Consider the following 45,829-nt stretch of genomic DNA (forward strand, 5'->3'; position numbering starts at 1 on the left):
GTTTCTTGACCTAACATACCATAGCTAAAAGGAATTCTTTCATCTTTAATACGGGCATTTAATAAACCAACTCTAAATTGAGTTGTAACGAAATCAGCGTCTTTTAAAGCTTCTCTACGATCTAATGTTAAATGAACCTTAACATCATAAGGGGAAGCATCCCACATACGTTGAGCCATTTTACCAACGATTTCTAATTTTTCTTTACCATCTTCAATATCAACTAACCAGATTTCTTTGATAGGAAGTTCATCATATCTTTTGATAAATCCTTCCATTAATTCAGGTGTATAACTGCTTCCGCCACCAATTGTTACAATTTTTACAGGTTTTTTATTCATTTATCTTTCCTCCTTTATTCACTCAAATATTTTAGTAAGTGACAGGATAAAAGACAATAAAATGGAAAAATCAGAGACTTTTTTTCATGAAATATAGAAAAATAATGAAACATTTTGAAACTATTCATCAAGATTACGATCATCTGTATAACGAATATATTCTTTTAAGTATTTATTATTTTTATCTAAATCCAAATGATAAACACACGCAAAAATAACATCTAACATATATTGTAATGCAATATGAGAAGCAAATTCTGACGTATGATCTCTTACATTCTCTTGATCAGACATACCTAAATGATAGGTTATATATTGAGGATAGAAGTTATTACCAATTTTACTTATAAGAATGATAGGTGTTTTTCTTTTGGATAAGATTTCAATGATAGTTGGAATATAGGTTGCTTTTCCTGAATAGGAAATAATAATAGCGACATGTTTTTCGTTAGATGCTAAGGCAATATAATTCATATGCTCACTTTGAGGACAATTGACAATACGTCCTATAGAAAGCATTTTATCTTGAAAATTATAAGCTACATGACTATTATGTGAACTGGTATAAATATCAATTAATTGAGCTTGATGTAATAATTTAGAAATCTTGTATAATTCATTTTGATCAATGACTTCAAAAGTATCTTTAATAGCGAGTTCATAGATTTGTGTTAACTTTAAAGAAATATCTTTAGTGGTATCGTTGATTTTAAAAGGATAATTGACGTCAACTTGTTCATGTTTGAATGAATGATGTTGATTTTTAGCGAGCGCCACTTTTAAATCATTGAAGCCGTTTAAATTGATTTTCTTACAAAAACGATGAATAGTAGATTTAGATGTAAAGATTTCTTTAGAGAAATCTTCGATAGTCATATTTAATATCATATCTTTATGATTTAAAATATAATGACTGATTTGTATTTCAATCGGGGTAAAGTTTTTACATAGTTGGATTCTTTTTTCAATATTCATAATAACCTCCTATTAAAATGATTGGATAAATGCCTTTAATGTATCCGATATATCCTCATTTTTTCTAGTAATAAAAGTGACACCAGTATAAAGACTTTGATCTTCTAAGACAACATGATATAAAGTATCATCATATTTATATAATAGGCTACTACTAGGGACAATCGCAACCCCAATACCAGTAGTGGCCCATATCAATGAAGTACGACTATCATCACAAGTCACTTGTAACTTTAAGGGAATCTGTTGATTTAAACAATAGTCGTTAATCAAAGGAAAATAACGCTGATGAATGATGAGAGGGATATTTTTAAAGTCTTTAAGGGTAGATTTAGGTGTTTCAAAGTATTTTCTTTGTCCAATCGCAACCATAGGTTCAAAATGCAATGACGAAGAATTAACTAAAGATGTATCAAAGGGCGTTCTAACAATGCCTAAATCAATATTATGTGATAACAAGAGATCAAGTATTTCATAAGTGGTTCCCTCATGAAGGTGATACTGGATATGAGGGTGTTGACAAATAAAGGTTTTTACTGTGGGTTGATTAATCAACCCACTATTAGAAGAAGTAATACCTATTCTTAAAATATCTTGATAAGATTGTTTGAGTTCATTTTTTGTTGTTTCAGTTAAATCTAGAATTTGTAGGCATCTTTTATAGAAGCGTTGCCCAGCATCGGTTAATTCAATTTGCCTTTTTCCTCTTTTTAATAAAGTAACTTGAAGTTCTTCTTCTAACTGTTTAAGTTGCATAGAAAGTGGTGGTTGAGCAATATGAAGAACTTTGGCTGCTTTTGAAATCGTGCCCTGCTCTACAATTGTTTTAAAATATTTCATTTGTCTAATATCCATAAATTTTCTCCATAATAAGTATAGATGTATTTATATATATAATTTATATAATAATCATACTTTATATATATTTTACATATATAGATTTTAACATATAATAGATGCGAGGTGAAGAAAGTGAAATTATTGAAGTATGTAAAGGAATATAAATATTCGGCTTCTTTAGGTTTTATTTTTAAGATTTTTGAAGCTGCTTTAGAATTGTGTGTTCCTGTTGTGATGGCTTCGGTTATTGATAAGGGAATTGGTCATCATAATACTAACTATATTTTAAAGTGTGGACTGGTTTTAATTGGTCTGGCGTTATGTGGTTATTTATTTGCGTTAGTATGTCAATGGTATGCATCAAAGACATCACAAAGTGTAGGAACAGCATTAAGAAAAGATATGTATCATCAAATTAATCAATATGATGATGCAGCCTTGGATCGTTTAACAGCACCATCATTAGTAACAAGATTAATTAATGATGTTGTTCAAATCCAATTGGCTGTAGCACTGACCATCCGTCTTACATCAAGAGCCCCATTTTTAATGATTGGTTCATTATTTATGGCATTTATGATTAGTGGGTCTTTATCGATGATTTTTGTTGTAGGAGCCATTATTCTTGCGGTATCGATGTTATCAATTACGGTTTTATCTATGCCTTATTTTGCTAGAATTCAAAAACTATTAGATAAAATAGCCTTGATAGCAAGAGAAAACTTAAAAGGGGTCCGGGTTATTCGTGCTTTTTCTAATCAAGAGTATGAAACCAATAGATTCCATCAGGAAACGAAAAATCAAAAAGATGAACAAGTTAAAGTAGGTAAAATTCAAGCTATGTTAAATCCTTTTACTTACTTAATTGTTAATTTTGCGATTATCATTATTATCTATGCCAGTGGTTTTCAAATTAATGTAGGAACTTTAACTCAAGGTGAAGTCATTGCCTTAGTAAACTACATGAATAGTATTTTACAAGCACTTATTGTTTTTGCGAATGTTTTATCAACTTATAATAAAGCTACAGCAAGTTATGAAAGAATCTTTGAAGTCTTAGAAACGAAGTCCCAAGTACAAGATGAAGGTATCTATGAAACAATGGTTTTACAAGACAAGATGATTGAATTTGATGATGTGAGCTTTGGTTATACCAATAAAGATGTGCTACATCATTTAAATTTCACTATTAAAAAAGGTGAAACCGTAGGTATTATAGGAGGAACGGGAGCCGGTAAATCAACTTTAGTTTCTCTAATTGGAAGAAATTATGATGTCACTTCAGGACAAATCAAGATTGCCGGAAGACGTATTCAAGATTATAAACTGGCAACCCTTAGAAAACATATAAGTTATGTCTTACAAAATACAGCTTTAATATCAGGAACAATAAAAGAAAACTTATGTATGTCATTACCTTATCAAGAAGGGGTCGTTAATCAAGCATTAGAAGTTTCTCAAGCTAAAGAGTTTGTGAGTTTACTTCCTCAAGGATTAGAAAGTCCTGTTGTTCAAGGTGGAAAGAATTTTTCTGGAGGACAAAGACAACGTTTAACTATTGCTAGAGCATTAGTTAAACAAGGGGATATTTTAGTATTAGATGATTGTTCAAGTGCTTTAGATTATGCAACAGATGCTGCGTTACAAAAACAATTACAACAATTAAAAGACGTAACAAAAATAGTGATTTCTCAAAGAACATCTTCATTAAAAAGATGTGATCGTATTATGGTTTTATATCACGGTGAAATTGTAGGTTTTGATAGTCATGATCAATTATTAAAAGATTGTGTTGTTTATAAAGAAATCTATGAATCACAAAATAGTAAGGATGGTGATTATCATGGATAGTCAAACAATTAAAAGATTACTTACTTATTGTAAACCTTATCAAGATAAGATTATTGCATTAGCGATTTTATCTATTATATCAGTCGTATTTACATTACTTACACCTGTTTTATTAGGACAAGCTATTGATTTATTAGTAGGTGTGCATCAAGTTCAATTTCATGCATTATTACATAAGTTAATGATTGTAGGTGGCGTTGTTTTGATTGTTTCTTTTATTCAATGGATTATGGGACAAATCACCAATAGTATTACTTATAATATTACTAATGATTTAAGAAATAGAGTTTTTTCTAAGATTCAAGTTTTACCTCTTAAATATATTGATAGTACAAGTCATGGAGATATTTTAGGAAGATTAATTAATGATATTGATTTAATTGGGCAAGGTTTATTACAAAGCTTTACTTCTTTACTTACTGGTATTGCAACGATTGTTGGAACAATTTTAATTATGGCGTGGATTCATTTTTCAGTCGCTGTCATTGTTGTTGTATTAACACCATTATCATTATTAGTTGCTTCATTGATTGTCAAAAGAACACATTCTTATTTTCAAGAACAGTTAGCGATTCGTGGAGAGATGAATGGTTTTTGTGAAGAAATGATTGGTAATCAAAAGATTGTGAATCTATTTGATTACCAAATAGAAAATGAAGAGAAGTTTAATGAAATTAATGAGCGAATGCATAAAAGCGGGGTTATTTCTCAATTTTATGGAGCCTTGATTAATCCAACAACGCGTTTAGTTAACAGTATTGTTTATGCGGCAGTAGGAATTTATGGTGCCTTTCAAGTATTAAATGGTGCTTTTAGCGTAGGGATTCTTTCAAGTTTTCTAACTTATGCCAATCAGTATACAAAGCCATTTAATGAAATTTCTTCAGTGATGTCAGAAATGCAAACAGCCTTAGCTGCTAGTCAAAGAGTTTTTGCTTTATTAGATGAAGAAGAAATTACTGAATTAAGTGAATCAAAAATAGTAGAAAACAAAAAAGGACGTATCAATATAGAACATTTAGCTTTTAGTTACGATCCTGCCAAACCATTAATTGAAGATTTTAATTATGAAGCTAAACCAGGTACGATGAATGCTATTGTAGGAAAAACAGGATGTGGAAAGACGACACTTATTAATTTATTAATGAGATTTTATGATCCTCAAGCTGGACATATCACAATTGATGGTGTAGATATTTTAGATATGAATCGTGATGATTTAAGAAAAATGTATGGTATGGTTTTACAAGATAGCTGGTTATTTAAAGGAACTGTAAAAGAAAATATTGCTTATGGTAAACCAGAAGCAACAGATCAAGAAATTATTGAAGCAGCTAAAAAAGCACGAGTTCATAAATATATTATGTCTTTACCAGATGGGTATGATACTTTAGTAGAAGAAGATGGAGGAAACATGTCGCAAGGACAAATGCAATTAATTTGTATTGCACGTATTATGTTAACTCATCCACCAATGCTCATTTTAGATGAAGCAACAAGTTCAATTGATACTCGTACAGAATTACAAATTCAAAAAGCATTTGATGAAATGATGAAAGGACGTACGACTTTTATTGTTGCACACCGTTTATCAACGATTAAAAATGCTGACCAAATTATTGTGATGGATCAAGGACATATTTTAGAGGTCGGTAATCATGAAGAATTGCTCGCTAAAAAAGGTTTTTATCATCAATTATATTACAGTCAATTTGAAATAGAATAATAAAGAAAAAGACTATAACAACGAAATGTTATAGTCTTTTTATATAACGATTCTTAAAATAAAATGATGATTTTTTGTAAAAAATTGATAATGACCATGCAACTTTTCTACAGTATAAACAATACTTTGACTACCAATACCGTGATCTTTTTCTTTAGAAACAGGAATACCATCTATAAATTCAGGTTCAATCGCATAAGTATTTTCAATAGAAATCAATAACTTACCACATTTTTCATCAATACTTAGTTCAATTAAACGATGCTCTTTTAATAATAATACAGCCTTCAATGCATTTTCTAGACCATTAGAAAGAATAGAAGTTAAATCAATATCACTTATATTTAATTGTTGAGGTACATTCAATGAATAATGAAAATCAACTTGTTCTTCAATCATTCTTTCTTCATAGGAAGCAATAATCATATTAATGGTATTATTTAAACAATATTGTTTTCTTACAGTTTGGTCAATTGAATCAAATAATGTCTGAATATAGTGAATAGCATGTTCATTTTGATTGTTTTCTAAATCGTTTAAGATATGATTGAGAAAATGACGCATATCATGTCTAATCATAATGATTCTTTTTTCATTTTCTTCCATTAATTTCATTTCTTTTTCTGCTTGAGTTTGTTGTATATGAATGAGTTTATTATAGGTTTCTATTTTTTGTTTTTCTTCATACTGTTTAAAATAAACGGTGCAGAAAATGAAATAACAAATACATAAAAGAAAAGGAATGAATTCAACAGTAATCTTATTACCAAGATAAAGCAGATGGGTATAAACAGTTGCTATATAATCAAATATATAATAGAAAACAGGGATAATACTAAAAGAAAATAATTCATTATTTTGTTTCTTTAATAATTGTGATATAGAAGCAGATACATATTTCATAATAATAAAAAATGAAATAATTAAAGAAAGTGAATAAGTGATATGATTGATATTTGGAATAAAACTATTAATAAAAATAGAAGTCCAGTTACTTATTTGACAACATAAATAAGCACTTGTAATCGCAATTAAAGAAGGAAAAATACGTCTTTTTAAATAAAAAATGAAAAATAAACATAAAGGAAGATGTGTAATAAGAGGATAGAGCGAAATAACTAAAGAGAGTCCTTTAATGAAATAGAAGATGCCCTGTAATCCTAAATCAATTAAAAAGAAACTCATTAACACCATAATATTTTTTTTATTCATTTTTACATCAATAAACAAACTGGAAACAAAAATACCAAACAACAATGTTAAAGAATAACGAATTATTTCTAATAAAGTATTAATCATCATCAGGGTTTCCTTTCTTAAACATATAATCAAAATATACATCTTTAAAGTTCTTTGCATAATTCCTTGAAATAGGAATTATCTTTTGAGATTTAACTTGAATTTCAGTTGAATTAAAATGATCAATAGCTGGCATATAAACAAGATAACTACGATGACATTTATAAAAACCATCATTTAATAATAGTCTTTCACTACAATGAATAAAGGTATCTAATACTTCAATACAATATCCATTATTTAAGTAAAATAAGACTTTTTTATTTTGAGCTTCAATACATTCAATAGTATGATAATAAATCTTTTGGAATCCTTCATCTGTTTTAACAATAATAAATTGCGGTTCATGATGAATGGATTGGCTACATTCATTTAAAAGGGTACATAATTTATTATAGTTTGTAGGTTTTACGAGATAGCCGCTTGCTTTGACATCGTATGACTCTACAGCAAATTCTATCGAAGAGGTTAAAAAAATAATTTTAACAGCCTGATCATGCTTTCTAATTTCATGGGCTGTTTCCATCCCGTTTAATAAAGGCATCATAATATCTAAAAAAATCACATCAATATGACTCTTTTGATAACTATTGATCAAAGCATCACCATGATTAAATAAATAGATAGATATTTTTTCATGATTTTGTTGTGCCCATGCTTCAATCATTTCCTTTACTTTATTCATATATAAAATATCATCATCACAAATTGCTATATTCATTACTATCACCTAATTCTATTTTATCAAAATATAATTCTCTCTTATATACATTTCACACCCTAAAAACGACATTTCGCGCCTGTAACGTAAAAAAAGGGGTTAAAAAAGTAAAATATAAATGTAAGGAGGGAGTTTTCAATTATAAAGAGGATTGAGTAAACAAGATAGAGGGAAGGAGAAAAGAGATGAAAAAGGTATTATCAATTTTAGTTGTTTTAATGATGTTGATAGGCGTAACACCAACAAAAATATACGCTGAAGATTTTGAACAAATGGGGAATAAAGCGATGAATTCCTATGACAAAGTAGAAAGTACATTAGCGAATGTTGCTGAAGTAAGTCAAGATGCACAAAATCATATTAATATCAAACTTACAAAAAACATTAAAGGACGTTTAAATTTTAAAATCAAGGGAGCTTATATCGTTTTTGACGCTAATGGAAAGACTATTGATGGAAGTAACTGTTTAGAAGCAATTTGCTTAGAACATAATATGGGTATTACTCTTATTTTAAAAGGAAATGGAACCTATATTCGAGGGTCTAACTATTCAGTATTTGCTGGATCAGGATCGCAAGAGAATAATAATGAGAATGTAATTTATATTCAAAGTGCCACTTTAAAAGGAAATCCTGGAGTAAACGGAAATGGGAAAATTATAGTTCAACCAACAGACGGAAATGAATGTATGGTAACAAAAGATGGAGAAAACTATTTTTCTCAATCTATATGGTCAGAAGAACCATTTAAAAATGAAGATTTACATCACACAGGAACGGCTGCAGATCATGTTTTTGTTATTAAACAAGTTAAGCATACACATGTAATGGATCAAGAAGTTGAAAAAAGTGAATATTTAAAACAAATGGCAACATGTGTTACACCTGGTATTTATTATAAAAGTTGTGTTTGTGGATATAGTACGAAATCAGATGCTGCTGTTTTTTATACAAACGCATTAGGACATGGATATACAAAGAAAATTTACTCTGCTTTTTTAAGAAGTAAAGCTAGCAATTGTCAAGAACACGATACATACTGGTATGTATGTACACGTTGTGGTAAAACATCAACTGTAGATTTCTTTGAAGACACACAAAGCAGTGGCAGCCATCAATATGCTAGTGAACTAAAAGCGAGTCCAACACATCATTATTATGCTTGTACAGTAGAAGGATGCGCAAGTGTAAATAATATGGAAAAACATACAGCAAGTAAGTGGATTATTGATGAAGAGGCTACTACTTCAAAAGAAGGATTGAAACATCAAGAATGTACAGTTTGTCATTATGTTATGCAAACAAGTACGATTGCTAAGCTAAATCCAGAAGTCAAACCGACAATGACAACAGAAAATAAGACGGAAACAAAAAAACAAGAAACAAAAGATAATCAAACTGTTAAAACAGGAGATCCTACAAATATTCTTGAAGCGATGGTTTTATTAGTTTGTAGTGTTATAGCTATCGTTATCATAAAAAAACGTAGTGAAAGAAAAGAATAAAAAAAACAGATGGTCATTTTAAATCGACCATCTGTTTTTATCTTGTTCTTTGTAATGCTTTTTTCATCTTAGATTCATCCATAAATCTAAGTGATGTAGAATATGATTTTTGTCCGTAACTAAAACTTAAAGTTGTAGGTTTAGGATAGTTCACTCTTTTTATTTTACGATAATCTAATTGAATCTTACCAATTAACATATCACGTCTACCAATAAAGATGACTTGTTGGAATAAATATCCACTCACTAACGATACGATTGCAATAATATTAAGTGGTAATGAGGCATCATTATACTTATTATTCATAGCTGATATAATCATAAAATAAAGACATCCTACAAAACAAGCTACATAAATAATAAGTAATCCAACATAAAATATTTTTCCTACAGTAGATAAAGCACATTCTAAAGTTTTATCTTTTTTCAAACAACGAATAATAGTAACAAATAAATTTATATTAGTATATGTAATCCAAAGGAATACAAGAAATACTAAAATTGGTAATATAACTAAAAGACCTTCCATGATTTGACTCCTTTTCTTGCATATACATATTATACAAGAAATTTATTAAATAGTATAGTCTTAATAATTTCTTGTAAAAAGTAAGAATAATAGAAAAGTAGAAGATGAGTGATTTATATAGAACATGTTTTTAATTAATAAAAGAGATAGATATGTAAAACTGTATATCTGTCTCTTTTAGTGATGTCTAGCATAGTATTCATCATAAGTTAGTTTTGATTGTGTGACTTTTTTGGCTAAATCTTTACCTAAATAACGAAGATGCCAACTTTCATAAAGATAACCAGTTAGCTTGTCCTTTTGATCTGGATAACGAATAATGAACCCATAATCAGCAAGTTTAGATACAAACCATTGGTATTGAGGATGTTTGATAACATCATCTAGTTTATATTGGTCAAGACCGATATCCATTGATAGACCGGTTGTATGTTCGCTATGACCAGGACGTGAACATGTTTCATCAGCTTTAGCTTGATTGTAAGTATTAGCCATATGATTATAGATTTCATCTTGCCATTTAGTAGAACGATAACCAGAAGCAACATAGAGTTCAAAGCCTTTTTCTTGACAAGCTTTTCTTAAAGCTTGAAAGTCATCATAAACACATTTTCTAACAAGATGACTGCGATAAGGATATCCATAACTACCGGGAGTTGCCTGATCATTGATTTCCACCAAATCATCAGGAGCATAACTTGGATCTAATTGATAATATTTATTAACAATCGTATCTAGGTCGTTAGGATGATCTTGACGAATGATTTTTCCATAAAAATCATAATCAAGATTCATATTCACATATGTAATAACATCTTCATGACTATATTCAGGATGTTGTTTTTGATATTCTTGATAACGCTGAGCATTTTCTTTTTTATAATAAGAGAGTTCTTTTTTTGTTTGTTTTTTAACTTTTACAGTTTGCTTTTTTGGTGTTGTACTAGAACTTTGACGAGGATAGAAAATAAATCCTAGAATCAAAGCTAATATGATCACACCTAATACAATGACTCTTTTTTTTAAATGTCTTTTTTTCATACTAACCTCACATATTTATTTTAACACCATCGGGTACAATACTTTTAATTTTTTCTTGGAATTGTTGTAAACATGATGGGTCATTTTTTAATATATCATGTTGTAATAATAAATCATTATTGTAATTTTTTAAAGGATAAATTGTAACTACATTAGCATTATAATGATTAATTAATGGCGTATAAGTGACATTTTCAATAGAATAGGTATTATTATCTTTAATAAAGTCTAATGATAGCATACCTTCTAATTGATTATCTACATTGTCCATAGTGCTCACAAAATTACCTAATGAATAAACAACAAGTGTTTGATGTCCATTGTGTTCTAACCAGTTAACAGGTTGGACAATGTGACTATGATTACCGACAACTAAATCTACATCTAAATCTGCAAAGAATTGAGCATATTCAATTTGACTTTCACCTAATTCGCTTGAGTTTTCTTTACCAAAATGTGCAGAAACAATAACAAAATCACTTTCTTGTTTAGCTTTAGCGACATCTTGTTTGATTTTTTCTTTATCTAAAGTTCCAATAAAATAAGGATAATTTTGGACATCTTTTAAATATTGACGATAACGTGCTTTAGGCTCTTGATTTACGCCAAAAGTATAAGCAAGAAAACTAAATTTGATACCATTTTTTTCAATCGTACGAATATGATCACGATCTTCTTGACTATCATATAATCCAGCAAAGAGAACATTGGGTTTTGTACGCCATAATTTACAAGTATTAAAAACAGCATTGAGTCCTTGATCATAAGAATGATTTGTTGCGCCATTTACAAGATTAAATCCTGTATCAATTAAATCATCAGCTAATTGACTAGGTGAATTAAAATCAGGATATCCTTGAATACCTAATTCATCACCACCAATAATCGTTTCTTGATTAACATAAGCTAAATCTTTTTTACTAATATAAGGTTTTACATGTTGATAAACAGGTTTAAAGTTATATGTATTATTTGAACTTTGACTTTTGGCATAGTTAAAAACTCTTTCATGAATCAAATTATCTCCTACCGCAACAAAAGATACTTTTTGTTGTGTTGTTTTTTCTGTTGTTTTTTTTGCTTTTGGTTTTGGTGCTTGTTTTGTAGAAGCAAAAGGATGTAAAAATAAAAATACAAGTGAGAAAACAACAATTATCGCAATCATAGATATACCTAGATGTTTTAAATTTAGTTTTCTTTTTTTCATTATCTCACCTCAAAACTTTATTAATTGATATATTTATATTATTATAATTTTAGTAATTTTTAAACATTAAGAGGTAATAAAATGAAAAAACTAGAAACAGTACAACATCATATCGTTCAATATCAAGAATCGGATTTTAAAGGACAATTTCGTCAAGCTACATTATTTAGTCTTTTTGCCGATTTAGCTACGCAAAACGCAATTGAAGTAGGCATATGGCATGACGATTTAGAAAATCATTGCGGATGGGTGCTTTCTAAACGGACAATGGTTTTTAATCGTCCAATAAAGGCTGGTGAGCATATTGATTTGGTAACTTGTGTTAAAGGGGGATCACGGGTTCAATTTTCTCGTACTTATGAAATAAGACAAGAAGAAAAGATATTGGGTGGTGGTTTTTCACTGTGGACTCTTATTGATTTAAAAAGTAGAAAAATTGTAAGACCTCAAGACGTGGGAATTACTATACCAAAAGTAGAAGATTATCCTTGTATTGTTGATCGTTATCATAAAATAAGAAAAGATATTGAATTAGAATATATAAAAACAAGAGAAGTTGTTTATAGTGATGTAGATATTAATCAGCATATGAATAATTATCGTTATGTAGAATGGGCTTTAGACTTAATTCCATTTGAGATATATCGTCAATATGATATTAAGGAAATGAGTGTTCACTATATTCAAGAAATTTTACCGGGAAGTCAGGTGCAACTTTATTTAGGAAAAGAGCATCAAGATATAAAAATTGTTTTTAAAGTGGCAGATAAAACGTGTTTTGAAATGGCTGTAATCTTACAAGATAGGGGATGATAAGATGTTATTACAGTGCCCTAAAATAAAAGATGACAAACTTTATTATGGGGGAAGTCAAGATTGGTTTCATGATAAATGGGCTCAAATGGCAGGATGTGCCAGTGTTTGTGCAACCAATGTTTATGTTTATTATTTAAATCAACAAAAGGTCTATACTAAAGAACAGTACCTTCATTTTCAAGAAAAACTCTACGCTTTGCTTACCCCTGGTAAAAGGGGATATCCTTATGTTTATCATTATGCAAGAAAAGTAGGAAACCTACTCCAACGGGATTACCAAATTATCAGAAATCCAGGTATTGAAAAAGGATATCATTTTATAAAAGAAGCTATTGATCATGGAAATCCTGTCAGTATGCTGGTTTTAACGCATCATTCAATAAGAATGAGAGATGATAAGTGGCATTGGATGACAATCTTTGGCTATGATCAAGATTCGATATATTATTCTAGTTATGGAAAAATGAAGAAAATAAAAACGCGAGTTTTACTTAAAAAACATCGCATTAATGTTGTGAAATTGGTTCGCTTTGTAAACAAAAATCAGGAGGCGTCTTTGTTTGTAAAGTAATGACTTGATTGGTTAGGGGATGAAAAAAACGAAGGTAGTAGGCATGTAAGGCAAGCCGTGGCATTTTTGGATATGGTTTTCCATATAGGGGATCTGATAAAATAGGATGATTTAAAGAAGCAAGATGAACTCTGATTTGATGTTTGCGTCCTGTTTCTAAAAAAGCAGATACTAATGAAATTTGCTTGTTTGATTTGATTTCTTTAAAATGAGTACATGCTGTTTTGCCTTGTTTGCTTACTATCATCTTTTGGTTATGATGTCGATCTCTTGCTATACCTTGATTAACGGTCATTTCTTTTCTTTGAAGATGTCCTTCTATTAAAGCATAATAACCTTTTTTAATAGTTTTATTTGCAATTTGATAATCAAGCAAAGGTTGTAATAGGGTACACTTACAAAACATGATCAAACCACTGGTATCACGGTCTAAACGATGAATAAAACGAACAGGATAATTTTGATTTGTTTTTTTATAGTAGTTAGCGACAACATTAACCAGTGTATGCTGACCTTGTTTACCTTCGGGATGAATAATCATCCCAGGTTCTTTATTAATGACTAATAAAAATTCATCTTCATAAACAATATCTAAAGGATGATCAAAACATTCAAAATCAATACCTTTTTCAAAAGTTTTGATTTGTAGTAGATCTCCTTTTTTTAATACTTGATTGTAATCAACAAATTGATGATTGTATAAATATTCTTTGTTTTGTCTTAATAAATGAATTGTTTTTTTAGAAAGATGCATGGAATGAAAATACTCAAGGATAGTTTGTCCTTGAGTTGTTTTATCAATTTCAATGATAAGTTGATCATTGATGACTTTATACTTCATAAATTGTTATTTTGACATCAATTGTGATATCAAGTCCTTGTAAAGTATCTAATACGTGACGTCTTTCTTTTTTTATGTGGTAATAGTGAGGCGTCATTTTTAATAAATTTAAAGCATCTTCCCTGCTGGTAATGGCTACTTTTTTAACTAAGTCAAAACTTTCTACTTTAGGAAAATCTAGACGAATATATTTATCACTCTTTACTTTGATTTCATCATAAATTAATTCTTTAATTTCAATTAAATGACGAGGATTAGCTGTAACATGAATCACATAGCCTCCTTTTTTAAGAACTCTTTTTAATTCATCTTGATTAACAACAGTAAAAAGAGCACTGACAAAATCTAAAGAATGATCAAGAATAGGAATATTTTTAGAATTCCCCACAATCCAAGTAACATCTTTACGATATTTACTTGCCATATTAATAGCTTCTTTAGAAATATCTAAGCCATAAATATCACTATCAATAAAATGTTGCTTAATTCTTTGGGTATAATACCCTTCTCCGCATCCTAAATCTAAAATACTAGGATTGTCTTCTTTTTTGTAACGATCAATACAATCAATCACTTGATCACAAATGATATTATAATAGCCTTGATTTAAAAAGGCTTTTCTGGAAACTAAGGATTCTTTACTGTCTCCAGGGTTATTGGTTGATTTATCAGGGTTAAGTAATAAGTTAATATATTTGCTTTTCGCTATGTCATAACAATGTCCTTCTTGACAACGAAAACTACGCTGATCTAAAACAAGTGGTTGATGACATTTAGGACAAGCTAATTTGTTCATGGTATCACCTCTTTGCCATTATAACATAAAAGGATAAAAAACAAATATGAATTATGATATAATGAAACAAGCAAAGGAGCGTAGAATATGGGATTTTTTAAAAGGAAAGAAAAAGTGAATTTAGATGATAAATTTAAAAGTTTATATAAAGAAATTAATCAAATTACAGCCAATGCTGGAAATGAATTAGATTTTACGATTAAGTATTCACAATTAGTACTAGCAAGTGAAAAATATAATGATTTATTGAAATTAATTGATCAAGGGGCTAACTTTGATAAAAAACATTTTCAATCTTTAAAAGATAGCGTTGATCAAGAAGCAAGAAGAGTAAAGGGGCTTATTGATGAAGATTAAGAGTTATCAAAAAGATTTAGACTATACTTATACTTTAGGCGTTTTTGAAACAATTGAATTATTAAAAAATAAACCGGAGCTTGTTTTAAGAGTGTATGTTAAGTCTAATTCATATAAAAATAAAGGGATACCTTTAATTGAAAAATTATGTAAACAATATCAAATAGAAATGATAGAAAGTGATAAAACAATTCATAAATTATCTAAAAAAGATAATTGTTTTGCTCTAGCAATCGTAAAAAAATATGCTCAACAATTGGAAGATCAAAATCATGTCGTTCTTGTTAATCCCGGAGATATGGGAAATATGGGAACGATCATGCGTACGATGCTAGGCTTTCATTATACGAATTTAGCGATTATCAGACCGGGAGTAGATGTTTTTGATCCTCGTGTTGTGCGTGCTTCGATGGGAGCATTATTCCATTTAAATGTAGAATATTTTGATAGTTTTGAAGATTATTTGGAACGTTATCGTCATCATCATATTTATCCTTTAATGTTAAAGGGAGCAACGAATATACATAAGATTGAACCAGATCAACAATTACATTCTCTTGTTTTTGGTAATGAAAGTAGTGGTTTACCAGATGAATATTTAAATTATGGAAAAACAATATTTATTCCTCATAGTCATCAAATAGATTCTTTGAATTTATCAATGGCTTTAGGAATTACATTAGCTCATTTTTCAAGTTTGGAATTTAAAGATATGGAGGTATTAGGTGATGAGTGAGATGTTTGATTTTGATCAAGTTATTGATCGTAAAAATACGAACTGTGCTAAGTGGGATGGTATGAAAAGAAAAAATGTCAATCCTGACGTGATTTCGATGTGGGTCGCTGATATGGATTTTAAAGCACCACAAAGAGTATTAGATGTATTAAAAGAACGTATAGATCATGGTGTTTTTGGTTATTCTTTTGTTGGGGATGATTATTTAGATGCGATTGTCAGCTGGATGCATCGTCGTCACCAATTTGATATTGATAAGCAATGGATCGTACCGACACCTGGTGTTGTTACGGCATTAAAATTAGCGGTCAATACATTAACTCAAAAGGGTGATGGTATTATTATTCATAAACCAGTTTATTATCCTTTTGATCGTTCTATTTTGGCTAATGAAAGACATGTTGTTGAAAATCCTTTGATTTTTAAAGATGGACAATATGAATGTGATTTTGAAGCTTTTGAAAAAGCTATTATTGAAAATAATGTCAAATTATTCATTTTATGTAATCCACATAATCCAATTGGTAAAGTGTGGAAAAAGGAAGAATTATATCAATTAGGAATGATTTGTAAAAAACATGGAGTTAAAGTTGTGGCTGATGAAATACATCAAGACTTTGTTTATGAAGATAATGAACATATTCCTTTTTATAATGTTGATCCATCATTTAAAGAATTTTCAATCATTTGTACTGCACCGAGTAAGTCATTTAATTTAGCAGGATTACAAACATCAAATATTATTATCGCTAATAAAGAAATAAGGGAAGCTTTTAAAGCAACGATGAATCGTGTAGGTGTAGATGAACCTGCCATTTTAGGATTATTAGCGTGCCAAACGGCTTATAATGAATGTGAGCTTTGGTTTGATGAAATGCTAGAATATGTTTATGATAACTTTACTTATTTAGATAAATTCCTAAAAGCAAACATGCCAGAAATTAAGTTAGTTCATCCTCAAGGTTTATATTTAGCGTGGGTTGATTTTAGAGCCTTAAATATGTCAGCTAAAGAATTAGAAGATTTTATGCAAAATAAGGCGGGTCTATGGCTAGATGAAGGGTATATCTTTGGTACTGGTGGTGAAGGCTTTGAACGTTTCAATCTAGCCACACCAAGAGCAACACTAGAAAAAGCTTGTCAAAGATTATTAAAGGCTTATCAAGAATTAAAATAATTTATCATAGTGATAAAAAACTATTGATTAAATAGAAAAAAGATGTATACTATAAGTGTAATCATTGGATTACATAGAGATTACGATAAAGTTGTTCTCCAAATAATTTACGGTAATCTATTGAAAAACGTAGCCACACCCGTATTTAAGAAACAGGTTTCCCATTGATTAAATACATGGATATTTCTGTAAGTAGCCTAGGCTACGTTTTTCTTTTTAAAAAATAATATAAATTAATGGAAATTCTTGATAAAAGATAGTATTATATATACGAAAAAAAGAAAAGGAGATTTGTTATGGGATTAGTATCAGCAACAGAAATGTTAAAGAAAGCTAAAGAAGGACATTATGCAGTAGGTCAATTCAATATCAATAACTTAGAATGGACTAAATCAATCTTATTAACTGCAGAAGAATTAAAAGCGCCAGTTATCTTAGGTGTATCAGAAGGTGCTGCTAAATATATGACTGGATATACAACAGTTGCAGCAATGGTTAAAGCAATGGTAGAAGCATTAAATATTACTGTACCAGTAGCTTTACACTTAGACCATGGTTCATATGAAGGAGCTAAAGCTGCTTTAGCTGCAGGTTTCTCTTCAATCATGTTTGATGGTTCTCATTATGGAATCGAAGAAAACATTGAAAAAACAAAAGAAATCGTTGAATTATGTCATTCAAAAGGTGTTTCAGTAGAAGCAGAAGTTGGATCAATCGGTGGAGAAGAAGATGGTGTCATCGGTAAAGGTGAAGTTGCAGATCCAAAAGAATGTAAATCAATCGCAGATTTAGGAGTTGATTTCTTAGCTGCAGGTATCGGAAATATTCATGGTAAATACCCTGCTAACTGGGAAGGATTAGACTTCAATGCATTAGACGCAATTCAAGCAGAAACTGGAAAATTACCATTAGTATTACATGGTGGTTCAGGAATTCCTGATGAAATGATTAAAAAAGCAATCACTTTAGGTGTATCTAAAGTTAATGTTAATACTGAATGTCAATTATATTTCCAAGAAGCTACAAGAAAATACATCGAAGCTGGAAAAGATTTAGAAGGAAAAGGATATGATCCTCGTAAATTATTAGCTCCAGGTGCTAAAGCAATTCAAGAATGTGTAAAAGACAGAATGGAAGTATTTGGTTGCATCGGTAAAGCTTAATTAAAAAAATAAGGCTTCTCATTGAGAAGCCATTTTTTATTTTAGTCTTGAAAAAGGAATAAATGGAAGAGGTTGATCAGGTTGATCAATTTGTTTTTCCATCCAAATCATATCATACCATTGATTAAACTTATAACCACAACGATGGAAATGAGCCACTTCTTGGTATCCTTCCTTTTCATGAAAATGAATACTTTGAGGGTTACCATAAGTAATACATGCATTTAAGTTAGTTATATGCTGTAAATGAGAGATTCTTTCTAATTCCTGATATAAAAGATGTCCTAATCCCTTGCCTTTATGATGAATATCAAGATAGATAGATGTTTCTGCTGCCCATTGATAAGCTGCACGAGGATGAAAAGCACCGGTATAGCCATAACCAATAATTTTTTCATCTTCCATAAGAACTAGATAAGGATATTTTATAAGTGTGCTTTTAATTCTGTTTCTAAATTCTTCTAAACTAGGAACATCATATTCAAAAGTAATGGCAGTATTTAAAACATAAGGTGTATAAATTTCTAATAAACGTTTTGCATCGTCTACAGATGCCACTTTTATCGTTATATTTGACATAATATCTCTCCTTTTTTCATATATTTTCTGCTTTTTTAATAAAATGTCAAATAAAATGATGATAAGAATTAAATTATGTTGTGAAGTGATTTTATTATCAATATTTTAAAGTTGTTTTTTTGATTTATTTAATATATAGTATTAGAGATAAGAGGTATAAGGAGGCAATTTATGAGTGAAATTATAGCAATTGAAGGTGGACATAAATTAAATGGAACGGTAGAAATTAGTGGGGCAAAGAATGCAACGGTAGCGTTGATACCAGCGATTATTTTAGCTGATTCACCGGTTACTATTTTTGGTGTACCTGAAATTAGTGATGTTGATGCATTAGCCGTTTTACTTAAAGAGTTAAATTGTGATGTTAAAAGAGATGGTGACTCATTAATTGTTGATCCTTCACATTTAGAAAATAAACCACTTGTTAGTGATGCTGTAGATAAGTTAAGAGCTTCTTATTATCTTATGGGAGCTTTACTTGGTAAATGTAAAAAAGTAGTTATGAAAGCTCCAGGAGGATGCTTTTTAGGACCTCGTCCTATAGATCTTCATATTAAAGGATTTGAAGCATTAGGTGCTCATGTAGAATTCAAAGATGGTGCACATATTATTACGGCTGATCGCTTAATTGGTAATAAAATATATCTAGATTTTGCTTCAGTTGGCGCAACAATCAATATTTTACTTGCTGCGGTGAAAGCAGAAGGAAAAACAATTATTGAAAATGCAGCAAAAGAACCAGAAATTATTGATGTAGTTAACTTACTAACAAAAATGGGTGCCAAAATCAGAGGTGCTGGAACAGATACGATTACAATAGAAGGAGTAGAAACATTACATGGATGTTCCCATGAAATTATTCCTGATCGTATTGAAGCAGGGACTTTCTTAATCATGGCAGCAGCAGCCGGAGAACGTGTAATTGTTCAAAATATCATTCCTCAACATTTAGAATCATTAATATCTAAACTCAAAGAAATTGGTGTAAAAATGGAAAATGTAGGGGATAGTATTATTGTCTATGGACATGATGGAGACTTAAATGCAACAGATATTAGAACACAAGTTTATCCGGGATTTGCGACTGATTTACAACAACCATTGACAGCTTTACTTACACAGGCTCATGGTCAATCACAGGTAGTAGAGACAATCTATCCGGAAAGATTTAGACATTGTGAACAGTTAAATAAAATGGGAGCAAACATTGAAGTAGATGAAAGTATGTGTTTTGTTAATGGAAAGACACCATTAAAAGGAGCAAAAGTAGAAGCAACAGATTTACGTTGTGGAGCAGCGTTGCTTATTGCAGGGTTAATAGCTGATGGTATTACAGAAATTGGTAATGTTTATCATATTGATCGAGGATACGCTAATATTGATAAAAAACTGATTAGTTTAGGTGCAGTTATTAGAAGAATACAAGTAGAAGACGAAAAGGCATAAGATGCCTTTTTTGTTAGGAGGAAAAAATGAGAGTCTTAGTTGTTTATTGTCATCCTAGTCAAAATAGTTTTACTTATGAGATGACAGCCAGTTTTATATTAGGATTAAAAAAAGCAGGGCATGAAGTAATTTTTAATGATTTATATAAAATAAATTTTCAAAGTGATATGTCTGAGGCAGAATATATGCGAGAAGGATTCTATGATGAACATCTTACTTTACCTCAAGATGTTATTGATCAACAAAAACTCATTAACCAAAGTGATGCCATTGTATTTGCTTATCCAGTATTTTGGAGTGAAGCCCCAAGTAAACTTGTAGGTTGGTTTCAAAGGGTATGGACTTATGGTTTTGCCTATGGTAATAAAACGATGAAAGATTTAAAGAAAACATTATTTTTAGTAACGATGGGTGGCGATAGTAAAGAAGTTGTTCGCCAAAGACAAATTGATGCAATGAAAGAAGTCATGGTTCATGATCGAATGAATGAAAGAACTGAAGAATGCGAATTTATTGTTTTTGATCGTATGAGTCGAGACTACCCTGAACGAGATTTAAAGAAAAAAGATGAACTAGAAAGAGCTTATCAATTAGGTTTAACGTTTAATGATAATATTTGATAAAAATCAAAGAATGTTTCTTAAAGCTTGTTTAAAATCGAGCATAAAAATGATATGTTATGAATACAATATATATGTCATATGACATTTATTGTTTGGCTTGTTCGAATGATCTGGGTCACTGAAGGCGAGGACACTTCCCCGCCAATTTTTTTAGTTAAGGAAAGGTGGATTAAATGAAAATATTAATCAAAAATTCATACATACTGTACCGATTATTAGAATAAAAGGCGAATATTTATATCTATTTTTAGATCGAAGATGCTCTTTAATTTAAAAAATGAGAATGTTTTATTTGCATGCTTCAATACAACATTATATTGTCATTGTAAATAAGAATTATACGGTATTGAATATGATAAAAGCAACTAAATAGGGTATAATTTAGATAATTTTAAGTAAAAAAATGATTTTTAACTTTTATTATTTTTAAGTAGTGGTAATATACTTTTGAGAGGATAAAATTTAATTGGTTATAAAAAATTGATGTGTCTTTATAACTAATATATTATGAGTTTATACAAGGGAGATGATTGACATGCCTGTTAAAAAGATAATAATCAACACTGAAAATGACGATTTTGAATTATTCAAAAGCAATCTTTGTCAGTCTATTAAAATGTTAGATCCTAAAGAAGCTGTTGAAGAAATTATAAATTCTCATAAGATAGAGAAATTCTTTAATGAAAAAAAATATTGTAAATCATTTTATTTAGTGGCAATGGTCAATTATCTTTCAAATAAATATGGATTAAATATGAATATCCATACTTATGATAAATATAAATTGAAAGATATTGTTTATCCTAGAGGGGTTGAAATGATGTCTAGATTATTAAAAAATAATGAAATAAAAGAAAAAGCATTAAAAAATGCTGAAAAAGAGTTTTTAAAATTTAATATTTGTGAAGGAGAAATAGAAAATGTCTATTGATACAGACACTATCAATAAAGATACTGCTCATCAATATTTAAAAGAATTTGCAAAAGAATTAAGGAAAGAAACAAAAAATGTCGATATTGATATAATTATTGTTGGTGGAGGTTCTATAGTATTAAATTATAATTTTAGATATTCTACAGCAGATTTTGATATTATAAAACCTAATAAACTTATAAATATCAAACGGTCTGCAAATAAAATAGCCGATAAATATAATTTAACTTCAAACTGGATAAATGATGACTTCATCTCGACGTCATCATATAGTAATAAGTTGATTAACTATGCCGATTATTATAGAACATATTCTAATCATATTCATTTTTATACAATCAAAGATGAATACCTCATAGCTATGAAACTGATGTCTAATAGAAACTACAAAAACGATTATTCCGACATAATTGGAATTATATTAGAAAACCCTTGTATAACAATAAAAAAGATACAAGATGCAATTTGTAATTTGTATAACTCGTTAGAGGTTGTTGACAAAGACTTAATGGCATATGTAGAATCTTTATTAAAATTACCAAGAAAAGAATTAGAAAAAGAATATGATACTATAATTCATATGGAAGAAAAAAATAGAAATGAAATTTTAGAAGAATTAGAAGTACCTGAAGATGAAGAAGATAACGGTCTGAAAATTTAGAAAAGAGCCAATATGTGGCTCTTTTTACTTCATGTAAAGAAAAAAATACTAATAATTTTAAAAAACTAAATAATGTGAAGTTTAGAAAAGTACAACAAAGTGAATATATACTTTTACAATTAGCGGACTATATTTGTACATTTGAATTATTAAATATAAAATTAAAAGAAAAAAGATGAACCAGAAAGAGCTTATCAATGAGGCTTAACATTTAATGATAATATTTGATAAAAATCAAAAAAGAGTCTTGAATTCAATGTAATTTAATGTTATCATACTATAGCACTTACTTTGTAGTGAAATACTATAAGGCGGAAGGAGATTGAAGAATATGAAACAAGGAATTCATCCAAATTATAAAAAAGTAAAAGTCGTTTGTACTTCTTGTGGAAACGAATTTGAAAGTGGATCAGTTTTAGATGAAGTACGTGTTGATACTTGTTCAAACTGTCATCCATTCTATACTGGTAAACAAAGATTTGCTAGTGCTGATGGACGTGTTGAAAGATTCAATAAGAAATACGGACTTAAATAATAAAATGAGTACTTGGTACTCATTTTTATTTTATGGAGGAAATTATGGAATATCATGTATTAGCAAGTGGTTCTAAAGGAAATAGTATCTTTATTTATGATAAAGATGAAGGTTTATTAATAGATTGTGGGATTAGTCGTAAACAATTACTTTATAAATTAGATAGTTTAGGTTTTAAAGAAAGGGATATACGTCATGTATTATTAACTCATGATCATTATGATCATAATAAAAATATTGGTATTTTTGATCAAAAGATAGTTTATAGTGGTAAGAATTGTATTCCTCATCTAGATGAAACACATGTATTAAAACCTTATCAAGATATAGATTTAGATCATTTTCGTATTACCCCATTACCTTTATCACACGATGCAACCTCACCTTTAGGATTTGTGATTAAAGGTTATCAAGAAACAATATTATATATGACAGATACAGGATATGTATCACAAAAGAATATGAAATACATAGATAATTTAGATTATTACATATTTGAAAGTAATCATGATGTAGAAATGCTTATGGCAACAAAAAGACCTTTATTTTTAAAAAATCGTATCTATGGCGATGAAGGGCATTTAAATAATGAATATAGTGCTAATATTATGGCTCAGGTGATAGGCAATAAAACAAAAGAAATATGCTTAGCACATCTAAGTCAAGAAGCCAATACGAAAGAAAAAGCATTAGAAACATATCATCAAGTATTTAATCAAAGAGGGATAAACTTTAAAAATATTAAAGTTACAAGTCAAGTTGACATTGTTTCAGGAGGACATCATGAAGATTAAACTTGTGACGGTTGGAAAACTAAAGGAAAAGTATTTAGTAGATGGAATTAAGGAATATGTAAAAAGATTAAATGCATATTGTAAGGTAGAAATGATAGAAGTACCCGATGAGCCAATCCCTGATAAAGCAAGTGAACATACAGAAGATATCATTAAAGATAAAGAAGCTAATAAAATCGTATCTAAAATAAAAGATGATGAATATGTTATTGTTTTAGATTTGCATGGAAAAGAAATAGATAGTGTGGCTTTTTCTAAACAAATAGAAGAATGTATGATTAGAGGTAAAAGTACGATTACTTTTGTTATAGGGGGATCTTTAGGCTTAGGTCAAGCTATCATTAAAAGAGCCAACTATCGTTTATGCTTTTCAAAAATGACATTCCCTCATCAATTAATGAAACTGGTATTAGTAGAACAAATATACCGGGCATTTAAGATTATGAAAAATGAAACGTACCATAAATAGTAGCAATTTTTATGCTACTATTTTTATATTTTATAAAAAATATGATAAAATGAGGCAAGGAGGTACATAATATGGAAGTCGCACTTATTTTAGGGTTATTTATTTCGACTGCTTTATCATTAAATTGTTTAGTTGGTCAAAAACATAAGTTATCAGGAATGTTTGATGTAATAAGTTTATGTCTTGTTGTTGCTGTAGCGTATCAATTTGATCAAGTAAAAAATATTATTTGGGTACTTGCCGTTGTAGCAGCTGTTATTATTGTCTTTTTTCTATTTAAAACGTATTTCAAAAAGAAAAAAGAAAAGAAACATATTGTTGAAGCTGAATATATAGAAGAAAAGAAAGAGGATTAAAATGGAAACTGTAGATATTATTATTGAAATGGAAAATGGAGATGTAATGAAAGGAGAACTTTATCCTGAAGTTGCGCCTATTACTGTAGAAAACTTTTTAAAATTAATTGATGAAGATTTCTTTGCTGGACTTATCTTCCATCGTATTATTCCTGGTTTTATGATCCAAGGTGGTGGATATGATGTTAACTTTAATGAAAAACATACTGATGCAATTAAAGGTGAATTTAGAAGTAATGGTGTTGATAATGATTTAAAACATACACCGGGTGTTTTATCAATGGCTAGAACAATGTTTAAAGATTCTGCATCTTCTCAATTCTTTATCATGCATGAAGCAGCACCACATTTAGATGGTGATTATGCAGCATTTGGTAAAATTACAGAAGGATTAGATGTTGTAGATAAAATTGCTCGTGCTCCTAGAGATATGAGAGATTGTCCAAATACTCCTATTGTGATTAAAACAATCAAAAGAGCATAATGAAATTATTTATATTACCTGATTGCCCTTATTGTAAGCAGGCAATAAAATGGATTAAGGAATTAAAAGAAGATGTAAAATATCAAAATATTGATATTCAATTAATTGATGAAAGTCAAGAGGTTGAACTAGCTGATTCATATGATTACTATTATGTACCAGCATTATTTGATGGAACCAGTAAATATATTGAAGGGGCTACTACCTATCAAGAATTAAAATCAGTTTTTGATAAACACTTAAAGAATCAAGGATAGATTCAATATCCTGATTCTTTTTTTCTTTGTTTTTTAGAAAAATGAGGTATAATAAAGAGTGCTTATGGGGGTGAAACAGTGGAAAGCTATGATGTCAAGAAATTGTATCGTAACCTGTATACAACATCTTCTAAAGTGATTGCCTTGGTTGATGTACCTGAATTAACATATATTATGCTTGATGGGGTGGGGAACCCATCTGTCGATGAATTTAAATTAAAATCCAAAGCATTACAAATGGTTTCAAGAGAATTAAGGAATTATTTTAAAGATGAAATATTATATACAGTTCCACCTTTAGAGGGAATATGGGATACCTATGATAACAGTCATTTTGATGTGACACGTAAAAAGATGATTAAATTTACATTAATGATGGTCCAAGTACCAACATTAACTGAACAAATATTAAATCAAATAAAATTAGATTTATCTTTAAGGACAGATAATCCTTATATATTAGATGTGTATTTAAAGAAAAGAAACGGAGAACGTGCAGTTCAGCTTTTACATAAAGGTGCTTATCATACAGAAATTAATTCTACTAAAAAGATTATGGAGTATATTACAGTAGAAAATTATAAGCTGGCAGGTATGCATCATGAAATTTATTTAAATAAACCAGAAAAGACGGCAGAAGAAGATTTGAAGACAATTATTCGTTATGCAATAGAAAGAGGCTAAAAATGAAATTAATGTTTATATCAGATATTCATGGTTCTTATACATGGGCAAAAAGAGCTATTGAAACTTATCAAGAGGAAAAAGCAGATAAATTAATTATTTTAGGAGATATTTTATATCATGGTCCACGTAATGATTTACCAGATGGGTATAATTGTAAGCGAGTAATTGCTTTATTAAATCCATTGAAAAAGGATATTATTGCAGTAAGAGGAAACTGTGATAGTGAAGTAGACCAAATGGTATTGGATTTTCCAATGAGAAGCGACTACGCTTTGTATGATGTAGATGGACATCATTTCTTTTTAACACATGGTCATTTATATAATGAAGATCAATTACCATTATTAAATGATAATGATATTCTTGTGTATGGACATTTTCATAAGCCAATAGCAAAGAAAAAAGATAATATCTATATTATTAATCCTTCTTCTATTTCTTTACCAAAAGAAGGAACAAATAGTTATGCTATTTATGAAAATCATCGTATTGTGATCAAAGACTTTAATCAAAATATAGTAAAAGAAATCACTTTAGAATAAAAGGATGGTTGGTTGAGATAATCAATCATCTTTTTTTGTTATAATCAAAAAATCCGTGCAAATTATATAAAAGTATGGTATTTTTAAGATAGAATGATAAAAGGAGGAGACTGTATGGTTAAGTATATTGATATAGCAGATGATATACGTCAAAAAATAGTAGAACAAAAGTATACTTATGGTCAAAAACTTCCTTATGAATATGTATTATGTGTAGCTTATCATTGTAATAAAGAAACAATGAAAAAAGCTTTAGAAATTTTAGTTAAAGAAGGCTTAATTGTTAGAAGACGTGGAGCAGGAACATTTGTTAAGGATTATGATCCATCAATAGACCCTGCCAAAGCAACAAATATGGCTGCACAAGGATTATCTAAAAGATACGAAGGAGTGGCCAAAGTCAGCAGTGATGTGATTGCTTTTGAGGTAATTCCTAGTGATGAAGTTATCTCAAAGAAACTACAAATAGAAGAAGGATCATTTGTTTATCATATTATCAGGCTTAGAAAAATAGATGATAAGCCGTATTCGTTAGAGATAACATATATGCCTATATCGGTGATACCAAATTTAAAGCTGACCCATTTACAGCATTCAATCTATCAGTATATAGAAAAAGATCTGAAGTTGAAAATACAAAGTTGTCATAAAATAGTAAGGGGACATTTATCTTCTCAACTTGAACAGGAATATTTAGGATTAAAAGAATATGAACCTTATTTTGAAATTGAACAAACAGCTTATTTAAGTAGTGGTGTTATTTTTGAATATTCTTTTTCAAGATTTCATTATAATAACTTTGAATTACAGACAGTTACAGTACAAAACTAAGAGTCAAATGACTCTTTTTTTGTAGCTAAAATAGACCTTGTATATACATTATGGTAGCCTTTTCTTGGTAGTGGTTACATTTTTTTTAAAAAATATACCATTTTTTTAGCACTAAAAAAATGGCTCTAGAATGCGCTTTTTTGGAAAATATATGCTTTTTAAAATTAAAAGTATGGTACTTTTAGATTTAAAAAGCATTGACTTTTGGATAAACATTTTTTATACTAATAAGTGTCAGAAAGATATATTTTAAAGGGAGGAAAAAATATGGACGCATTTGCTGATAAGCTTGGACGCGTTGGTGCATGGTGTGGTCAAAATAAATACCTTGGTGCCATCAAAAACGCATTCCAAAACTTCATGCCAGCAACTATCGCTGGTGCAATCGGTGTACTTTGGACTAACGTATTAGTTAACTCAGGTACAGGGTTAGGAGCTTTATGGAGCGGAATCATGGCTTTAGAGTTCTTAAATCCAATTTTCGCAGCAATCCAATTCGCTACAATTTCATGTATCTCAATTGGTATTGTTATGTTAGTAGGGCAAGAAATTGCTGAAGCTAACGGTGAAACAGGAGCATATCCTGCAGTATTATCATTTATTGCTTGGTTAGTTGTAACACCAACTACTACTTATGTATGGAAAGCAGGAAAAGAAATCGCTACTGGAGTTGTTTTACCAGCTGGTAAAGAAGCATTAACTACAGTTGGTGGAATTTCATCTTCATACACTGGAGCTACTGGACTTTTCACAGCATTAATTTTTGGTATCTTATCTATGGAAATCTATGGATGGTTAAGAAAACAAGATGCATTAAAAATTAAAATGCCTGAACAAGTTCCACCAGGAGTTTCTCGTGCATTCGAAGTATTAATTCCAACATTTATCATGTTAGCTATCGTAGGAGCTATTGGTCATTTCTTATATTTAGGAACTGGATTCTATGTAAATGACTTAATTTCACATTACATCCAAGAACCATTAACTCATATCATTGGTAACAGTTTAGTACCAGTATTATTAATGTATGTATTAATTTCATTATTCTGGTTAGTAGGTATTCATGGTAACAACATGTTAGCTGCAGTAAAAGAACCAATCTTCAGACCATTACTTTATGCAAACACTGCAATGTTCAAAGCTGGAGCTAAATCTGGATACAACACATTCAACTTAACAATGTTACAAATGTTTGGTGAATGGGGTGGATCTGGTGTTACTTTAGGTTTAGTATTCGCAATCTTTATGTTCGGTAAACGTGAAGATAACAAAGCTATCGCTACATTATCTATCGTTCCTGGATTATTCAACATCAACGAAACAGTTACATTTGGTATTCCTTTAGTATTAAACCCAATCTTAGGTATTCCATTTATCTTAGCACCAGTTGCCTGCGTTGCTTTAGGATGGGCTTTAATTTCTATGGGATTCTGTCCACCAGTTTGTATCGAAGTACCTTGGACAATGCCACCTCTATTCTTAGGATTCTTAGCTACAGGTGGATCAATCATGGGAGCTGTTTCACAATTAATCGCAATTGTGTTAGCAACAGTTATCTATGTTCCATTCGTTATTGCTTACGAAAAATATCAAAACAAACAAGCTGCAGAAGCTTAAGATATATAGAGCAAATTTAAAAAATATGAATAAGGACAAGCAATTGTCCTTATTTTTTCTAATCATACATTATAAATGATGATTAGAAAAAGTAAGGAATAAATTGGCAATTATAATGATTATTGTTATAATGAACAAGAAAGTGAGGCTATTATGAAACAAGAATTTAAATTTAGAAAGAACACAGCAACATTGATCTTTTTAACTGGTTATACACTATATGTACTTATTAAATTGATTTTCCAAGATTTTAAAGATTTACCTTTAGTCGTTGCTTTTGGAGTATTACTTTTCATCATCTTTATAGGATGTCGTCCAAACGCTTATGAAATTGAAAATCGTCGTATGACAATTAAATATCCTTTATGGAAAAATAAAGAAGTTGATTTAATGCGTTGTGATACAATTTGTGATCCAGTATCAAGAATGGCAGACTTAGTTACTCGTCCACATGCAATTGAAATTTATACAGAAAATAATAAACGTTACTGTTGTTTTCCAAAAGATCGTCAAGGATTTGTAGGAGCCGTTGTTAACGCTAATAAACGTATTAACTGTCAAGTACATGAATACAATGAAACACATCGTAAATTTGAAAAGAAAAGAAGAAGAGAAAATAAAAGAGAAAAAGCACAACTTGAAGAAGGAACTCATTAGTTTCTTCTTTTTTATTAAGTTAATAATAATGAATTATTAAAATGATAATAAATTATAAATATATATTGACATCTTGATATTTCATTTGTATAATAACGGCATATAAACATAATAAATGTATATATAAATCAACAAGGGGGAACTTAAAAATGGAACTAAACAATTTAGTTAATGATTACGGATGTTTAGCTTTTACTGATGATGTCATGAAAGAACGTATTCCTAAATCAACATACAAAGCTTTTCATGAATCTTTAGATAACGGCGAAGAATTATCGAAAGAATGTGCTACAGTCATTGCTAACGCAATGAAAATTTGGGCTGTAGAAAATGGGGCAACTCACTTCACACACTGGTTTATGCCAATGACAGGTTTAACTGCTGAAAAACATGATGCTTTCTTAGAACCAGATGGAACTAAAGCAGTATTAGAATTTAGTGGTAAGACATTAAGAAAAGGGGAACCTGATGCTTCATCATTTCCATCAGGTGGTCTACGTGCTACATTTGAAGCAAGAGGATATACTGCTTGGGATTGTACATCTCCTGCTTTTGTTAAAGATGGTACTTTATATATTCCTACATTATTCTGTTCTTATACAGGGGAAGCATTAGATAAGAAAACACCTTTACTTCGTTCATGTGATGCTTTAAGTCAAGCAGCAGTTCGTTTACTTCCTAAATTAGGATTAGAAGGGGTTACTCGTGTAACTGCATCAGTTGGGGCTGAACAAGAATATTTCTTAGTTGATGATAAATATTATCAAGAACGTATGGATTTAAAATTAACAGGTAGAACTTTATTTGGAGCAATGGCACCAAAAGGACAAGAATTAGAAGATCATTATTTTGGTTCATTAAAACGTAAAGTTGCTGCATTTATGAAAGATTTAGATACTGAGTTATGGAAATATGGTATTCCATCTAAAACTAAACATAATGAAGTAGCACCTGCACAACATGAAGTTGCTTGTGTTTATTCTAAAGTGAATATTACAACTGATAATAACCATTTATTAATGCAATTAGCACAAGATATTGCTAAAAAACATGGTTTACGTTGTTTATTACATGAAAAACCATTTGCTGGAGTAAATGGTTCTGGTAAACATGATAACTGGTCAGTTATTACAAATACTGGAGTTAACTTATTCAATCCTGGTCCTAAACCAGAAGAAAATAAACCATTCTTAGCTGCACTTGCTTGTACAATTAAAGCAGTTGATGAATATGCAGAACTATTACGTATGTCAGTTGCTTCTGCAGGTAATGATCATCGTTTAGGAGCTAATGAAGCACCACCTGCAATTATCTCAATGTTCTTAGGTGAAGAATTAGATGCTTTAGTTGAAGAAATTTGTTCAGGTAAAAAAGTAGCCCATGGAGATAGTGGCCGTTTTGATACAGGTGTATCAGTTGTACCAACATTCTCTAAAGATAATACTGATCGTAACAGAACTTCACCATTTGCTTTTACAGGAAACAAATTTGAATTCCGTGCAGTTGGTTCTGCTCAATCTGTTGCTGGTCCTAATACAATTTTAAATGCTATCTTAGCACAAGAAATGAATGAAATGTCAGATGCTATTGAATCTGGAAAAACTGCTGATGAAGTGATTAAAGAATTTATTAGTGAACATAAACGTATTATCTTCAATGGTGATGGATATTCAGCAGAATGGGAAGAAGAAGCAGCAAGACGTGGATTACCTAATAATAAAAACACTGTTGATGCATTAAAATGCTTAAAAGAAGAAAAATATATGGAAATGTTAGATCGTATCGGTGTTTATTCAAAAGTTGAATTAGCATCAAGATATGAAATCTTATTAGATAATTATATTAAAACAATCCAAGTTGAAGCATTGACTGCTTTAAAAATGGCAAAAACTCAATTATACCCAGCTGCTTGTGATTATTTAGCTAAACTTTCTGGTAGTGTATTAGCTGCTAAAGATGCAGGTATTGAATGTGAATTCATGGTAGAAGATGCTAATAACTTATCTGGATTATTAAAAACTGCTAAAGAAAAAATGAATACTTTAGAAGCAAATATTACAAAGGCTCAAAATAGTGAAGCAGAAATCTTTGAAGTGGCTTCTATGTGGAGAGATGAAGTATTTGGAACTATGCAATCATTAAGAGAAACAATGGATGCTGTTGAAGAAGTTGTTGATGATTCATATTGGCCAATCCCTACTTATGTTGATTTATTATTTGGAATTTAATAGATGAAATGATTCTACTTCGGTAGAATCATTTTTTTTCTAATTATGTTTAGTTTGTTATATAATAAGAAAAAAGAGGAGGGAGAAATATGTCTTGTACAACTTTGTTAGTAGGTAAAAATGCATCTTATGATGGATCAACAATGATTGCTAGAAATGATGATTCTGGGGCTGATGGTTTTACTCCAAAGAAATTTGTAGTGATTTCTAAAGAAGAAAAAATATATAAATCAGTTCTATCTCATTTAGAAATAGAATTACCAGATAATCCTATGTCTTTTACTGCCATGCCAAACGCGGTAGAGGGAAAAGGAATCTGGGCTGCAAGTGGTATTAATGAGGAAAATGTTGCGATGACAGCAACAGAAACCATTACATCTAATCCACGCGTGTTAGGCGCAGATCCTTTAGTAGAATATGATGAAATGAATCATATGCCTGGTGGAATTGGCGAGGAAGATATTGTTTATATTGTTTTACCTTACATTCATAGTGCTCGTGAGGGTGTGATAAGATTAGGAAGTTTATTAGAAAAATATGGAACTTATGAAATGAATGGTATTGCATTTCAAGATCAAAATGAAATATGGTGGTTAGAAACAATTGGTGGTCATCATTGGATTGCTAAAAGAGTACCTGATGATGAATATGTTGTTATGCCAAATCAATTTGGTATTGATTCTTTTGATTTACATGATGCTTTGACGACCCAAATCAATCATATGTGTTCCCAAGATATGAAAGAATTTATCAATCAATATCATTTAAATCTTGCATTTGATGATAAATTTAATGCTCGTGATACTTTTGGAAGTCATGATGATTCCGATCATGTTTATAACACACCAAGAGCCTATGATATTGAAAGATACTTTAATCCGCGTTCTTTCCAACATCTTCCAAGTGATGACGATATTCCATGGTCTCAAGTGCCAGAAAAGAAAATAACAGTAGAGGATGTTAAATATGCATTATCTTTACATTATCAAGGTACTGAATATGACCCTTATGGTCATTCTATAAAAAAAGGAATTTACCGTCCTATCGGTATTAATCGAAACGATTTTTTATCAGTAATCCAATTAAGAAATGATGTGCCTCAAGCTTATCAAGCTATTGAATGGGTAGCCTATGCATCAAATGTTTTTAATGCATTAGTTCCATTTTATGGAAGAATAGAAGAAACACCAGAATATTTAAATAACACAACAGCAACAGTTTCGACTGATAATTTTTATTGGTCAAGTCGTTTAATTGCAGCGATGGCAGATGCCTGTTATAAAAAATCAGCTATTCATATAGAGCGTTATCAAAAAAGTGTCATGGCTAAAGGGCATTATATTATTAATAAATATGATAATTTATTAAAAGAAGCAAACGATGAAAAATGCTTACTTCTTAAACATCAAGCTAACCAAGAAATTGCTGAAATGTTGAAAAAGGAAACAGATAAAACCTTAGCGTTAGTCTTAAATGAATTAAGTCTTTCAATGAAAAATAAATTTGAACGTTCAGACGCCTAATAGAGGAACTTAATAAGTTCCTCTATTTAAATTTTCATAATTAGAAAAATATACAAAGTAAAAATATTTTAGTATAAGATTAGCCATAATGATATTATTTTGGAAGGGTTTTATATGAAAATTAAGAGATTAATCATGTTAGTTGTATTTGTAATCATTGGTAGCATTGGGAGTGCATTAACTTTAAAGGCTGCAATTGGTGTTGGTGCGTGGGATGCTCTTGCACAAACAGGAAATGAAATTACGGGTATTCAAGTTGGAACGATTGGTATGTTTTTTAACTTTAGCTGTATTATTGTTCAAATTTTAGTATTAAAAAAGGATTTTAAAAAAATCCAATTATTACAAATTATAGTATGTCTTATATTAGGAAATATTGTTAATTTTGTATTATATGATTTGCTGGGTTCAATTCATATTCATGAATACTGGATGAATGTGGCTATTTTAATTTCAGGATATATTATTTGTGCTTTTGGTGTTGGGGCTGTCATGGTTTTAGATATTGTTACTTTTGCATTAGAAGGGGCATGCATGGCAGTAAGTAAAAAGACGAATAAACCATTTCATGTATTAAGACAAAGTGTTGATATTGTCAGTATTATGATTGCTTTAGTGGTAGGACTTGTATGCAATGTACCATTAGCCATAAGAGAAGGAACAATTATAGGAATGTTTTTGTTTGGTCCTTTAATGGGTATTTTTATGAAATGGCAAAAGCCACTTTTTAAAAAATTTGATCTTATTGATTATGATTAGAAAGCTTATGCTTTCTTTTTTTATAACAATAAATAACCAATGCCATAATAAAAGCACCAGTACAGTCAATGAGTACATCTCTTAATTGACCGGCTCTACCAGGGATAAATAATTGATGAAATTCATCACTGCATGCATATAGAAAAGTGATAAAAAAGCTGATTTTTAATGTGTATCTATTTTTAATTGTTTGATAAATTAAAAACAAGAGAATAGCATATTCTGACATATGAGCACATTTTCTAATGATAAAAGAAAGTGTATTAGCTTTTATAGGAATGAAGTTAATTATAATATCAACAAAGAAAGAACTTTGATGAGATGATTCTTGTCCAGGTGTTTGTGACATAAAAAAGATGAATATCATCCATAAAATTGTAAATATTAAGTATCTATATTTTTTCATGCTTGTATTATAACAAAGGATGAAAATATTTACAAAAAATAAAATCCTATTTACAATTGTATACAACGTAGTATAATAAAGTCGTATATCGGATGATAATGGCGAAAGAGATCCTTAGATGGACACCGAAGAATGAAAGATTTCAGGTAACAGGATCGCTATTGGACGAACCACTGGAGAGATTCGTTTGAACACCGAAGGAGCAAGCCTAGAAGGGTGAAACTCTCAGGTAAAAGGACAGTGGCTTAATAGTTTTTTCATTATTAATTCCGACTAATTTATTAGGAGGAGTTTTTTTTATGCAAATGATTACCAATATCTTAAAACAAATTAATAGTTATATATGGGGGATGCCATTAATTTGTTTATTGTTAGGAACAGGAATTTATTTTACTTTTCATCTAAAATTAATTCAGTTAACAAAATTAAAATTAGCTTTTCGCTGTATTTTTAAAAAGACTGAGCAAGAATCAGGAGATGTCAGCAGTTTTCAAGCATTATGTACAGCACTTTCATCAACGATTGGAACAGGAAATATTGTTGGTGTTGCTACAGCGATAGTAGCAGGGGGACCTGGTGCGTTATTTTGGATGTGGGTTTCTGCTTTTTTTGGAATGGCAACAAAATATGCAGAGGGATTACTTGCTATTCGCTACCGTGTTAAAGATGAAAATAATCAAATGGCAGGGGGACCTATGTATTATTTAGAAAGAGGATTACATAGTCCATTTTTAGCCAAATTATTTGCTTTTTTTGGTGTAGCTGTAGCTTTACTTGGGATAGGAACATTTACTCAAGTTAAATCTATTTCCGATGCACTTACAATGTCATTTCATATACCTCGCTATATTACAGCGATTATTTTAACTATTGCAGTAGCTTTTATCACTATTGGTGGAATCAAGAGAATTGCATCAGTAGCTGAAAAAGTCATTCCCCTTATGTGTGTGCTATATGTTGGAGGAGTTGTACTTATTTTAATCACTCATATTACAATGATTCCTCAAACCCTAGCCATGATTATTAAAGCAGCTTTTACACCTCAAGCCGTTGTTGGTGGTGGAACTGGAGTTACAATGGCACTAGCAATGCAAAAAGGAATTAGTCGTGGGATTTTTTCAAACGAAAGCGGTCTAGGAAGTGCACCGATTGCAGCTGCTGCAGCAAAGACAGATTCATGTGTAGAACAGGGATTGGTATCAATGACAGGAACATTTATTGATACTATTGTTATTTGTACAATGACAGGTCTCGCTATTTTACTTACACAATCACATACAACAGGATTAAATGGTGCAACCATGACATCACATGCTTTTTCAGTAGGTTTATTTATTCCTTTAATAGGTAAATATATTGTCAATATTGGTTTAGTATTCTTTGCTTTTACAACAATTATTGGATGGAATTATTATGGTGAAAGATGCATTTATTACTTAAAGGGTATCAAAGCAATTAAATATTATAAACTTATTTATATTATCTTTATCGCAATTGGACCATTTATGTCATTAGACTTTATCTTTATCCTTGCAGATATTGTTAATGGATGTATGGCTATTCCAAATTTAATTGGATTAATTGGATTAAGAAAAGAAATCATCATGGAAACTGAAAATTATTTTGGTTACGAAGAACAAGAAGAATTAGTAATTGATTAAAATATGCGTATTCTTTTAAAGAATACGCATATTTTTATCTTGGAGGGATCTTCGTGAATTGTATAAATCATTATTTAAATGAATATCAAAATATTATTAATAAGATGTATTGTAAGATGATGAGTGTCTGTTTAAGTGATAGTATTTCATATAATTTTATTGTCCAATTTTTACCTTATCGTTATGCAGGAATAAAAATGAGTGCCAATTTGTTAAATTACTCATTAAATGAGGATGTCCAAGATATCGCTTTTTCAATTATTAAAGAACAAACATCAGGAATTAACAATATGCTGGAGGTAAAAGATCAAGCAAAGGATTTAAAAAATACTTATCAAGATTTACAGAAACATCAAGAAAAGATGAATCAAATAATTGAAGCTATGCTTGAAAAAATGACGATGATTTGTAAGGACAACATTAATCAATTATATCTTGAACAAATGCTGATTTATTATCAAGCAGGTATTGATATGGCTAAAGAAACAATTCAATATCATGTCATTGAAGCATTACAACCGATATTAGAAGGTATTATTTATCATCAACAACAAACAATTGATCAAATCAATAAAATTAAAGAGAATAGTTGATTATAATGAATGACAAAGAGGATAATCTATTTAAGGTTATCCTTTTTATATGTTTGTAAAACATAATCAATAACATGGCTTAATGCAAAATTAGTATGATTGTTTAAATAGAAAAAACATAGTGGTGAAGAAACAAAAGTATCTTCATAATTGAAGTTTTTTGCATATTGATTATATTCAATAAAATCATGAAGAATCGCATAGCCTTCTTTTAGACATAATTTGAGTAACGTTTGTTCTAATTCTTGGTGATTTTCATCATCTTGAACATCGTATATTAAAGGAAGTGTACTGAGGTTACACTCACGATGGTAATACTTTCTTAGATAACTGTTTTTTAGAACACATTTAGAAAATGATTGAGTTTCATTATGCTCGTACATAATAATAGCGTCTAATTGATGATCTTTAAAAAGATCAAGTAGAACTTGGCGAGGATAGGCTTGGTATTGGAATTGTATGAGAGGAAACTGATTTTTTAATTTTTCTAATAAATCAAGTAAAACTTGATGATCACAGGCTTTGATGAATCCAAGTTTAATTATCCCGCTTTTTCCTCTTTTATATTCTTTAATTGCTTCATAACTCAAATTTACATCTTTTAATATTTGTTTGGCATAAGGAAGGAAAGTTTTACCTTCTTGAGAGAGAACAACTTCTTTTTTTGTTCTTAAAAATAAAGTTAAGTCAAGATCATGTTCTAGGTTTTGTATTTGTTTTGTTATCGCAGTTTGACTGATATAAAAGTTTTTGGCTGTTTTTGTAAAATTTAATGTAGACGCTAGATCGACGAAATATTCTAGTTGCTTGATGTTCATGTTATCACCTCATAAGATATAGTTATTGTAATATGAAATATTAATATTGGAAAGTTATTAATATTAACTATACAATGCATAATGAAAAGAGGGATAAGATGAAAAAATATGGATATTACATACTTGGAATGAATGTGTTAGCTTTAGGAATTACATTGAATACATTATCTGGTTTAGGTGTAGGTGCTTTTAGCACCTTACCCTATGCTATAAGTCGGATTACTTTTTTAACTTTTGGTCAGGCTAATATTGTTTTTTATTTAATTTTTGTTTTATTACAAATCATAATTGAAAAACAAATAAAAACAACCTTTCTATTAGAAATACCGTTTTCATTTATATTTGGTTTTTTAGTTGATTTCTACCAATACTTGATACCTATTTTTCAAACAAATATCATTATGCAAATTATTTTATTATTACTGGGAAATACTTGTTGTGCATTAGGTGTATTTTTGATGATATTAAGTCACCTTGTCATGACACCGGTAGATGGTTTAGTATTAAGTATTTCACAAACTTTTCATCAAAAATATTCATTATGTAAAAATTTATTTGATATTTCTATGATAACAATAACAATCGTTGTTTGTTTATTATGTGGTAAACCTATATATGGAATAGGTATAGGTACTGTTTTTTCTGCATTTTATATTGGTAGAGTGATAGGAGTATGTGAAAAATATACATATAAAAAAAGCGAGTATTAACTCGCTTTTTAATCACTTAAATCTTCACCGTTAGTAGCGATGACTTTTTTATACCAATAGAAAGAATCTTTACGATAACGATCTAAAGTTTTTAAATCAAATTCATCACGGTCTACATAAATGAAACCATAACGTTTTACCATTCCTTCATGTGTAGAAATTAAGTCAATTGCTGACCATGGGCAATATCCCATCATTTTAGCACCATCACTAATAGCTAAACGGATTTGTTCAATATGTTTTCTTAAGTATTCAATTCTGTATTGATCATGAACTTTACCATCTTCAGTTAAAGTATCATATGCACCTAAACCATTTTCAGTAACGATCATTGGTAAACGATATCTTGAATACATTTCACGAATAGTTGCTCTAAATCCCATAGGATCAATTTCCCAACCAAATTCAGTAGTAGGTAAGTTAGGATTACGATATCCACGATATACGCCAGCTTCACCACGAGCAGTTTGTTGATCAGCACCTGGATCCATTGTTTCAGTTCCATCACTTGCTTCACATGTAGCAGTGTTATAATAGTTGAATCCGATAAAGTCAGGATGTCCATTCTTTAATGCTTCTTCATCACCTTCAGCAAATTCAGGACAAGCATCATGTTCTTCTAAATAAGCCCATACTAAATTATTATAAACACCATAAACAGCCATATCTAAATATAACCAGTTTCTAATAGCGTTATAGTTTTGAGCAGCTAAAACGTCTTCAGGTTTACATGTAGCAGCATAAACTAATGAGATATTTGGTGCAGGACCAATTTTAGCGTTAGGTAACATTTCATGACATAAAGCCATAGCTTTAGCTTGAGCAACTAACATATGATGATTTTGTTGATATGTTTCTTTTAATACATTTGTGCATCCTTCAGGAATAGTTAATGTTCCAATAACAGGACCAACTAAAGTTAACATATTTTGTTCATTAATTGTAAGCCAGTATTTAACACGATCACCAAAGTTTTCAAACATTACTCTAGCAAAGTTTACAAACCAGTCTACAGATTCTCTATTAGACCATGATCCACGTTGATCTAATGCAGCAGGCATATCAAAATGGAACATTGTTACTAATGGTTCAATACCATATTTTAAACATTCATTAATGACATTATTATAATATTCAATTCCTTTAGGGTTGATAGCACCTGTACCTTCAGGAATAATTCTTGACCAAGAAATAGAGAAACGATATGTTTTAAATCCCATTTCAGCCATTAAAGCAATATCTTCTTTATAACGATGATATTGATCAGCACATACTTTTAAATCTGATGTTCCTTCAGGAACAACTTTAACATCTTGACATGAAGGTCCTTTACCATCTTCTAAACTAGCACCTTCTACTTGATAAGCACTTGTACTTGCTCCCCAAAGAAAATCTTTAGGAAAAGGTTTTAATTTTTTATGTAACATTTATATTTCCTCCTTGATTTACACACCTATTATACATAAATTAATTAAAAATCATGATTATTTTTAAAATATGAAAAAATGGCAGTCTTACATTTGTAATGACTCCCATTTTTCATATAAGTTTTCTAATTCATTTTCATTTTCTTCTATTTGACTTTGTAAATCATTATATCTTTGATAATCGTCCATAACTTCATCGCTTCTTAATTCTGTTTGCATTTCCTTGATTTTTTCTTCTAAAGCACTAATTTGACGTTCAACCTTTTTAATTTCATTTTTAGTTTTACGATCAATGGTTTGTTGTACTTTTGTTTGTTTGACTTCTTCTTTTATTATAGCTGGCTGCTTAGATAAAAGGTAATCCTCATAGCGACCGTTATAACTAATTGTACCTTCTTTTGTTATTTCAACAATACGAGATGCAACTTTATTAATAAAATAACGATCATGACTGATAAATAAAATGGTTCCTGTAAATTGTAACAAAGCATCTTCTAAGACTTCCTTAGAAGCAATATCTAAATGGTTAGTTGGTTCATCTAAAATAAGTAAATTCGCTTGTTTTAAAAGAATCTTAGTAAGAACAACACGCCCTTTTTCACCACCAGAAAGCATGGCGATATCTTTAAAAACATCTTCACCTCTAAAATTAAAGAGAGCTAAAGTGCTACGAATTTCTTGATTTGTCATTCTTGGATAAGTATCAGAAATTTCATCAAAAATAGTCTTATTCATATTTAAAGAAGTATGTTCTTGATCATAATAAGCTAAATCTACATGACTACCAAATTTAATCTTACCATGACTAATAGGAAGGAGTCCCATGATGGCTTTGAACAAAGTTGTTTTGCCAATTCCGTTTTCTCCCACGATAGCAACGCGTTCATTCTTTTTAATATCTAAGTTACAATGTTCAAAAACAAGGTCTTGATAGCGAACAGCTAAATCTTCTACCTTTAAAACATCATAACCAGATTCTTTAAGAGGAGTAAAGTTGATAGTTATTGTAGAAGGCAAACTTTCAGGACGATCGATGCGTTCTATTTTTGCAAGTTGTTTTTCTTTAGATTCAGCACGTTTAATACTCTTTTCACGATTAAATGATTTTAAAGTATCAATGCTCTCTTGCATTTTTTTAATTTCTTTTTGTTGGTTTAAGTAATGTTTTAAATCAATCGCTCTTTGGGTTTTCTTTCTTAGTGCATATTCTTCATAACGACATTGATAGCTTGATGCTTTACCATTTTCTATTTCGATAATTTTATTAGAAACAGTATCAATGAAGTAACGATCATGGCTGACAAGAATTAAAGCATTTTTATAACCTTTTAAATAGTTTTCTAAAAAGGTGATAGCCTCACTATCTAAATGGTTAGTTGGTTCATCTAGAATAAGTAACTTAGGTTCTTCTAGTAATAAACAAGCCAAAGCTAATCTTGTTTTTTGTCCTCCGGAAAGTTGACCAACCAATAAATCAAATTCATCTTCTTGAAAACCTAACCCTTTTAAAATACCGATTATTTTACTTGGATAACTAAAGCCATCTTTTTCTTGAAATTGATGACTTAATTGATCGTATTCATTTAATATAGGTTCACTATGATCTTCTTTCATAATGAGTTCTAATTCACGCATACGATTTTCTATTTTAATTAAAGGTTTAAAAACAGCTAAAGCAATCTGGTAAATCGATAAAGTAGGATCCATTGTTTGTTGTTGTTTTAAATAGCCGATTGTTAAATCACGGCTTTTAAATAAATCACCACTATCATATTCTTCTTCACCTAATATGATTTTTAGAATCGTTGTTTTACCAGCGCCATTTACACCTATAATTGAAATTTTATCATGATTATCAACTTTAAAAGTAATATCCTTTAATAAAGGAATACCTTGAAATGATTTTGTAATTTTTGAAAGTTCGATTAACATATTATCACCGCTCATATTTTATCAAATATAGATTATAAGAACAATGAAAAATAAGGTTGTAATGGAAATTGCTTTAATGTATAATTGTATACAATTAAGGGGGATGACAAAAAATGAACTTAGCATATAAAATATTGCAGTCAAAATTAAAAACAGGGGAACTCATACCAGGAACACAAATTGGTATTCAAATTGATCAAACATTAACACAAGATTCAACAGGGACAATGGCTTACTTACAGTTAGAAGCAATGGGAATCGGTCATGTTGCAGTAGAAAAAGCTGTGGCTTATATCGATCATAATATGTTACAAACAGGATTTGAAAATATGGATGATCATGAATTTATTCGTAGTGTAGCTAAAAAACATGGTATTGTATTTTCAAAACCAGGGAATGGTGTATGCCATCAATTACAATTAGAAAACTTTGCTAAACCGGGGAAAACTTTAGTTGGTTCAGATTCACATACACCAACATGTGGTGCCATGGGAATGATTGCAATTGGTGCAGGAGGATTAGATGTTGCAGTAGCAATGGCTACAGGGACATACTATTTACAATGTCCAAGTGTTGTTAAAGTGAACTTAGTAGGAACAAAATCAAAATGGGTAAGTGCTAAAGATATTATTCTTTATATCTTACAACAAATGACAGTTAAAGGTGGAGTTAATAAAATTATTGAATATACGGGTGAAGGTGTTCAATCTTTATCTTTAACAGATCGTGCTACAATTTGTAATATGGGGGCAGAATTAGGAGCAACAACTTCTATTTTCCCAACTGATGAAAAAACAAAAGAATATTTAATTCAACAAGGACGTGAAGCAGACTTTGTAGAAATGAAAGCTGATGAAGATGCAACATATGACGAAGAAATCACAGTCGATTTATCAAAACTTGTACCTATGACAGCCAAACCTCATAGTCCAGATGCAGTTGTACCAGTAAGTGAATTAAATGGTATGAAAGTTAATCAAGTTGTCATTGGTTCATGTACAAACTCATCATTTGCAGATATGATGAAAGCTGCTCGTATTTTAAAAGGAAGACGTGTGGCTACGCATGTATCATTAGTTATTGCACCAGGGTCATCAAGTATTTTATCAATGTTATCACAAAATGGAGCATTAGCCGATATGGTTGCTGCTGGAGCAAGAATTCTTGAATGTGGTTGTGGACCATGTATTGGAATGGGTCAAGCACCACTTTCAAAAGGGATTTCTTTAAGAACAATTAACCGTAACTTTAAAGGTCGTTCTGGAACAAATGATGCCAGTGTCTATTTAGTATCACCAGAAGTAGCGGCATTAAGTGCAATTAAAGGATATTTATCTGATGAATTTGAAGATGATATGTATTTAGCAGATGTACCACAAACACCATTTGTTAAAAATAAAAACTTCTTTATTGAAGATTATGATGAAAATAATGAAATTTATATGGGACCTAATATTAAACCAGTTCCTAGAGGAGATAAATTACAAGATGTCATTGAAGGTAAAGTATGTTTAAAAGTAGGTGATAATATTTCTACTGATCATATCGTACCATCAGATTCTAAATTATTACCTTATCGTAGTAATGTTCCTCATTTAGCTAAGTTCAGTTTCTGTAAAGTAGATGATCAATTCTATAATCGTTGTAAAGCAAATAATGGTGGATTTATTGTTGGGGGAGATAACTATGGACAAGGTTCATCTCGTGAACATGCTGCTTTAGTTCCAAATTATTTAAAAATTAAAGCTATTTTTGCAGTTTCATTTGCGAGAATTCATCGTTCTAATTTAATTAATAATGGTATTTTACCATTAGTGATTGACGCTAAAGACTTAGATTTCTTCAATGATCAAGATACTTATCGTTTAGATGATCTTAAAAATTGTGTAGAAAATGATTTAGATGTAAAAGTAACGAATGAAACAACAAATGATACTATTGTTGCTAAGTTAAAATTAACACCAAGAGAAAAAACAATGATTTTATATGGTGGTTTATTAAATGCAATTAAAGAACTAGGAGGTGACTTTTAATGAAAGCAGTCTTAATACCAGGTGATGGAATTGGTAAAGAAATATCAAAGAGTGTCGTTGATGTTACGAAAGCTATGAATTTAGATATCGAATGGGTAGAATATCAAGCAGGAGCAGAATATGCGGCTAAAACAAAAGAAGTCTTTGAACCAGGTTTAGTCGATGCGATTAAAGAATACAAATGGGCATTAAAAGGTCCAACAGCAACACCTATTGGAACAGGATTTAGAAGTGTAAATGTAGCATTAAGACAACAATTTGCTACTTATGCCAATGTCAGACCTATTCGTTCATTTAAAGGAATTAAATCAAAATATGAAAATATTGATTTAGTTATGATTCGTGAAAATACTGAAGACTTATATAAAGGGATTGAATATATGGTCGGTGATGATGTGGCTCATGGTATCAAATTAATTACTAAAGGTGCAAGTGAAAAGATTTGTCGTTATGCTTTTGAATACGCTAAAAATAATGGTAGAAAAAAAGTAACAGCGATTCATAAAGCTAATATTATGAAATATACTGACGGGTTATTTTTAGAATGCTTTAGAAATGTAGGAAAAGATTATCCAGATATTGAAAAACAAGAAGTTATCATAGATAATATGTGCATGCAATTGGTTTTACGTCCAGAAACATTTGATGTACTTGTTGCACCTAATCTTTATGGTGACATTGTCTCTGATTTATGCGCAGGATTGGTCGGTGGATTAGGTTTTGCACCTAGTGGAAATATTGGGGATGAATATCGTATTTATGAAGCTGTTCATGGTAGTGCACCAGATATTGCAGGAAAGGGAATTGCAAATCCAAGCGCATTATTATTAGCGTTTGCGCTTATGTTAGAAGCGTTAGGAAAAACAAATGAAGCTCATCGTTTAAGAGAAGCTTTATCGAAAGTTGTAGAAGAGGGAAAAGTAGTCACACCAGATATTGGTGGAAGTGCATCTACACAAGAATTTACAGAAGCAATTATTGGGAAATTATAAGATGAAAAGAGATTTATTAGAAAATGCCGGGCATGGTTCTTTAGGACATAAAATATTTTGTATTTTGAGAGATAAAATACTAAACGAAGACTATGAAGCGGGTCAAAAATTAAATGAGGTAGCTTTGTCAAAAGAGTTAAATATATCAAGGACACCCATTAGAGAAGCATTAAAACAATTAGAATTAGAAGGATTAGTTAAAAGTATTCCTAATAAAGGTGTTTATGTACTAGGATTTTCACCTCGTGATATTGATGACATGTTAGAAATTAGACTTGTTTTAGAAGGTCTTTCAATTCAATTAGCGATTGATCGTATTAGTGAAGCAGAATTAGAAAAAATTAAAGAAATCTATGATTTACTAGAATTCTACGCTAAAAAGAATGATCAAGAAAAATTTACTGAAATCAATATTGAATTCCATGAAGCTATTTATCGTGGAACACATTCTCAGTATTTTGAACAATTATTGTCTGACATCAATTATTATATTCATGTCACATCACGTCATTCTATTAGACAACCAGATCGTTTGTTGCCTGCTGCTCAGGAACATAAAGAAATCTTAGAAGCTATTGAAAAGCGAGATAAAGAGTTGGCTAAAGAAAAAATTCAAAAACATATTAGAAAAACACAATTATTAGTAAAAAATTACTATGCTCAAAAAGAAAAAATTCAAGCAGAAAAAGTATAATACATCCCTTATGGGATGTATTTGTTTATAAGGAGACCTACTAAAAATCAATAGAAAAAACATAATTTTCTTATTGATAATTTCAGGCA

General features: G+C 30.1%; 47 protein-coding genes, 1 pseudogene and 1 riboswitch. Of the genes and pseudogenes, 33 read left to right on the top strand and 15 right to left on the bottom strand.

Annotated elements, in window-relative coordinates:
- The 3 genes and pseudogenes from DWZ53_RS08105 to DWZ53_RS08115 all read right to left on the bottom strand — a co-directional run.
- Nucleotides 1-341 (bottom strand): annotated as a pseudogene (locus tag DWZ53_RS08105) (6-phospho-beta-glucosidase); the annotation flags it as partial.
- A 120-nt stretch (nucleotides 342-461) separates the two neighbouring features.
- On the bottom strand, nucleotides 462-1,316 hold the full coding sequence (locus DWZ53_RS08110) for a MurR/RpiR family transcriptional regulator (protein ID WP_118433339.1): 855 nt from the start codon (nucleotides 1,314-1,316) through the stop codon (nucleotides 462-464).
- A 12-nt stretch (nucleotides 1,317-1,328) separates the two neighbouring features.
- Nucleotides 1,329-2,171 carry a LysR family transcriptional regulator gene (locus DWZ53_RS08115; protein WP_118433341.1) on the bottom strand — a complete coding sequence of 281 codons (843 nt, stop codon included), beginning with the start codon at nucleotides 2,169-2,171 and terminating at the stop codon, nucleotides 1,329-1,331.
- A gap of 117 nt (nucleotides 2,172-2,288) precedes the next feature.
- Here DWZ53_RS08115 and DWZ53_RS08120 point away from each other — a divergent pair, with 117 nt between their 5' ends.
- Together DWZ53_RS08120 and DWZ53_RS08125 are read left to right on the top strand one after the other, a co-directional pair.
- Complete coding sequence (locus DWZ53_RS08120; RefSeq protein ID WP_118433343.1) at nucleotides 2,289-4,007, top strand: ABC transporter ATP-binding protein; 1,719 nt, start codon at nucleotides 2,289-2,291, stop codon at nucleotides 4,005-4,007.
- The gene (locus DWZ53_RS08125) at nucleotides 4,000-5,733 is read left to right on the top strand and encodes an ABC transporter ATP-binding protein (protein ID WP_118433345.1); all 1,734 of its coding nucleotides are present in this window, start codon (nucleotides 4,000-4,002) and stop codon (nucleotides 5,731-5,733) included. The genes DWZ53_RS08120 and DWZ53_RS08125 overlap by 8 nt, the downstream gene beginning before the upstream one ends.
- 39 nt (nucleotides 5,734-5,772) lie before the next feature.
- Here DWZ53_RS08125 and DWZ53_RS08130 read toward each other — a convergent pair whose 3' ends face one another.
- Together DWZ53_RS08130 and DWZ53_RS08135 are read right to left on the bottom strand one after the other, a co-directional pair.
- Nucleotides 5,773-7,035 carry a GHKL domain-containing protein gene (locus DWZ53_RS08130; protein WP_158568217.1) on the bottom strand — a complete coding sequence of 421 codons (1,263 nt, stop codon included), beginning with the start codon at nucleotides 7,033-7,035 and terminating at the stop codon, nucleotides 5,773-5,775.
- Nucleotides 7,025-7,753 carry a LytTR family DNA-binding domain-containing protein gene (locus tag DWZ53_RS08135; RefSeq protein WP_118433349.1) on the bottom strand — a complete coding sequence of 243 codons (729 nt, stop codon included), beginning with the start codon at nucleotides 7,751-7,753 and terminating at the stop codon, nucleotides 7,025-7,027. Before DWZ53_RS08135 ends, DWZ53_RS08130 begins: the two co-directional genes overlap by 11 nt.
- Nucleotides 7,754-7,938: 185 nt before the next feature.
- On the opposite strand from DWZ53_RS08135, the gene DWZ53_RS08140 reads away from it, so the two are divergent.
- Nucleotides 7,939-9,258 (top strand): hypothetical protein, encoded by a 1,320-nt coding sequence (locus DWZ53_RS08140; RefSeq protein ID WP_118433351.1) that lies wholly within the window; start codon nucleotides 7,939-7,941, stop codon nucleotides 9,256-9,258.
- A 37-nt stretch (nucleotides 9,259-9,295) separates the two neighbouring features.
- On the opposite strand, the gene DWZ53_RS08145 is transcribed toward DWZ53_RS08140, so the two are convergent.
- The 3 genes from DWZ53_RS08145 to DWZ53_RS08155 all read right to left on the bottom strand — a co-directional run bounded on the left by DWZ53_RS08145 (nucleotide 9,296) and on the right by DWZ53_RS08155 (nucleotide 12,035).
- Nucleotides 9,296-9,787 (bottom strand): hypothetical protein, encoded by a 492-nt coding sequence (locus tag DWZ53_RS08145; protein ID WP_118433353.1) that lies wholly within the window; start codon nucleotides 9,785-9,787, stop codon nucleotides 9,296-9,298.
- Between the two features lie 177 nt (nucleotides 9,788-9,964).
- Entirely contained in the window at nucleotides 9,965-10,828 is an 864-nt protein-coding gene (locus DWZ53_RS08150; RefSeq protein WP_118433355.1) for a D-alanyl-D-alanine carboxypeptidase family protein, read from the bottom strand.
- 7 nt (nucleotides 10,829-10,835) lie between these two features.
- On the bottom strand, nucleotides 10,836-12,035 hold the full coding sequence (locus tag DWZ53_RS08155; RefSeq protein WP_118433357.1) for a CapA family protein: 1,200 nt from the start codon (nucleotides 12,033-12,035) through the stop codon (nucleotides 10,836-10,838).
- Nucleotides 12,036-12,116: 81 nt separating this feature from the next.
- Here DWZ53_RS08155 and DWZ53_RS08160 point away from each other — a divergent pair, with 81 nt between their 5' ends.
- Nucleotides 12,117-12,848 carry an acyl-[acyl-carrier-protein] thioesterase gene (locus DWZ53_RS08160; RefSeq protein ID WP_118433359.1) on the top strand — a complete coding sequence of 244 codons (732 nt, stop codon included), beginning with the start codon at nucleotides 12,117-12,119 and terminating at the stop codon, nucleotides 12,846-12,848.
- 4 nt (nucleotides 12,849-12,852) lie between these two features.
- Nucleotides 12,853-13,422 (top strand): hypothetical protein, encoded by a 570-nt coding sequence (locus tag DWZ53_RS08165; RefSeq protein WP_118433361.1) that lies wholly within the window; start codon nucleotides 12,853-12,855, stop codon nucleotides 13,420-13,422.
- Here the strand turns inward: DWZ53_RS08165 and DWZ53_RS08170 are convergent.
- Entirely contained in the window at nucleotides 13,358-14,263 is a 906-nt protein-coding gene (locus tag DWZ53_RS08170) for an RluA family pseudouridine synthase (RefSeq protein WP_118433363.1), read from the bottom strand. The genes DWZ53_RS08165 and DWZ53_RS08170 overlap by 65 nt on opposite strands.
- Nucleotides 14,253-15,059 (bottom strand): methyltransferase domain-containing protein, encoded by an 807-nt coding sequence (locus tag DWZ53_RS08175; RefSeq protein WP_118433365.1) that lies wholly within the window; start codon nucleotides 15,057-15,059, stop codon nucleotides 14,253-14,255. The genes DWZ53_RS08170 and DWZ53_RS08175 overlap by 11 nt, the downstream gene beginning before the upstream one ends.
- Before the next feature lie 87 nt (nucleotides 15,060-15,146).
- Here DWZ53_RS08175 and DWZ53_RS08180 point away from each other — a divergent pair, with 87 nt between their 5' ends.
- The 4 genes from DWZ53_RS08180 (at nucleotide 15,147) to fba (ending at nucleotide 18,492) form a co-directional block, all read left to right on the top strand.
- Nucleotides 15,147-15,416, top strand: a complete 270-nt coding sequence (locus DWZ53_RS08180; protein ID WP_118433367.1) for a hypothetical protein — start codon at nucleotides 15,147-15,149, stop codon at nucleotides 15,414-15,416.
- Complete coding sequence (locus tag DWZ53_RS08185) at nucleotides 15,406-16,152, top strand: TrmH family RNA methyltransferase (protein WP_118433369.1); 747 nt, start codon at nucleotides 15,406-15,408, stop codon at nucleotides 16,150-16,152. Before DWZ53_RS08180 ends, DWZ53_RS08185 begins: the two co-directional genes overlap by 11 nt.
- Entirely contained in the window at nucleotides 16,145-17,329 is a 1,185-nt protein-coding gene (locus DWZ53_RS08190; protein WP_233541865.1) for a MalY/PatB family protein, read from the top strand. The genes DWZ53_RS08185 and DWZ53_RS08190 overlap by 8 nt, the downstream gene beginning before the upstream one ends.
- A 296-nt stretch (nucleotides 17,330-17,625) precedes the next feature.
- Entirely contained in the window at nucleotides 17,626-18,492 is an 867-nt protein-coding gene (fba, locus tag DWZ53_RS08195; RefSeq protein WP_118433371.1) for a class II fructose-1,6-bisphosphate aldolase, read from the top strand.
- 36 nt (nucleotides 18,493-18,528) lie between these two features.
- On the opposite strand, the gene DWZ53_RS08200 is transcribed toward fba, so the two are convergent.
- On the bottom strand, nucleotides 18,529-19,071 hold the full coding sequence (locus DWZ53_RS08200; protein ID WP_118433373.1) for a GNAT family N-acetyltransferase: 543 nt from the start codon (nucleotides 19,069-19,071) through the stop codon (nucleotides 18,529-18,531).
- Nucleotides 19,072-19,242: 171 nt separating this feature from the next.
- On the opposite strand from DWZ53_RS08200, the gene DWZ53_RS08205 reads away from it, so the two are divergent.
- From DWZ53_RS08205 to DWZ53_RS08290, 18 genes are all read left to right on the top strand, one after another.
- Nucleotides 19,243-20,517 (top strand): UDP-N-acetylglucosamine 1-carboxyvinyltransferase, encoded by a 1,275-nt coding sequence (locus DWZ53_RS08205; protein ID WP_118433375.1) that lies wholly within the window; start codon nucleotides 19,243-19,245, stop codon nucleotides 20,515-20,517.
- Between the two features lie 26 nt (nucleotides 20,518-20,543).
- Nucleotides 20,544-21,137, top strand: coding sequence for an NAD(P)H-dependent oxidoreductase (locus DWZ53_RS08210; RefSeq protein ID WP_118433377.1), 594 nt, complete (start codon nucleotides 20,544-20,546; stop codon nucleotides 21,135-21,137).
- A 538-nt stretch (nucleotides 21,138-21,675) separates the two neighbouring features.
- On the top strand, nucleotides 21,676-22,071 hold the full coding sequence (locus DWZ53_RS08215; RefSeq protein ID WP_118433379.1) for a hypothetical protein: 396 nt from the start codon (nucleotides 21,676-21,678) through the stop codon (nucleotides 22,069-22,071).
- Entirely contained in the window at nucleotides 22,061-22,735 is a 675-nt protein-coding gene (locus DWZ53_RS08220; RefSeq protein WP_118433381.1) for a DUF6036 family nucleotidyltransferase, read from the top strand. Before DWZ53_RS08215 ends, DWZ53_RS08220 begins: the two co-directional genes overlap by 11 nt.
- A gap of 331 nt (nucleotides 22,736-23,066) precedes the next feature.
- Nucleotides 23,067-23,270 (top strand): 50S ribosomal protein L31, encoded by a 204-nt coding sequence (gene rpmE / locus DWZ53_RS08225; protein WP_118433383.1) that lies wholly within the window; start codon nucleotides 23,067-23,069, stop codon nucleotides 23,268-23,270.
- A 44-nt stretch (nucleotides 23,271-23,314) separates the two neighbouring features.
- Nucleotides 23,315-24,064, top strand: coding sequence for an MBL fold metallo-hydrolase (locus DWZ53_RS08230; protein ID WP_118433385.1), 750 nt, complete (start codon nucleotides 23,315-23,317; stop codon nucleotides 24,062-24,064).
- Nucleotides 24,054-24,533, top strand: coding sequence for a 23S rRNA (pseudouridine(1915)-N(3))-methyltransferase RlmH (gene rlmH, locus DWZ53_RS08235; RefSeq protein WP_118433387.1), 480 nt, complete (start codon nucleotides 24,054-24,056; stop codon nucleotides 24,531-24,533). Before DWZ53_RS08230 ends, rlmH begins: the two co-directional genes overlap by 11 nt.
- Before the next feature lie 71 nt (nucleotides 24,534-24,604).
- A complete protein-coding gene (locus tag DWZ53_RS08240; protein WP_118433389.1) occupies nucleotides 24,605-24,889 on the top strand; it encodes a hypothetical protein in 285 nt (94 codons plus the stop codon).
- Nucleotide 24,890: 1 nt separating this feature from the next.
- Nucleotides 24,891-25,373 (top strand): peptidylprolyl isomerase, encoded by a 483-nt coding sequence (locus tag DWZ53_RS08245; RefSeq protein ID WP_118433391.1) that lies wholly within the window; start codon nucleotides 24,891-24,893, stop codon nucleotides 25,371-25,373.
- A complete protein-coding gene (locus DWZ53_RS08250) occupies nucleotides 25,373-25,630 on the top strand; it encodes a glutaredoxin domain-containing protein (protein ID WP_118433393.1) in 258 nt (85 codons plus the stop codon). The genes DWZ53_RS08245 and DWZ53_RS08250 overlap by 1 nt, the downstream gene beginning before the upstream one ends.
- Nucleotides 25,631-25,708: 78 nt before the next feature.
- A complete protein-coding gene (locus tag DWZ53_RS08255) occupies nucleotides 25,709-26,314 on the top strand; it encodes a GyrI-like domain-containing protein (protein ID WP_118433395.1) in 606 nt (201 codons plus the stop codon).
- 2 nt (nucleotides 26,315-26,316) lie between these two features.
- On the top strand, nucleotides 26,317-26,859 hold the full coding sequence (gene yfcE / locus DWZ53_RS08260; protein WP_118433397.1) for a phosphodiesterase: 543 nt from the start codon (nucleotides 26,317-26,319) through the stop codon (nucleotides 26,857-26,859).
- Between the two features lie 114 nt (nucleotides 26,860-26,973).
- Nucleotides 26,974-27,690: a GntR family transcriptional regulator gene (locus DWZ53_RS08265; protein ID WP_118433399.1), complete on the top strand. Its 717-nt coding sequence runs from the start codon at nucleotides 26,974-26,976 to the stop codon at nucleotides 27,688-27,690.
- Between the two features lie 267 nt (nucleotides 27,691-27,957).
- The gene (locus DWZ53_RS08270) at nucleotides 27,958-29,307 is read left to right on the top strand and encodes a PTS sugar transporter subunit IIC (RefSeq protein WP_118433401.1); all 1,350 of its coding nucleotides are present in this window, start codon (nucleotides 27,958-27,960) and stop codon (nucleotides 29,305-29,307) included.
- 153 nt (nucleotides 29,308-29,460) lie between these two features.
- The gene (locus DWZ53_RS08275) at nucleotides 29,461-29,964 is read left to right on the top strand and encodes a hypothetical protein (RefSeq protein WP_118433403.1); all 504 of its coding nucleotides are present in this window, start codon (nucleotides 29,461-29,463) and stop codon (nucleotides 29,962-29,964) included.
- Nucleotides 29,965-30,113: 149 nt separating this feature from the next.
- Complete coding sequence (locus tag DWZ53_RS08280; RefSeq protein WP_118433405.1) at nucleotides 30,114-32,192, top strand: glutamine synthetase III; 2,079 nt, start codon at nucleotides 30,114-30,116, stop codon at nucleotides 32,190-32,192.
- Between the two features lie 89 nt (nucleotides 32,193-32,281).
- Nucleotides 32,282-33,715, top strand: a complete 1,434-nt coding sequence (locus DWZ53_RS08285; RefSeq protein ID WP_118433407.1) for a C69 family dipeptidase — start codon at nucleotides 32,282-32,284, stop codon at nucleotides 33,713-33,715.
- A gap of 114 nt (nucleotides 33,716-33,829) precedes the next feature.
- Nucleotides 33,830-34,474: a YitT family protein gene (locus DWZ53_RS08290; RefSeq protein ID WP_118433409.1), complete on the top strand. Its 645-nt coding sequence runs from the start codon at nucleotides 33,830-33,832 to the stop codon at nucleotides 34,472-34,474.
- On the opposite strand, the gene DWZ53_RS08295 is transcribed toward DWZ53_RS08290, so the two are convergent.
- Complete coding sequence (locus tag DWZ53_RS08295; protein ID WP_118433411.1) at nucleotides 34,458-34,880, bottom strand: VanZ family protein; 423 nt, start codon at nucleotides 34,878-34,880, stop codon at nucleotides 34,458-34,460. The two genes, DWZ53_RS08290 and DWZ53_RS08295, sit on opposite strands and share 17 nt — an antisense overlap.
- A 163-nt stretch (nucleotides 34,881-35,043) precedes the next feature.
- Nucleotides 35,044-35,131, top strand: a riboswitch (glycine riboswitch).
- Nucleotides 35,132-35,179: 48 nt separating this feature from the next.
- On the opposite strand from DWZ53_RS08295, the gene DWZ53_RS08300 reads away from it, so the two are divergent.
- Together DWZ53_RS08300 and DWZ53_RS08305 are read left to right on the top strand one after the other, a co-directional pair.
- Nucleotides 35,180-36,541: a sodium:alanine symporter family protein gene (locus DWZ53_RS08300; RefSeq protein WP_118433413.1), complete on the top strand. Its 1,362-nt coding sequence runs from the start codon at nucleotides 35,180-35,182 to the stop codon at nucleotides 36,539-36,541.
- A 53-nt stretch (nucleotides 36,542-36,594) separates the two neighbouring features.
- The gene (locus DWZ53_RS08305) at nucleotides 36,595-37,134 is read left to right on the top strand and encodes a DUF305 domain-containing protein (RefSeq protein WP_118433415.1); all 540 of its coding nucleotides are present in this window, start codon (nucleotides 36,595-36,597) and stop codon (nucleotides 37,132-37,134) included.
- A 26-nt stretch (nucleotides 37,135-37,160) separates the two neighbouring features.
- Here the strand turns inward: DWZ53_RS08305 and DWZ53_RS08310 are convergent, their stop codons facing one another.
- Nucleotides 37,161-37,952: a LysR family transcriptional regulator gene (locus DWZ53_RS08310; protein ID WP_118433417.1), complete on the bottom strand. Its 792-nt coding sequence runs from the start codon at nucleotides 37,950-37,952 to the stop codon at nucleotides 37,161-37,163.
- 98 nt (nucleotides 37,953-38,050) lie between these two features.
- On the opposite strand from DWZ53_RS08310, the gene DWZ53_RS08315 reads away from it, so the two are divergent.
- Nucleotides 38,051-38,662 (top strand): YitT family protein, encoded by a 612-nt coding sequence (locus DWZ53_RS08315; protein WP_118433419.1) that lies wholly within the window; start codon nucleotides 38,051-38,053, stop codon nucleotides 38,660-38,662.
- 8 nt (nucleotides 38,663-38,670) lie between these two features.
- Here the strand turns inward: DWZ53_RS08315 and DWZ53_RS08320 are convergent, their stop codons facing one another.
- Nucleotides 38,671-40,089: a glycoside hydrolase family 1 protein gene (locus DWZ53_RS08320; RefSeq protein ID WP_118433421.1), complete on the bottom strand. Its 1,419-nt coding sequence runs from the start codon at nucleotides 40,087-40,089 to the stop codon at nucleotides 38,671-38,673.
- 87 nt (nucleotides 40,090-40,176) lie between these two features.
- Nucleotides 40,177-42,021 carry a ribosomal protection-like ABC-F family protein gene (gene abc-f / locus DWZ53_RS08325; RefSeq protein WP_118433423.1) on the bottom strand — a complete coding sequence of 615 codons (1,845 nt, stop codon included), beginning with the start codon at nucleotides 42,019-42,021 and terminating at the stop codon, nucleotides 40,177-40,179.
- Nucleotides 42,022-42,134: 113 nt separating this feature from the next.
- Here abc-f and DWZ53_RS08330 point away from each other — a divergent pair, with 113 nt between their 5' ends.
- From DWZ53_RS08330 to DWZ53_RS08340, 3 genes are read left to right on the top strand one after another with little or no spacing between them, the layout of a single operon-like run.
- Nucleotides 42,135-44,054 (top strand): aconitate hydratase, encoded by a 1,920-nt coding sequence (locus DWZ53_RS08330; RefSeq protein WP_118433425.1) that lies wholly within the window; start codon nucleotides 42,135-42,137, stop codon nucleotides 44,052-44,054.
- Nucleotides 44,054-45,046, top strand: a complete 993-nt coding sequence (locus DWZ53_RS08335; RefSeq protein WP_118433427.1) for an isocitrate/isopropylmalate dehydrogenase family protein — start codon at nucleotides 44,054-44,056, stop codon at nucleotides 45,044-45,046. Before DWZ53_RS08330 ends, DWZ53_RS08335 begins: the two co-directional genes overlap by 1 nt.
- Nucleotide 45,047: 1 nt before the next feature.
- Nucleotides 45,048-45,740, top strand: coding sequence for a GntR family transcriptional regulator (locus DWZ53_RS08340; protein WP_118433429.1), 693 nt, complete (start codon nucleotides 45,048-45,050; stop codon nucleotides 45,738-45,740).
- Nucleotides 45,741-45,829: the final 89 nt, after the last annotated feature.

It is taken from the genome of Coprobacillus sp. AF33-1AC (genome assembly GCF_003475785.1).
Classification (GTDB): Bacteria; Bacillota_I; Bacilli_A; order Erysipelotrichales; family Coprobacillaceae; genus Faecalibacillus.

Coding starts and splice junctions, on each gene's coding strand:
- DWZ53_RS08310 (WP_118433417.1), bottom strand. CDS start 37,952: ATGAACATCAAGCAACTAGAATATTTCGTCGATCTAGCGTCTACATTA.
- abc-f (WP_118433423.1), bottom strand. CDS start 42,021: ATGTTAATCGAACTTTCAAAAATTACAAAATCATTTCAAGGTATTCCT.
- DWZ53_RS08200 (WP_118433373.1), bottom strand. CDS start 19,071: ATGTCAAATATAACGATAAAAGTGGCATCTGTAGACGATGCAAAACGT.
- DWZ53_RS08155 (WP_118433357.1), bottom strand. CDS start 12,035: ATGAAAAAAAGAAAACTAAATTTAAAACATCTAGGTATATCTATGATT.
- DWZ53_RS08135 (WP_118433349.1), bottom strand. CDS start 7,753: ATGAATATAGCAATTTGTGATGATGATATTTTATATATGAATAAAGTA.
- DWZ53_RS08170 (WP_118433363.1), bottom strand. CDS start 14,263: ATGAAGTATAAAGTCATCAATGATCAACTTATCATTGAAATTGATAAA.
- DWZ53_RS08290 (WP_118433409.1), top strand. CDS start 33,830: ATGAAAATTAAGAGATTAATCATGTTAGTTGTATTTGTAATCATTGGT.
- DWZ53_RS08145 (WP_118433353.1), bottom strand. CDS start 9,787: ATGGAAGGTCTTTTAGTTATATTACCAATTTTAGTATTTCTTGTATTC.
- DWZ53_RS08285 (WP_118433407.1), top strand. CDS start 32,282: ATGTCTTGTACAACTTTGTTAGTAGGTAAAAATGCATCTTATGATGGA.
- DWZ53_RS08150 (WP_118433355.1), bottom strand. CDS start 10,828: ATGAAAAAAAGACATTTAAAAAAAAGAGTCATTGTATTAGGTGTGATC.
- DWZ53_RS08160 (WP_118433359.1), top strand. CDS start 12,117: ATGAAAAAACTAGAAACAGTACAACATCATATCGTTCAATATCAAGAA.
- yfcE (WP_118433397.1), top strand. CDS start 26,317: ATGAAATTAATGTTTATATCAGATATTCATGGTTCTTATACATGGGCA.
- rlmH (WP_118433387.1), top strand. CDS start 24,054: ATGAAGATTAAACTTGTGACGGTTGGAAAACTAAAGGAAAAGTATTTA.
- DWZ53_RS08130 (WP_158568217.1), bottom strand. CDS start 7,035: ATGATGATTAATACTTTATTAGAAATAATTCGTTATTCTTTAACATTG.
- DWZ53_RS08230 (WP_118433385.1), top strand. CDS start 23,315: ATGGAATATCATGTATTAGCAAGTGGTTCTAAAGGAAATAGTATCTTT.
- DWZ53_RS08275 (WP_118433403.1), top strand. CDS start 29,461: ATGAAACAAGAATTTAAATTTAGAAAGAACACAGCAACATTGATCTTT.
- DWZ53_RS08265 (WP_118433399.1), top strand. CDS start 26,974: ATGGTTAAGTATATTGATATAGCAGATGATATACGTCAAAAAATAGTA.
- DWZ53_RS08240 (WP_118433389.1), top strand. CDS start 24,605: ATGGAAGTCGCACTTATTTTAGGGTTATTTATTTCGACTGCTTTATCA.
- DWZ53_RS08210 (WP_118433377.1), top strand. CDS start 20,544: ATGAGAGTCTTAGTTGTTTATTGTCATCCTAGTCAAAATAGTTTTACT.
- DWZ53_RS08165 (WP_118433361.1), top strand. CDS start 12,853: ATGTTATTACAGTGCCCTAAAATAAAAGATGACAAACTTTATTATGGG.
- DWZ53_RS08315 (WP_118433419.1), top strand. CDS start 38,051: ATGAAAAAATATGGATATTACATACTTGGAATGAATGTGTTAGCTTTA.
- DWZ53_RS08115 (WP_118433341.1), bottom strand. CDS start 2,171: ATGGATATTAGACAAATGAAATATTTTAAAACAATTGTAGAGCAGGGC.
- DWZ53_RS08340 (WP_118433429.1), top strand. CDS start 45,048: ATGAAAAGAGATTTATTAGAAAATGCCGGGCATGGTTCTTTAGGACAT.
- DWZ53_RS08125 (WP_118433345.1), top strand. CDS start 4,000: ATGGATAGTCAAACAATTAAAAGATTACTTACTTATTGTAAACCTTAT.
- DWZ53_RS08245 (WP_118433391.1), top strand. CDS start 24,891: ATGGAAACTGTAGATATTATTATTGAAATGGAAAATGGAGATGTAATG.
- DWZ53_RS08295 (WP_118433411.1), bottom strand. CDS start 34,880: ATGAAAAAATATAGATACTTAATATTTACAATTTTATGGATGATATTC.
- DWZ53_RS08205 (WP_118433375.1), top strand. CDS start 19,243: ATGAGTGAAATTATAGCAATTGAAGGTGGACATAAATTAAATGGAACG.
- DWZ53_RS08335 (WP_118433427.1), top strand. CDS start 44,054: ATGAAAGCAGTCTTAATACCAGGTGATGGAATTGGTAAAGAAATATCA.
- DWZ53_RS08330 (WP_118433425.1), top strand. CDS start 42,135: ATGAACTTAGCATATAAAATATTGCAGTCAAAATTAAAAACAGGGGAA.
- DWZ53_RS08300 (WP_118433413.1), top strand. CDS start 35,180: ATGCAAATGATTACCAATATCTTAAAACAAATTAATAGTTATATATGG.
- DWZ53_RS08320 (WP_118433421.1), bottom strand. CDS start 40,089: ATGTTACATAAAAAATTAAAACCTTTTCCTAAAGATTTTCTTTGGGGA.
- DWZ53_RS08215 (WP_118433379.1), top strand. CDS start 21,676: ATGCCTGTTAAAAAGATAATAATCAACACTGAAAATGACGATTTTGAA.
- DWZ53_RS08250 (WP_118433393.1), top strand. CDS start 25,373: ATGAAATTATTTATATTACCTGATTGCCCTTATTGTAAGCAGGCAATA.
- DWZ53_RS08180 (WP_118433367.1), top strand. CDS start 15,147: ATGGGATTTTTTAAAAGGAAAGAAAAAGTGAATTTAGATGATAAATTT.
- DWZ53_RS08190 (WP_233541865.1), top strand. CDS start 16,145: ATGAGTGAGATGTTTGATTTTGATCAAGTTATTGATCGTAAAAATACG.
- rpmE (WP_118433383.1), top strand. CDS start 23,067: ATGAAACAAGGAATTCATCCAAATTATAAAAAAGTAAAAGTCGTTTGT.
- DWZ53_RS08280 (WP_118433405.1), top strand. CDS start 30,114: ATGGAACTAAACAATTTAGTTAATGATTACGGATGTTTAGCTTTTACT.
- fba (WP_118433371.1), top strand. CDS start 17,626: ATGGGATTAGTATCAGCAACAGAAATGTTAAAGAAAGCTAAAGAAGGA.
- DWZ53_RS08220 (WP_118433381.1), top strand. CDS start 22,061: ATGTCTATTGATACAGACACTATCAATAAAGATACTGCTCATCAATAT.
- DWZ53_RS08140 (WP_118433351.1), top strand. CDS start 7,939: ATGAAAAAGGTATTATCAATTTTAGTTGTTTTAATGATGTTGATAGGC.
- DWZ53_RS08270 (WP_118433401.1), top strand. CDS start 27,958: ATGGACGCATTTGCTGATAAGCTTGGACGCGTTGGTGCATGGTGTGGT.
- DWZ53_RS08175 (WP_118433365.1), bottom strand. CDS start 15,059: ATGAACAAATTAGCTTGTCCTAAATGTCATCAACCACTTGTTTTAGAT.
- DWZ53_RS08110 (WP_118433339.1), bottom strand. CDS start 1,316: ATGAATATTGAAAAAAGAATCCAACTATGTAAAAACTTTACCCCGATT.
- DWZ53_RS08185 (WP_118433369.1), top strand. CDS start 15,406: ATGAAGATTAAGAGTTATCAAAAAGATTTAGACTATACTTATACTTTA.